The organism is Parabacteroides sp. An277 (genome assembly GCF_002159645.1).
In the GTDB taxonomy this organism is placed as follows: Bacteria; Bacteroidota; Bacteroidia; order Bacteroidales; family Tannerellaceae; genus Parabacteroides.
This window is the reverse complement of the sequence record NZ_NFJB01000023.1, coordinates 1-57671: the sequence shown is the minus strand read 5'-3', so window position 1 is coordinate 57671 and position 57671 is coordinate 1. Positions and strand designations below refer to the sequence as shown.

The 57671-nt window shown below is 45.2% G+C and carries 49 protein-coding genes (1 of these 49 running past the window's edge); 15 read left to right on the top strand and 34 right to left on the bottom strand.

Annotated features, from left to right (window positions below; translation table 11 throughout):
- The 11 genes from B5F77_RS10415 to B5F77_RS10365 all read right to left on the bottom strand — a co-directional run.
- Positions 1–339, bottom strand: partial view of a putative transporter gene (locus B5F77_RS10415; protein ID WP_087330496.1) — the start only. 1329 nt of this gene lie to the left of the window's left edge; the window shows 339 of its 1668 coding nt (coding positions 1–339); the start codon lies at positions 337–339; its stop codon lies beyond the left edge, outside the window.
- Positions 340–472: 133 nt separating this feature from the next.
- Positions 473–652: a T9SS type A sorting domain-containing protein gene (locus B5F77_RS10410; RefSeq protein ID WP_162607982.1), complete on the bottom strand. Its 180-nt coding sequence runs from the start codon at positions 650–652 to the stop codon at positions 473–475.
- A 297-nt stretch (positions 653–949) separates the two neighbouring features.
- Positions 950–1924, bottom strand: coding sequence for a type I phosphomannose isomerase catalytic subunit (locus B5F77_RS10405; protein WP_087330492.1), 975 nt, complete (start codon positions 1922–1924; stop codon positions 950–952).
- 11 nt (positions 1925–1935) lie between these two features.
- Positions 1936–4074: an alpha amylase C-terminal domain-containing protein gene (locus B5F77_RS10400; protein WP_087330511.1), complete on the bottom strand. Its 2139-nt coding sequence runs from the start codon at positions 4072–4074 to the stop codon at positions 1936–1938.
- A gap of 251 nt (positions 4075–4325) precedes the next feature.
- Positions 4326–5510 (bottom strand): class I SAM-dependent rRNA methyltransferase, encoded by a 1185-nt coding sequence (locus tag B5F77_RS10395; RefSeq protein ID WP_087330490.1) that lies wholly within the window; start codon positions 5508–5510, stop codon positions 4326–4328.
- Positions 5497–6096: a 3'-5' exonuclease gene (locus B5F77_RS10390; protein WP_087330488.1), complete on the bottom strand. Its 600-nt coding sequence runs from the start codon at positions 6094–6096 to the stop codon at positions 5497–5499. Before B5F77_RS10390 ends, B5F77_RS10395 begins: the two co-directional genes overlap by 14 nt.
- A 3-nt stretch (positions 6097–6099) precedes the next feature.
- The gene (locus B5F77_RS10385; protein ID WP_087330509.1) at positions 6100–6633 is read right to left on the bottom strand and encodes a DUF5063 domain-containing protein; all 534 of its coding nucleotides are present in this window, start codon (positions 6631–6633) and stop codon (positions 6100–6102) included.
- 352 nt (positions 6634–6985) lie between these two features.
- Complete coding sequence (locus tag B5F77_RS10380; RefSeq protein WP_087330486.1) at positions 6986–8443, bottom strand: DUF4153 domain-containing protein; 1458 nt, start codon at positions 8441–8443, stop codon at positions 6986–6988.
- The gene (locus tag B5F77_RS10375; RefSeq protein WP_087330485.1) at positions 8440–9219 is read right to left on the bottom strand and encodes a GDSL-type esterase/lipase family protein; all 780 of its coding nucleotides are present in this window, start codon (positions 9217–9219) and stop codon (positions 8440–8442) included. Before B5F77_RS10375 ends, B5F77_RS10380 begins: the two co-directional genes overlap by 4 nt.
- Positions 9220–9379: 160 nt before the next feature.
- Complete coding sequence (locus B5F77_RS10370) at positions 9380–10735, bottom strand: MFS transporter (RefSeq protein WP_087330483.1); 1356 nt, start codon at positions 10733–10735, stop codon at positions 9380–9382.
- A gap of 51 nt (positions 10736–10786) precedes the next feature.
- Positions 10787–12088 carry a folylpolyglutamate synthase/dihydrofolate synthase family protein gene (locus B5F77_RS10365; protein ID WP_087330481.1) on the bottom strand — a complete coding sequence of 434 codons (1302 nt, stop codon included), beginning with the start codon at positions 12086–12088 and terminating at the stop codon, positions 10787–10789.
- 278 nt (positions 12089–12366) lie between these two features.
- On the opposite strand from B5F77_RS10365, the gene B5F77_RS10360 reads away from it, so the two are divergent.
- The 4 genes from B5F77_RS10360 to B5F77_RS10345 are packed head-to-tail and all read left to right on the top strand — an operon-like array spanning position 12367 to position 18241.
- Complete coding sequence (locus B5F77_RS10360) at positions 12367–13818, top strand: hypothetical protein (protein ID WP_087330506.1); 1452 nt, start codon at positions 12367–12369, stop codon at positions 13816–13818.
- A complete protein-coding gene (locus tag B5F77_RS10355) occupies positions 13796–15124 on the top strand; it encodes a GDSL-type esterase/lipase family protein (protein ID WP_087330479.1) in 1329 nt (442 codons plus the stop codon). Before B5F77_RS10360 ends, B5F77_RS10355 begins: the two co-directional genes overlap by 23 nt.
- 27 nt (positions 15125–15151) lie before the next feature.
- Positions 15152–16687 (top strand): MBOAT family O-acyltransferase, encoded by a 1536-nt coding sequence (locus B5F77_RS10350; RefSeq protein ID WP_087330478.1) that lies wholly within the window; start codon positions 15152–15154, stop codon positions 16685–16687.
- Positions 16688–16702: 15 nt separating this feature from the next.
- Positions 16703–18241, top strand: a complete 1539-nt coding sequence (locus tag B5F77_RS10345) for a bifunctional GNAT family N-acetyltransferase/carbon-nitrogen hydrolase family protein (protein ID WP_087330504.1) — start codon at positions 16703–16705, stop codon at positions 18239–18241.
- A 62-nt stretch (positions 18242–18303) separates the two neighbouring features.
- Here B5F77_RS10345 and B5F77_RS10340 read toward each other — a convergent pair whose 3' ends face one another.
- Entirely contained in the window at positions 18304–18708 is a 405-nt protein-coding gene (locus tag B5F77_RS10340) for an HU family DNA-binding protein (protein ID WP_087330476.1), read from the bottom strand.
- A 393-nt stretch (positions 18709–19101) separates the two neighbouring features.
- On the opposite strand from B5F77_RS10340, the gene B5F77_RS10335 reads away from it, so the two are divergent.
- Together B5F77_RS10335 and B5F77_RS10330 are read left to right on the top strand one after the other, a co-directional pair.
- A complete protein-coding gene (locus B5F77_RS10335) occupies positions 19102–21486 on the top strand; it encodes a BamA/TamA family outer membrane protein (RefSeq protein WP_087330474.1) in 2385 nt (794 codons plus the stop codon).
- Positions 21487–21565: 79 nt separating this feature from the next.
- On the top strand, positions 21566–22888 hold the full coding sequence (locus B5F77_RS10330; RefSeq protein WP_087330472.1) for an MATE family efflux transporter: 1323 nt from the start codon (positions 21566–21568) through the stop codon (positions 22886–22888).
- On the opposite strand, the gene B5F77_RS10325 is transcribed toward B5F77_RS10330, so the two are convergent.
- Complete coding sequence (locus tag B5F77_RS10325; RefSeq protein ID WP_087330470.1) at positions 22874–23401, bottom strand: DUF6125 family protein; 528 nt, start codon at positions 23399–23401, stop codon at positions 22874–22876. The genes B5F77_RS10330 and B5F77_RS10325 overlap by 15 nt on opposite strands.
- A 496-nt stretch (positions 23402–23897) precedes the next feature.
- On the opposite strand from B5F77_RS10325, the gene B5F77_RS10315 reads away from it, so the two are divergent.
- Complete coding sequence (locus B5F77_RS10315) at positions 23898–25211, top strand: pyridoxal phosphate-dependent aminotransferase (protein ID WP_087330465.1); 1314 nt, start codon at positions 23898–23900, stop codon at positions 25209–25211.
- Between the two features lie 81 nt (positions 25212–25292).
- Positions 25293–25889 carry a YqgE/AlgH family protein gene (locus tag B5F77_RS10310; protein ID WP_087330463.1) on the top strand — a complete coding sequence of 199 codons (597 nt, stop codon included), beginning with the start codon at positions 25293–25295 and terminating at the stop codon, positions 25887–25889.
- Here the strand turns inward: B5F77_RS10310 and B5F77_RS10305 are convergent.
- The 4 genes from B5F77_RS10305 to fabD all read right to left on the bottom strand — a co-directional run bounded on the left by B5F77_RS10305 (position 25867) and on the right by fabD (position 29217).
- Positions 25867–26403: a GNAT family N-acetyltransferase gene (locus B5F77_RS10305; RefSeq protein ID WP_087330461.1), complete on the bottom strand. Its 537-nt coding sequence runs from the start codon at positions 26401–26403 to the stop codon at positions 25867–25869. The two genes, B5F77_RS10310 and B5F77_RS10305, sit on opposite strands and share 23 nt — an antisense overlap.
- A gap of 1 nt (position 26404) precedes the next feature.
- Positions 26405–27580, bottom strand: coding sequence for a glycosyltransferase family 2 protein (locus tag B5F77_RS10300; protein WP_087330459.1), 1176 nt, complete (start codon positions 27578–27580; stop codon positions 26405–26407).
- A gap of 3 nt (positions 27581–27583) precedes the next feature.
- A complete protein-coding gene (gene recR, locus B5F77_RS10295; RefSeq protein WP_087330457.1) occupies positions 27584–28201 on the bottom strand; it encodes a recombination mediator RecR in 618 nt (205 codons plus the stop codon).
- 134 nt (positions 28202–28335) lie between these two features.
- On the bottom strand, positions 28336–29217 hold the full coding sequence (fabD, locus tag B5F77_RS10290; RefSeq protein WP_087330455.1) for an ACP S-malonyltransferase: 882 nt from the start codon (positions 29215–29217) through the stop codon (positions 28336–28338).
- Positions 29218–29358: 141 nt separating this feature from the next.
- Here fabD and B5F77_RS10285 point away from each other — a divergent pair, with 141 nt between their 5' ends.
- The 3 genes from B5F77_RS10285 (at position 29359) to B5F77_RS10275 (ending at position 31659) form a co-directional block, all read left to right on the top strand.
- Complete coding sequence (locus tag B5F77_RS10285; RefSeq protein ID WP_087330453.1) at positions 29359–29574, top strand: twin-arginine translocase TatA/TatE family subunit; 216 nt, start codon at positions 29359–29361, stop codon at positions 29572–29574.
- 12 nt (positions 29575–29586) lie between these two features.
- Positions 29587–30414: a twin-arginine translocase subunit TatC gene (gene tatC, locus B5F77_RS10280; RefSeq protein ID WP_087330450.1), complete on the top strand. Its 828-nt coding sequence runs from the start codon at positions 29587–29589 to the stop codon at positions 30412–30414.
- Between the two features lie 69 nt (positions 30415–30483).
- Positions 30484–31659, top strand: coding sequence for a hypothetical protein (locus tag B5F77_RS10275; RefSeq protein WP_087330448.1), 1176 nt, complete (start codon positions 30484–30486; stop codon positions 31657–31659).
- Between the two features lie 150 nt (positions 31660–31809).
- Here B5F77_RS10275 and B5F77_RS10270 read toward each other — a convergent pair whose 3' ends face one another.
- From B5F77_RS10270 to atpD, 12 genes are all read right to left on the bottom strand, one after another.
- A complete protein-coding gene (locus tag B5F77_RS10270; protein ID WP_087330446.1) occupies positions 31810–33849 on the bottom strand; it encodes a glycosyl hydrolase family 28-related protein in 2040 nt (679 codons plus the stop codon).
- A complete protein-coding gene (locus B5F77_RS10265) occupies positions 33818–36286 on the bottom strand; it encodes a hypothetical protein (RefSeq protein WP_140392866.1) in 2469 nt (822 codons plus the stop codon). Before B5F77_RS10265 ends, B5F77_RS10270 begins: the two co-directional genes overlap by 32 nt.
- Positions 36287–36306: 20 nt before the next feature.
- Complete coding sequence (locus tag B5F77_RS10260) at positions 36307–38691, bottom strand: hypothetical protein (protein ID WP_087330442.1); 2385 nt, start codon at positions 38689–38691, stop codon at positions 36307–36309.
- A gap of 199 nt (positions 38692–38890) precedes the next feature.
- The gene (locus B5F77_RS10255) at positions 38891–39751 is read right to left on the bottom strand and encodes a F0F1 ATP synthase subunit gamma (protein ID WP_087330440.1); all 861 of its coding nucleotides are present in this window, start codon (positions 39749–39751) and stop codon (positions 38891–38893) included.
- A gap of 9 nt (positions 39752–39760) precedes the next feature.
- Positions 39761–41344, bottom strand: a complete 1584-nt coding sequence (gene atpA, locus B5F77_RS10250; protein ID WP_087330437.1) for a F0F1 ATP synthase subunit alpha — start codon at positions 41342–41344, stop codon at positions 39761–39763.
- A 10-nt stretch (positions 41345–41354) separates the two neighbouring features.
- Entirely contained in the window at positions 41355–41897 is a 543-nt protein-coding gene (locus B5F77_RS10245; protein ID WP_087330435.1) for a F0F1 ATP synthase subunit delta, read from the bottom strand.
- A 6-nt stretch (positions 41898–41903) separates the two neighbouring features.
- Positions 41904–42404, bottom strand: coding sequence for a F0F1 ATP synthase subunit B (gene atpF / locus B5F77_RS10240; RefSeq protein ID WP_087330434.1), 501 nt, complete (start codon positions 42402–42404; stop codon positions 41904–41906).
- A 16-nt stretch (positions 42405–42420) separates the two neighbouring features.
- Complete coding sequence (gene atpE / locus B5F77_RS10235) at positions 42421–42672, bottom strand: ATP synthase F0 subunit C (RefSeq protein ID WP_087330432.1); 252 nt, start codon at positions 42670–42672, stop codon at positions 42421–42423.
- A 99-nt stretch (positions 42673–42771) separates the two neighbouring features.
- Positions 42772–43779, bottom strand: a complete 1008-nt coding sequence (atpB, locus tag B5F77_RS10230) for a F0F1 ATP synthase subunit A (RefSeq protein WP_239446251.1) — start codon at positions 43777–43779, stop codon at positions 42772–42774.
- A 19-nt stretch (positions 43780–43798) separates the two neighbouring features.
- A complete protein-coding gene (locus tag B5F77_RS10225) occupies positions 43799–44227 on the bottom strand; it encodes a hypothetical protein (protein WP_087330427.1) in 429 nt (142 codons plus the stop codon).
- The gene (locus tag B5F77_RS10220) at positions 44224–44484 is read right to left on the bottom strand and encodes a F0F1 ATP synthase subunit epsilon (RefSeq protein WP_087330425.1); all 261 of its coding nucleotides are present in this window, start codon (positions 44482–44484) and stop codon (positions 44224–44226) included. Before B5F77_RS10220 ends, B5F77_RS10225 begins: the two co-directional genes overlap by 4 nt.
- An 8-nt stretch (positions 44485–44492) precedes the next feature.
- On the bottom strand, positions 44493–46013 hold the full coding sequence (gene atpD, locus B5F77_RS10215; RefSeq protein WP_087330423.1) for a F0F1 ATP synthase subunit beta: 1521 nt from the start codon (positions 46011–46013) through the stop codon (positions 44493–44495).
- A 624-nt stretch (positions 46014–46637) separates the two neighbouring features.
- On the opposite strand from atpD, the gene B5F77_RS10205 reads away from it, so the two are divergent.
- Together B5F77_RS10205 and B5F77_RS10200 are read left to right on the top strand one after the other, a co-directional pair.
- Positions 46638–47717, top strand: coding sequence for a DUF6261 family protein (locus tag B5F77_RS10205; protein WP_087330419.1), 1080 nt, complete (start codon positions 46638–46640; stop codon positions 47715–47717).
- 108 nt (positions 47718–47825) lie between these two features.
- Complete coding sequence (locus B5F77_RS10200) at positions 47826–49625, top strand: MutS family DNA mismatch repair protein (protein ID WP_087330417.1); 1800 nt, start codon at positions 47826–47828, stop codon at positions 49623–49625.
- Here B5F77_RS10200 and B5F77_RS10195 read toward each other — a convergent pair.
- From B5F77_RS10195 to B5F77_RS10175, 5 genes are all read right to left on the bottom strand, one after another.
- The gene (locus B5F77_RS10195; RefSeq protein WP_087330502.1) at positions 49606–50400 is read right to left on the bottom strand and encodes a M48 family metallopeptidase; all 795 of its coding nucleotides are present in this window, start codon (positions 50398–50400) and stop codon (positions 49606–49608) included. The genes B5F77_RS10200 and B5F77_RS10195 overlap by 20 nt on opposite strands.
- Before the next feature lie 14 nt (positions 50401–50414).
- The gene (gene mscL / locus B5F77_RS10190; RefSeq protein ID WP_087330414.1) at positions 50415–50846 is read right to left on the bottom strand and encodes a large-conductance mechanosensitive channel protein MscL; all 432 of its coding nucleotides are present in this window, start codon (positions 50844–50846) and stop codon (positions 50415–50417) included.
- A gap of 155 nt (positions 50847–51001) precedes the next feature.
- A complete protein-coding gene (locus B5F77_RS10185) occupies positions 51002–52255 on the bottom strand; it encodes a M64 family metallopeptidase (RefSeq protein ID WP_343225087.1) in 1254 nt (417 codons plus the stop codon).
- 156 nt (positions 52256–52411) lie between these two features.
- Positions 52412–53197 (bottom strand): Rossmann-like and DUF2520 domain-containing protein, encoded by a 786-nt coding sequence (locus tag B5F77_RS10180; protein WP_087330412.1) that lies wholly within the window; start codon positions 53195–53197, stop codon positions 52412–52414.
- Entirely contained in the window at positions 53194–53754 is a 561-nt protein-coding gene (locus tag B5F77_RS10175; protein ID WP_087330410.1) for a nitroreductase family protein, read from the bottom strand. The genes B5F77_RS10180 and B5F77_RS10175 overlap by 4 nt, the downstream gene beginning before the upstream one ends.
- Before the next feature lie 226 nt (positions 53755–53980).
- Here B5F77_RS10175 and B5F77_RS10170 point away from each other — a divergent pair, with 226 nt between their 5' ends.
- Both B5F77_RS10170 and B5F77_RS10165 read left to right on the top strand, forming a co-directional pair.
- A complete protein-coding gene (locus B5F77_RS10170) occupies positions 53981–56377 on the top strand; it encodes a TonB-dependent receptor (protein WP_239446243.1) in 2397 nt (798 codons plus the stop codon).
- A 66-nt stretch (positions 56378–56443) separates the two neighbouring features.
- On the top strand, positions 56444–57463 hold the full coding sequence (locus B5F77_RS10165; RefSeq protein ID WP_087330498.1) for a branched-chain amino acid aminotransferase: 1020 nt from the start codon (positions 56444–56446) through the stop codon (positions 57461–57463).
- Positions 57464–57671 lie beyond the last annotated feature (208 nt).

The following is a 57671-nucleotide window of genomic DNA, read 5'->3' as shown; positions in this document are numbered from 1 at the left end:
TGTCATTATCAATCCGATGAAAATAACAGACATACCTGCCGAATTGAGCAAGATACCACCCTTTTTGAGGGAAGAAAAGAAACCGGGACCTACCTGCAACCCCAACGTATATACGAAAATGATTAATCCGAAGTTTTGGGCAAATAGCAGCATGTCTTTATTGACGACTACTCCAAAATGGCTCGCTAATATTCCCGCAAAGAACACAAAGGTAATTCCCAGCGAGATACCCCACATTTTCAGTTTCCCCAGATAAACACCTATGGCACACACGATACTGATCACGGCAACAGCCTGAATCATCGTAGGTTGTAGGAAAGTTTCTTGTATCCAATTCATACTTGCATGTTTAGATGGATGCAAAGGTACGGGAATTTAACGGAATAAACGAATAAAATCCAGATAATAAATCGGAACCCCTACACCTGGGCAAGGGTTCCGATTGCATATAATTAAGAAAGGGTGGGGCAGATTACCGGATTACAATCTTATGTCCTTTCCCGTTCAGTTGCAAAATATAAAGGCCAGGTTCCAAGGCGATGGATGCAGTACCGGCCGGAATGCGGCGGGCTACTTTCTGGATGCCTTGCATTGTGTAGATAGTGATGTCGGTCGGTTGTTCCGTGCTAATTTCTACAGCTCCTTGCGTCAAACGGAAAGTTGTATTTGCTACTTGGATTTCGTTTTTTCGATACTGTTTATTCCGTTTTCCTATATCGGGTGGCTCTTTATCCTATATCGAGTTATCAAAAGTGGCACTTTTGGTATGCAACAGTGCCACTTTTGCCATACAACAGTGCCACTTTTGTTATACAAAAGTGCCGGTTTTGCTATTTCAATATAAGATAATGAGTTGGTCTTTGCTTTAGAAAGGACAAAAAAAGAGGCGCTTTAGCCTGAGCCGTTGCGCCTCTTTGAATTTCAAACATCAAAAATGAAATGAAAGAAGTTACTTGATGTAGGCTTCCAAGAACTTCGCCTTGGGGACAGGCGTCAGGGTGACGGACTTGGTTGCGGCCGGAATCAAGGCGGTTTGTCCTTGATGGATGGAAATCTTATAGCCGTTATTGTCCTCGATAGTCGCGCTGCCTTCCATGCAGATATAAACTACAAACGAATCCAACTCTTCAAAATTACGAACCATTTGCGCGTCCATATCGATCAAGTTGGTCGTGAAGTATTTGCAATCAGCCAAGTTCACGGTTGCGTTCGAATGCGCTTTATAGTGCGTACGGTAGTCGGGATAGAGCGTGTAATCAATCGCGTCTTTTGCCAATTCCGTGTGCAATTCGCGCGTGTTGCCGTTTTTATCCTTTCGGTTGTAGTCGTAAATGCGGTAGGTGATGTTGCTGGTTTGCTGGATTTCCGCAATGAAGCAACCGGCGCCGATAGCGTGCACGCGTCCGGCCGGAAGGAAGAATACATCACCCGCATTCACGTCATAGCGTTGGAGCACATCCATGATTGTGTTGTTCTTTACGCGTTCTACGTATTCGTCCGGCGTGATTTGCTGCGAGAACCCAGAGTAGAGCGACGCGTCTTTGTCGGCCTTGATGACATACCACATTTCCGTCTTACCGAAAGAATTGTGGCGCGCACGGGCCAATTCATCGTTAGGATGGACTTGAATGGAAAGATTGTCGCGTGCGTCAATAAACTTGATCAACAGCGGAAAACGGCCTTCGAATTGTTCCAATACATGGGCACCCACAAGCTCTTTGCCGTGAGCCTGAATCAATTCATCGAGCGACTTACCCGCCAACTCGCCTTCGGCCACAATCGAGAAATTTCCGTCTACGTGTGATAATTCCCAACTTTCGCCTACACCTTCTTGCACAGGTGTAATGCCCTTAAACGGGCAAATAGCTGAACCGCCCCAAATCACATTCTTCAGGATCGGTTTAAATGTCAATGGATACAACATATTATATTCTCTTATTTCTGTTTTTTATTTGTTGTTTTGCTGGTTGTTTTCTTGACGGCTTTTGCGGCTTTGGCCACTTTTTCTTCCTTCATGGCTTTCGCTGCTTTGGCTGCTTTTGTTGCGGTTGCTTCCGTTTTGGCGGGTTTTACCTTACGGAGCACCATGGCCGTACGTGCCGGGACGTAAAGCTTCAACCATTCTTTCTTTTCTTTCTTATAAAGCGGATCGAATTGAGTTAAATGGCGAACTGTATCGTCGTTCAGGGCAAAACCTCCGAAGCGCGGCGCATCGGTATCGAGTACTACTTCGTATTCTCCTTTTGGCACCAAGAATCCATAGTCAGTAAAAGATTTTGTAGGACTAAAGTTGAAGACAAACACTAAATCTTTACGCATATAAGCTAAGATTTGGTCTCCGTCGTTATCCCACACTTTCTGGATTGGTGTATCTTGGAAATTCTTCACGCTCCGAATGAGATTGACCATCTCACGATCGAAATCTCCCAGGAAATGATACTTCAGATTCATATTGTCTACCAAATCCCATTGGCGACGAGCATATTTATAAGACCAACCGTTTCCTTCGCGAGGGAAATCAATCCATTCCGGATGGCCGAACTCGTTACCCATGAAGTTCAGATAACCTCCATTGATGGTTGTAGCCGTCACGAGGCGAATCATTTTATGCAATGCCATACCACGCTCTACCATGAAATTATGGTCTTCTGTCTGCATGTGCCAGTACATGTCGGCATCGATGAGCCGGAAAATGATGGTTTTGTCGCCCACGAGCGCTTGGTCATGGCTTTCCGCATAACTGATAGTCTTCTCGTCGGCACGGCGGTTGGTCGTTTCCCACCAAATAGCTGATGGATGCCAGTCTTCGTCTTTCTTTTCTTTGATGGTTTTGATCCAGAAGTCGGGGATATTCATCGCCATGCGATAATCGAATCCATAGCCTCCGTCTGCGATTTTAGCTGCCAATCCCGGCATACCGCTCACTTCTTCCGCAATGGTGATGGCGTTCTTATTGACTTCATGAATAAGTTTGTTGGCCAACGTCAGATAGGCAATCGCGTCGCCATCCTGATGTCCGTTGTAATAATCACCATAATTGCAGAATGCTTCGCCTAAACCGTGGCTATAGTATAGCATTGACGTTACGCCATCGAAGCGGAATCCGTCGAACTTATATTCTTCCAACCAGAATTTGCAATTGGAAAGCAGGAAGTGCAGCACTTCGTTTTTCCCGTAGTCGAAGCAAAGTGAATCCCATGCCGGATGTTCGCGGCGGCTGTCTCCATGGAAATAAAGGTCGTACGAACCATCAAACCTTCCTAAACCTTCCACTTCGTTCTTTACGGCGTGGCTATGAACGATGTCCATGATGACGGACAGTCCGTTTGTGTGTGCTTCGTCGATAAGTCGTTTTAAATCTTCCGGCGTTCCAAAACGGGAAGAGGCCGCAAAGAAACTGCTTACATGATAACCGAACGAACCGTAGTAGGGATGTTCTTGTATAGCCATGATTTGGATGGCGTTATATCCTTCTTTCACGATACGCGGCAACACGTTCTCGCGGAATTCGTTGTACGAACCTACCTTTTCCTCGTTGGTTGCCATGCCGATATGGCATTCATAAATCATGAGAGGAGCCGTATCGGGCTTGAATTTCTTTATCTTGAATTTATAGGGTTCTTCGGGATTCCAAACCTGTGCGCTGAAGATTTTTGTCTCGGGGTCTTGCACGACGCGTCGAATCCAGGCCGGAATGCGCTCGCCGCATCCACCTTCCCATTCAATCCAGAGTTTGAATAAATCTTCGTGGTGCAGCATATCGGATGGCAGGATAATTTCCCAGTTGCCGTTTTCGATGCGTGTCAGCCGGTATTCTTCGCTCTTCTGCCAATTGTTGAATGTGCCAATCAGGTAGATAGCAGTTGCATGTGGTGCCCATTCGCGGAAAATCCATCCTTTCGGTGTCTTATGCAATCCGAAGTAGAGATACCCGGACGCAAAATCCGACAGGGAAATCTTTCCGTTGTTCGTCAGACTTTTTTCTTTGTCCAGCACGTACTGGTAACGCCCTTCGATGGCGGCCGTGTAAGGCTCCAGCCACGGGTCGTTCTTGATAAGATTCAATGACTCCATGTTCATTTTCTTTAATTGGTTCTATGGCACAAAGATATAAAAAAATGAAGAATGAAGCGCGAAGAATGCAGATTTTCCCTACAAAATAGGGGTTGCGGCGGGTTTTCCAGCGTCTGGAAATCCTTTTACATCCGATGTAAAAGGATATTGGGGGAAAGAAAAAACACGGAGACACAGAAGCACGGGATTCATTTAGGGGGAAATTAAAACTCCGAGTCGCTGTGTTTCCGTGTTTAAAAACACCTATGCGTTTACTCTACATATAATACTAACCCTTTTAGGTATTCACCTTCCGGATGGTAGATGTTGACGGGATGGTCGGCCGGTTGCGTCAATTGGTGCAAGATGCGCACTTTGCGTTTGGATTGCGCTGCCGCGCTGAATACAGCCAAACGAAAGTTTTCTTTGCTTACGACTTGCGAGCAGGAAAAGGTGAAGAGGATACCGCCAGGCTGAATCTTTTCGAACGCGATGGCGTTGAGTTTGCGATATCCTTGGAGTGCATTTCGCAACACCTCCTTATGTTTGGCGAAAGCAGGCGGGTCGAGGATAATCAGGTCGTAATTGCTTCCCATGCGTTCCAAATACTTGAAGGCATCTTCCGCGAATGCTTCGTGACGCATATCGCCGGGGAAATTCAATTCCACGTTTTTGTTTGTGAGCATGATGGCTTTGGCTGAACTATCAACCGAATGGACCAGCTTGGCTCCTCCGCGCATGGCATAAAAGGAGAAACCGCCTGTGTAACAAAACATGTTCAAGACGGAACGCCCTTTCGAATAACGTTCCAGCAACGAACGGTTTTCACGTTGGTCAACGAAGAAGCCCGTCTTTTGTCCCTTTTGCCAGTCGACATAGAAGCGTAATCCGTTTTCCATGGCGATGTCTTCCACATCGTGCCCGTAGAGATAACCACTTTCATTGTCGAGTCCAGCCTTGAACGGGAGCGTGGTTTCCGATTTGTAGTATATATTTTGTAGCTTTTCGCCGATTACTTCTTGCAAAGCCAGGCCTATTTCGTACCGAGCGCGGTGCATCCCGACCGAATGAGCTTGTATTACGGCTGTATGCGCATAAACGTCGATGACCAACCCTGGCAGATTGTCTCCTTCGCCATGCACCAGGCGTAAGGTATTGTTGGCGGGTGTATCGACCAATCCCAGTATTTGACGCAATTGGTAAGCGATGCGGATGCGTTCTACCCAAAAGGCATGGTCAATTTCGCAAGGCTTGAATGAAAGGATACGGACCGAGATGCTTCCGATTTGGAAATGTCCTAACGCCAGAAAACGTCCGTCGGCGCTATTAACTTCTACGATGTCTCCTTCTTCCGGTTTGCCTTCTATACGTTGGATAGCCCCCGAGAAAACCCACGGATGGAAACGCAACAGCGATTCTTCTTTCTTGGGTTTCAAGTATATTTTATGATAACTCATCAGTTGTTTGATTATTCAATTGTTTGTAAATATGTAGGCATGCCCATGCGTCCAGCGCAGCATAGCGTTGTTGTGGTTCCGTAAGGATTTCAGCTTCCCAATTCGAGAGACGTTGTCCTTTGGATATTTTTTTCTGAAACAGGATGGCATAAATCTTTTGCAAGCTGGCCGCTTCGATACCGAATTGTCCGACATAAGGTTGCAAGTCGAGGAAATTTTCCGGTTCGATTTCCGTCCGTTTACGAATCGCCCCGAAATCGTCTCGCAACGAAAGTCCTACTTTCTTTACGTCTGCATTTCCCAGCAACTTCTTCAACGAAGCAGGAAACCCCATGCGGTTCAGCCGAAACAAGAAACAGGTATCTTCTGTTGATAGTTGCACCAGCGCAATCTTATTTCTTTTCCCTCTCCGAAAATTCGGACGTGTTTCCGTATCAAAACCCAATACAGGATAGCGCTCCAAATAATCCACGGCGCGGTTCGCCTCCTTTTCGTTCGTCAAGACGAATATCCGCCCTTCGAACTTCTCCATCGGAAGCTCCTCTACTTCCTCTTTCGTAATCGTATGTGCGTATTCAGTATTCATGTATTATTGCTCCTTCAAATCGTCATCTCTGTATCTTAAATCGTGCAACGCTTTAAGTGCGTTTAGCAACCGTTGCCCCCAATAGTTGCAGAAGTTGGTCCGGCAAAGCGCCACGGCTTCTTGCATCACCTCCTCGTTTCCTTGGCGGAAAAGCGAGACGAAGTTTCCTACGTCTTGGTAGACGTCTGCCAAATCTTCGGAGATAAACGCGGCGATGGGGGTTTCGCTATAAGCCATGTCCGGGCGGAAAGTATCCAGGTAGGTGTCATGTTCACCCAACAAACCGGCCACGTCTGTGCGCACGGCGTCGTACATAGTTTCTGTCACGTACAGTTCGGGGTCGAACATATCGTCCACGTCCTCCTCCGGAAGCAACGCCGCCTTGAGGTAAAGCAGAGGGAGAATCTTGGTAGCTTTGTCTACAAAATCAAGCTGTTCCATCTGCGCGGCACCTTCCATGAAGGTACAATATTCTAATGCCACCGTCACAAACTCTACCGTATTCCGGTCATATACCGTATTTGTTTTTTTCTTCATGAATTTATGCTGGATATTTCTCAATTCTTCTTTCGAGATGCAAATATACACATAAGTCTTGACATATCGGCACGTTCTTGTCCTGTGGATGCAAGATTTTATGAAGAAATGCTTGCAAAGCGTGTTAAGAAGAGGAAAGAAAAAATCTAAATGTACCGGATAAACGGGCGTAAGTCCGACCTAAAATTGGAAAAGTCCCGAGAAAAACTCTATCTTTAGGCTAAAGATACATATCTTCAAGTTAAAGATATATATCTTCAGGTTGCAGATGCATATCTTTAGCCTAAAGATAGAGTTTTTCTCGGAGCTTTTCTATTTTTCCAAAGAACTTAACGGATTTTTCCCGGAGGGGTTAACGCGTTAAGTAGCATTTAGGTTGCATATATTGGACATGGTATCCCGAATCGGTTCGGAATAGGGTGTAATTTTCGAAAAGGATAAGGGCCGAATCCAAGTCCACGCGCAAGAGTTCGGTATATTTCCCTTCTGGAATGGAATCCGACAGAGAAAGCCCTGCTTGCTGCATTTGGTTGGCAAAGATGCGGGAGAAATGGTTATGATAAACCAAGCTGTCTTGAATATAAAGGCTTAAGCTATCTTTAGATGTTAGGTAATAGTTCCCCTCTCCCGAGAAGGGATCCAAAAAATAAAGCTGTTTGTAGCCGGAAATATCCATAGACTCTTTCGAAAGAATGGTTATCATCTCTTCCTGCCGGGCTTTTTTCTCGGATTCAGGCCGTTGGGCTTGCGACCAATCTTCAATATGTTTAGCGGATATGCCCGGTATATATGTAATGATCGAAAAGAGAATCGTTGCGAACCATGCCGCTATCGTATAATGGGGCAACCGGCGGAAGAAAAAGAGGAATGCGGTAAGGGTCAATACCGATACTACGGCTATCAGATAAACACGCGGTTCGGTGAATCCATATTCGCGAATCCGATAGACGATACCTACCCAACATAATATTAATGTGGGCAATGTGATCCAGCTTGCCCCTCGATAAAACCAGACATATATCGGCTTTTCCAAGAAGCATTGGCAACCTTTTAAGATGAAAAACGCACTGACGAAGGCCGTCACCATATAGGCTATCTGTCCTTTCGGAAGCTCGAAGGCAATCACAATCTTCAACATGTAAAGATAAAGAATAACCGTATAGATTATTAATGCCGGAGAGAGAATGTAATTCAATAAGAAATGGAACGCTTTGCTCGGTCGTATGGCCTTGTCTTTGTAGGTGTCTTGGAATAGAACGAACAGGAGAGGCATGCAAAAAGCCCAGGCAATGGCTTGTATGGCTAATAACCAATCGTCCTCATTCCCTTTCCATATATCAAATATGTAACTGATAGAGGCGATAATGGCCCATAAAGTAATCAAAATAGTCAAAGAGAGGACAAACGAAATCCCGACCGATTTCACATAATTCAATGCTCCGTTGGCAAACAAACGGTCGTCCTTTCGGCTTGTGGCCAAGATATATAGAATTTGGATGATTACCAACGTGAAAAAATAGTGAAGCGATACGACGGCTTCATCGATTCCGTAAAAGGGAATTAATAATAGTAAAGGCGAGAGATAATAGAGCCAGCGTACTACCTTTTGTTTGCTATGGGCATGGAAGATACAAGCAAGTAAGAATACAACCGGGGCATACCGCAACAGATTCACAATAGCATGGTTGTCTGTGAAAAGCAGACTTAACCATAAAATACAGAAACACACCGCCAGAAAGGATTCTATCGGATTCCGTTTCACACTCTGTTTCCATTTCAGCCAAAAGAGAAGTAGCTTGTCTGCTTTCATAATCCTAATGCGTTATAAATTGCTTTTCCCCAGAATTTCCCCAAATCTTTGGCACCTTCTTGGTTGGGATGCAGAAAGAAGATGCCGGCACGGCCTTGCTCATGTTGGAACTTGGCTTCGTTCTCTTTGAAGAAATCGAAAGCCTCTGTATCACCCAAGAAAACACGCCCGGGTGCTTTTCGGGCATACGTTTTTATCAGTGCCTGAATCTCTGGATAATAGGATTCAAGTCTATTCAGTCCCTCTTGCAGGTACTTAGCGCCATTATACGTATTCGGGCTATACCAAATGGGGCGATGTACCACTACCTTGCAAGTCGGATACAAAGCCAACAGGGAATCGATTAGTTGTGTCATGTTTCGGGTATATTGTTCGGGCGATACCGGTGCTCCATTTGTTCCTTCCATGGCACTGTCGTTTGTTCCCAGCATGATGGAAAAGAGGAGCGTAGCCCAGTCTTCGTCGGCCAATAGGTCTGCGGCTTGTTTAGCTTGGTCGAACAAGGTGTGCGTTTCGGGTAAATAATCTACAGTCGTACATCCGCTCACGCCTTGATTGCTGAACTTTACCTGCCCGATGCCTGCTTGCTGGTTCAAATAGAAGACAGCTTGTGCCGGAGGGGCTTCGTGTGATGGCTTTGCCAACCCCGCCCCGTGCGTGATACTATTCCCGATGAATATGATATTGAGGTGCTTTTTCGGTGCTTCTTGTGCATATACCACGCCAACCAGCCCCACGAGGAGCGCCACCCAGCTCCATTTCCGAATCCTTTTCATATACTATAATTTATGATGGTTTGATAGAATGTAGGGCAAAGAAACGAATTTTTCCCCAGAATAGAAAGGAGAGGGGAAAAGAAATTCCCCTTAGCCTGGGGAACTATGTTTCCTTGCTAAGGGGAATCGTGATAGGGCAAGAAGAAGAGAAATCGACCTCTTACTGTATGTTGGGAAGCTCCAATCCGTATCCTTTCTTCTTGTCTTCACGTTTCAAGAGGAAGGCTACGAAGAGGGCGACAATGCCGAAACACATGAAGATGACCATCGGAAGGGTATAATCGTAGGCAGGACCTCCGTTCGTCGTGTCGAGTTTGCAATAGCTATCCAATACCCAACCAATTAAGGCAGGAACCCCCATGAGTCCCCAGTTCTGTACCCAAAAGATAAGCGCATAGGCTGTACCGAGTTGTTTCTCTGGGATAATTTTCGGAACGGATGGCCACATCGCGGAGGGCACGAGTGAGAAGGCGATGCCGAGCACAATCATAATGGCCGTTGCAAACCACCATACATTCAAGATGGGCAGTGCGAACAAGAGATGCACAATAATGAGCATCACGGCACCGAGGAGCATGATGCTGGCTCCTTTGCCATGTCGGTCGTACAGGTTTCCGAAGAAGGGCGTGAGGAATAATGTCCCTAAAGGCAAAAGGCTGGGAATGAAACCGGCCAATTCTTGCTCCACACCATATTTGTTCACCATCAAGTCGGTGGCATATTTAATAAAGGGGAAAACGGCTGAATAGAACAAAACACAAAGAAGGGCAATCAGCCAGAAACCACGGTTCCGGATAATGAGGAACACATCCGAGAAGCGGAACGGCTCTTCCTTTTCTTCCTCTTCGCCCGCCATCGAAGCCTCCAGTTTTTTATCCATTACCACATATACCATATACGATATGGTTCCGATACAAAGCATGATGAGGCAGAGCAGCACCGGAGCCGATACGCTTTGGAAGTATTTCGCGAAAGGAACCGTAATAGCCATAGCCAACATCGTCCCGATACGTGCCGTCGCCATTTCCAATCCCATCGCCAAGGCGAGTTCTTTCCCTTTAAACCATTTGACAATCACCTTCGAGACGGTGATGCCGGCAATCTCTACACCCATGCCAAAAATCGCATAGCCGAGCGAAGCATAAGCCACTTGCGCTTTAAAGCCCAGGATTTCTCCGCTGGTACCAATATATCCTGCTATGGCTGCATATTTGATGGCGCATCCGACAAGCATCAGGATACACGACATCATTCCCGTAAAGCGGACTCCCATCTTGTCAAGAATCATTCCGCCGAAGATGAGCATCAAGAAGAAGACATTAAACCAACCATAGGCGGAGGTAAAGAACCCGAAATCGGTACTGGTCCAAGCCAATTCAGCTTCGAGCATGGGTTTGAGTGGCGACATGACATCTGTTAGAAAGTAGCCGCATAACATCGTGAAGGCGACGATGGCCAATGCTGTCCAGCGGGCCGCCTTCGAATCACTGAGTTTTTTTTGTATGAATTCTGTCATATGTAATTTTAGTTTTGTAAATTCTTATCTGTAGTTCTAATGCAGGGCTTTTCATTCTTCCTCGAATAAAGGCATCGCGTCGGCTACCACGAAGGTACTGCCGCCAATAAAGATGAAATCGTCGGGCGTGGCTTCTTGCAGGACAGTCTTGATAGCGGCCGCGACGGTAGTGTAATATTTTCCCATCAGCCCATGTTTGGAGGCTCGTTTGCGCAATTCTTGCGCTGGGAGGGCTCGTGAGACAGAGGCTTGGGTGAAATAATAGGTCGCTTCTTGCGGCATCAGGTCCAATACGCCGTCAATGTCTTTGTCGTTCGAGATGCCGATAATCATGCGGAGCCGATTGCACCGTCGACTTTCGGCTTCGAGTTGCCACGATAGGTATTCCCATCCACCGGGATTATGGCCCGTGTCGCATACTACACGTGGATATTGGCAAAGGGTTTGCCAGCGTCCCATCAGTCCGGTCAGTTCAACCACATGGGCAAACGCTTCGTGGATGGCTTCTGTGGGGATGTGGATGCCTGTCTCGCGCAATGCCTTGACAGCTGCCAGTACCGTAACGGTATTCATCGATTGTACCATGCCACCCAGTTCGCCGATGAAGTTCCCGAATTCTTCGGTGGTGTAATGCCATTGGTTGTCCGTCCCCAGCGAACCCTCTACGGTGAGGATGCTTTCCGGCGCGATGTAAAGCGGCGCACCGACTTCGCGAGCCTTCTGGAGGAAGACTTCGCGTACGCTGGGTTGCTCCGCTTCGCCTATCACAACTGGCACACCCGGTTTGATGATGCCTGCCTTCTCGCCCGCAATCGCTTCCAGCGTGTCGCCTAAAAATTGCGTATGGTCGAGGCTGATGTTTGTGATAACGCTCAAGACAGGCGTGATGATGTTCGTGCTATCCAGCCGTCCGCCCAGTCCTACTTCGACGACGGCAAAATCTACCTGTTGGTCTCGAAAATAGGCAAACGCCATGGTTGAAGTCAATTCGAAAAAGGAGGGTTTTAGCGATTCAAACTGCTCGTGGTATTTTTCAACAAACTGCACCACATATTCCTGATCTATCTTTTCCCCATTTACCCGGATGCGCTCACGGAAATCCACCAAGTGTGGTGAAGTGTAAAGCCCCACTTTATAGCCCGACTTTTGCAAGATGGCGGCAAGGAGGTGGCTTGTCGAACCTTTTCCGTTCGTACCGCCTACGTGGATGGTGCGGTAAGCGCGGTGCGGATTATCCAACAGGTTGTCTAATGCGTGGCTCGTGTCCAACCCCGGTTTGTATGCCCCAGCTCCTTCGTGTTGGAACACGGGAGTACTTTCGTAGAGGTATTGTAAAGTTTCTTCGTAAGTCATGTTTCTATTTTGTTTGATTGAGTGGCAAAAGTAAGCAATTTATTCTTAATTTGCCTCCATAATAGCTAAAAATGCAACTTGAAAGGTCGTACATCGTATGATTCTTCCCTTATTCCGGTCTAAAAAGGCTCTTGCAAGTGTCTCGGAGCTTTCGGAAGGGCTTGCAGCCTTTTGTTGTACGGGCATTCCTGTTTCTCCCTTTCATTTTTATTTTCTTGTTCTTTATTTTCTTCGTATTTTTGCGGCGTTTTTCGAAAAAGAAGAAGATATTGGAAAGAATGGAAAAGAATCAGTTGGGGCGGTTGCTCCTGTTGCTCTTGTTGACATTCGTGTTTTGTTGCCTGTTTTTCTACATGCCTGGTCATGTGGGGAGCATACCTTTGAAACGGGTGGATATGTTCTCGGAATTGCGTACGACGAGTGGGATTGCGGCTATCGACACGTTGCAAGAGACATGGTTGGAAGAGGATACAGTGGCGGTCGATAGTGTGGCGTTACAACGGGCGGCTGCCGAGAAAGCAGGAATGGATTCGCTGGCCTTGGCGGTGCGCGATTCTTTATATAAAGCGTTGTATGCGGTGGAAGGGAGCGATTCGACAGGGCACCGCGTGGAGGATTATTCCGTCGGACATGTGGGGTTGACGCGCTTCTTTACGGCGATTCGTAATAGAATGGAACTGGGGCGCCCCGTGCGGGTGGCCTTTTTGGGAGATTCCTTTATTGAGGGAGATATCCTCGTGGCAGACTTTCGCACCGAGATGCAACGCCGTTTTGGCGGTCGAGGTGTGGGTTTCGTGCCGATTGCTTCGGCTGCTGCTCAATACCGACCTACAGTCAAAACCCAATCCAAAGGTTGGACGACGTGGTCGATGTTGACAGACCATGAGCATCCGTACACGCTCTCTTGTATGACCTTCGAAGGCGATACGAGCGAGGCCTCTTTCGCGGTAGAAGCTGGAAAGCGGTATCCGGAATTAGACTCTGTCCCTTGTCTGCATTTCATTTATGAAAAGAATACGCATACGGAGATGTTGGTTTCGGTGAACAGTACAAAGGATTCGCTCCGTGTCTCTTTGCCGCCGACGGATAGCATTTCTCAATGGACTTATCGCCAAGCGACTCACCGGGCAGATTTCCGATTTGTTCGAGCGAAGGGATTCCGTGCTTTGGGCGTGGTGATGGAAGCCGACGAAGGTATTACGGTTGATAACTATTCGATGCGTGGCAACTCGGGAGCGGTGCTTGAGCGACTGGATTCAGCTTCGTGTCGGACGTTGAACGCTCTTCGTCCGTATGATTTGATAGTTCTGCAATATGGCCTCAATGTAGCGAACGATAGTGTTATGCAGTATGGCTGGTATGCCAAGAGGATGGAAGGTGTCGTCCAACATGTGAGGAAGTGTTTCCCTTCGGCCGATATTTTGCTTATGGGGGTATCTGATAGAAGCCGTCAAGAGAATGGCGCTTTTTATACCATGCCCTCTGTATTGGCGCTTCTCCATGCCCAACGGCAGGCGGCACGACGTGCTGGCGTAGTTTTCTGGAATACTTTCGGCGCGATGGGCGGTAAAAACTCGATGGTCAGTTATGTGGAGAAAAATTGGGCCAGCAAAGACTATACACATTTGGGTTTCGGAGGTGGTCGCGAGTTGGCGCGTATCCTCACAGAGGCTCTATTAGAAGAGATGAAGTTTTACGAGGAGGCAGATGCTCATGAGACGAAAAAGTAATCCCTTTATACGTTTCCTTATATATATATATGTATGTATAGGAACCGTTACGAGCCTCGACGCCCAATCCCTCTTAACGCTCGAAAGCGATACCCTACCGCTTCCTTTGCCAGGGATGCTCGTCGAGGGGCGCGACACGTTATATATACCTGCATCTACGGATCATGCGCTCCGTCATACCTTCGCCCTCTTGGATTCCCTCCGCGAAGGTAAAGACACCGTCCTCACGATTGTTCATCTGGGCGACTCGCATATCCAGGCGGGGTATTACAGTGGTCGCACGATGCGGCTTCTGCAGTCCACGTTTGGGAATGCAGGTCGGGGTTGGATATCTCCCCTGAAGCTCAATCATACCAACGAACCGGCAGATTACTTCATCCGTTCCTCTATTCGCGAATGGACTGCCGGACGCATCACCCAACACCGCAAGCGTACTAACATAGGGATGGGCGGCATCGGCATACGAAGCCTTTCCCCTTCGATTAATTTACAGGTACGCATCGCTCCCAAGAATGGGGCAGGTTATTCCTTCAATAAGGCTATCTTTTATCGAAAAGGAAATGCCATGCCTATGCTCCCTACAGACGAAAGCAAGCCTCTCGCGAAGGCCTTCCTTTGCGATACATTATTACCTGGAGATGTCCGAGCGGATACCTTTTGCCTTTCTCGTTTAACAGATACGCTTCTCCTCCATAGTACGCGGCGGAAGCAAGGCACGAATACCCTTCTACCGGCCTCTACCTTCAACAATACTTACTTTGGCTTTAGCCTTACGAATGGGAATCCCGGTATACTCTACCATTCCATCGGTGTAAATGGTGCGATGTATGTCAACTATACCGATGAAGATTATCTGCCAAGGCTCGCCCTGCTGCGTCCTCAGCTACTGATTATCTCCCTCGGTACGAATGAGAGTTTCGGTCGTAGATTCTCCGAGGTAGAGTTCCACGATCAGGTGAAGCGCTTCCTCATAATGGTTCGTCGGGAGATGCCATGCGTGGAGATAATCCTCACCACTCCGCCGGAATGTTACCGACGCACGTATGTCAACAAGAAGCGGGTCTTCGTGCGGAACGACAATACCTCGCGAGTAGCTTCCGTTCTCCGGCAAGTAGCCCGCGAGGAGGGTCTCGCCTGTTGGGACCTCTTCACCGCTACAGGAGGGAAGAACTCCTCTCGTAAATGGTTTGAACAACACCTCCTCGCGAGGGATCGCATCCATTTCTCACGGCGTGGGTACGAGGACCAAGGTACCCTTCTTTACCGTGCCTTCATGAAGGCTTATTACAAATATAAAAGTTTTTAATTCGTTACGCTTAATGATTCATTAGTCATGTCCTTATTTGATGATTTATCCTTTTCCAAGATAGGGGAGATATTGACCTATAATCCTTTGGAACCCATGCTCTTTAGCAGTGGATTGTTCTTCTTCCTATTCTGTTTCTTCTCCGTGTGTTATATAGCTTTAAGGAAACATACGTTAGCACGCATTATCTACGTTACGATGTTCTCGCTCTACTTCTATTATAAGAGTAGCGGGTTGTGGTTTGGTTTGTTGGTCTTTACAGCCACATCGGACTTCCTTATCGCTCGTATTATGGAAGTGATGGAGAGTCGTAGGAGGAAGCAACTGTTGGTCGTCTTGAGTCTTTGTGTCAACCTCGGTATGCTCTCTTATTTCAAGTATACGAACTTCTTGATAGACCTCGTGCAAGGGTTTATGCGGGAGGTAGGCATGCTCTTCAGTTACGAGCCATGGCGGAGTATCGAGCCGGTTCATTATGACATCTTCCTGCCGGTTGGTATATCTTTCTTTACCTTCCAAAGTATCAGTTACGTCATCGATGTATATAGGGGGCGTATCGCGCCTCTTCATCGCTGGATAGACTATGTCTTTTATGTCTCCTTCTTCCCCCAGCTCGTGGCTGGCCCTATCGTCCGTGCACGGGATTTCATCCCACAGATATATAGGAATCCAGTCGTAACCAAAGCGGAGTTTGGGGAAGGGTTATTTTTAATCATCTGCGGACTCTTTAAGAAGTGTGTCATATCAGACTACATCAGTCTCAACTTCGTAGACCGGGTATTCGATGCGCCCACCCTTTATACTGGCGTGGAGAACCTCTTGGCGGTCTATGGTTATACCCTACAAATATATTGCGACTTCTCGGGCTATTCGGATATGGCCATAGGCATAGCGCTTCTTTTGGGCTTCCGATTTAATATCAACTTCGACTCTCCTTATCAGTCTGCTACCATCACCGAGTTTTGGCGTCGTTGGCATATATCATTATCTTCCTGGCTAAAGGATTATCTCTATATCTCGTTGGGAGGTAATAGGAAAGGGAAAGGTCGTACGTACCTGAACCTATTCCTCACGATGCTTCTTGGTGGACTATGGCATGGGGCGTCAGTACGCTTCATACTGTGGGGTGCCTTGCATGGGGTTGCGTTGGCCATACACAAGGCCGTAATGGCGGCTTTCCCCAGCTTTAAGAAGGTGGGAGCCGAGATGGTAACGTGGCGTCGTGTCATAGGTGTATTATTCACGTTCCACATCGTCGCCTTTGGGTGGATATTCTTCCGTGCCGAGAGCATGGAGAAGGCCCACGAGATGTTGTCTCAAATAGTCACGAACTTCCATCCTGAAGTGTTCTCACAGTTCATCTCAGGATACCAAGGGGTATTCACGCTCATGGTCTTGGGTTACCTCTTCCACTTCGTCCCTAAGCGTGTCGAGTGTTACCTACAAAGGGGTGTCACGAAGGCGCCTATTGTCTTGCAGGCAGCCCTCCTCGCGCTGGCTATCTTAGTGGTAGTACAGTTCCGAAGTGCAGGCGTGCAGCCCTTCATTTATTTTCAATTTTGATATATCATTATGAATATGGAACAGCATTCACAAAACATCAACAAGGTGCTTGTACGTCCCCTACGCATGGAGGACTATAAGCAGTTATCGCAATCCTTTAAGAGGGTCTATTCGGATGGTTCGGATGTATTCTGGACACGGGAGCAGATTGAGAAGCTCTTGGATATCTTCCCCGAAGGACAAGTGGTTACAGTAGTAGATAATAAGATAGTAGGGTGTGCCCTCTCTATCATTGTCGATTACGATCGTGTTAAGAACGACCATACGTATGCGGATGTAACGGGTAACGAAACCTTTAACACCCACAACCCAAAGGGTAATATATTGTATGGTATCGAGGTCTTTGTACATCCAGAGTACCGTGGCTTACGGTTGGCCCGACGGATGTACGAGTATCGCAAGGAACTCTGCGAGAGCTTGAACCTGAAGGCCATTATGTTCGGAGGTCGTATCCCTAATTATCATAAGTATGCAGACTCTATGCGACCTAAAGAGTACATCGACAAAGTACGTAAGAAGGAGATATACGACCCTGTCTTGACGTTCCAACTCTCGAACGACTTCCACGTTCGTAAAGTAATGACCAACTACCTCCCTAATGATGAAGAGTCAAAGCACTTCGCGACCCTTCTCCAATGGGATAATATATACTATCAACCTAAGCCTGAAGTAATCGCAACCAAGAGTACTGTGAGGGTGGGGTTGGTACAGTGGCAAATGCGTCCCTATAAGAGCTTAAATGATGTCTTTGAACAGGTCGAGTTCTTCGTGGATGCTGTCTCTGATTACAAGAGTGACTTCATCCTCTTCCCCGAGTACTTCAATGCACCGTTGATGGCCAAGTTTAATGATAAAAGCGAATCACAAGCCATACGCGAGCTCGCACAGTATACCGACGAGATGCGCGAACGGTTCGTCAAGTTAGCTATTAGTTACAACATCAATATCATTACAGGTAGTATGCCTCAAATACGGGAAGATGGACTCTATAATGTGGGCTTCCTTTGCCGTAGAGATGGTTCTTATGAAACCTACGAGAAGATACACATCACACCTGACGAAGCCAAGAGCTGGGGACTCACGGGTGGGAAGCGTGTACAGACATTTACGACCGATTGTGCGAAGATTGGTATATTGATATGCTACGATGTAGAGTTCCCTGAACTCTCCCGCATTATGGCCGACCAAGGCATGCAAATTCTCTTCGTGCCTTACCTCACGGATACCCAGAACGCTTACTCACGCGTGAAGGTATGTGCCCATGCGCGAGCTATCGAGAACGAGTGTTTCGTGGTCATCGCGGGCAGTGTGGGTAACCTGCCACGTGTGCACAATATGGATATACAATACGCCCAATCAGGGGTCTTCACACCTTGCGACTTTGCCTTCCCAACCGATGGCATGAGGGCCGAGGCTACGCCTAATACAGAGATGATTCTTGTATCCGATGTAGACCTGGACCTGCTGAACGAATTGCATACCTATGGTAGTGTACGAAACCTGCGCGACCGACGTCACGATCTCTACGAGGTACGGCTCAAGAAGAAGAACTGAGCATACCCATCAATAGTCATATGCATAGAGGCTGGCTCTCCTTCGCGGAGCCGGCCTTTGCTTTATCCCTGCTTCTTACGTTGCTTCTTCTCGATGGTTAACGATACCTTGCTGGCAGCTATCTTCATGGCCTTCTTAGGGGTATATATAATCTTTGGCTTCTTAAAGGCATTAGGGACGACCACATCCTCCTCTTTATCCATCATGTTAGGAGGCACCATGACCCTGAACGACCCCAACCTACCCAAGTCAACACTCTGCCCCTCGGACAATGCCTCATATACTACGTTACCCAGACTGATGAGTGCATTATGAACGTCACCCTCGGTCAAAGAGGTAGCCCGTTGAATACGTTCTACAACCATCTCCAACGTTAACTTAGACTGTGCTTTGGGATACGCGTAGTATACCCGTTTCCCCTTACGATGACCCATCGTAATCATCCTTGTACGAATACTAAACTTCATCTAAAAGACCCTTTCCTTTTATGCTACGTGAGTAATAATAACGATCTACCTATATCTATAACGCAAAGTACACGTCATTTAGTATAATAACCCACGAATATCCATCAGAAATAGTCACAGTGACTAACGACCAATAGTCACAGTGACTAATGACTAATAGTCACAGTGACTAATAACCAACATCCAAATATACCCTTAACCATACCCTACAGTTACCCATTACAATACCCTACGGTAAATAGCCACCATCTCTACGAGAAGATATGCCCCATGACCACTTACATCGGCAACAAGAGATATAAGTACCCCCCAGCAAACAGGCATCATGGGAGGAACAGAAAATAGAAGGCAGGGGCAAAGAGAGGGAATAGGGTTTTTTTGTACCTTTGCCACATGAATACGAATCGGATACTGCATAGGATATGGAACGGCCTGTGGCTGTTGGGGCTTCTCCTCGTGCTCGGAGGATGCCAGGCGACCAAGTATGTGCCAGACCATCATTACCTATTAGACCAGGTCGAGATTGAGACGGAAGGGGAGGAGGTGTTCAAGCCCTCGGAGCTCAGGGAGTACCTCCATCAGCGCCCTAACTTCAAGGTATTTGGCTTGATGAAGTGGCAGTTGTATGTATATAATTGGTCCGGTAAGAATGAGAAGCGATGGATAAACAAACAACTGAGGCGGATGGGCGAAGCGCCCGTCATCATGGATACGACGTTGATAGCCGAATCGGAAGCCGAGCTACAACGCTTTTTGGTGAATAAGGGCTATATCAACGCGGAGGTGTACCATCGGATAGATACCAGTCGAGAGAAGAAGGCCGTGGTGACGTATGTCGTCAAAGCGAACGAACCCTATCGTATTCGGAACTACCGGATGAACCTGTATGACGAACGCATCGACCGGATAGCGCATATCCAACCCCGGAAGCGGTCGTGGCTGTTCTCGGCTTTCCATTCCCTGTCGGACGACTATGTCTCTTTGATTGATTCTGGTATCCTATTCGACCGAGATGTACTGGATAGCGAACGGGAACGCATCACCTCTTTGGTGCGCCGAAGAGGATTCTATGCCTTTAACAAAGAGAACCTGACATATGTAGCCGACAGTTCCTTTCGGGCCAATGTGGTAGATGTGGAGATGCTTCTCAAACCACACCGGAAACTGAATGCGGATGGGAGTATTACGGAAGAACCGCATCGCCCTTACTACCTGAACAAGATCACGGTCGTGCCAGACTATGACCCGCTCCGGTCTGAAGCGGAGAATGCACTCCAACTAAGAGATACGATGCACGCAGGCAATATAGATGTAGTATATGGACCTACGGGGCATTTTATCCGTCCTTCGGTTTTAGCCAAGAGCGTATACCTCCAGCCCGGTCGTTTGTATAACGAGCGGACGGTGGAGCAGACCTATTCTTCATTCGCGAGGCTCCGTGCATTGAAGAATATCAACATGCGATTCCGCGAGTTCGAAGAGAATGACACCATGAAGTTGGACTGCATCTTACTGGCAGCCCCTACTAAATTACAAGGATTCGGGGTAGATTTGGAAGGAACCAACTCGAATGGAGACTTGGGTATCGCATCGAGCGTCAATTACCAGCATCGTAACCTGTTTAAAGGCTCAGAAGCCTTTTCTATCAAAGTAAGGGGTGCCTATGAAGCTTTAGGGTCAGGAGAAAACAGCATTGATGGGGATTATTGGGAAATTGGGGCGGAAACAGGTATCACCTTTCCCCGCTTTGTTTTTCCCTTCTTAAAAGATTCCTTTACGCGTCGCCTTCGGGCTACGACAGAGTTCAAGATTGGATATAGTTGGCAGACTCGTCCGGAATACCAGCGTGCTATCTTGTCTGGAGGATGGAGCTACACTTGGCAAGACCGGTTCAATACGCAAGCACGCCATACGTTTAAGTTGGTAGATATAGATTATGTACATCTCCCTAAGATTGATGTGGATTTTGCGGCATCCCTTCCTGAATCAACTCGACAGTACAATTTTACAGACCAGTTTGTGCTGGGGACAGGTTATACCTATTCCTTTAATAATTATATGTCACAACGCGAATTGCGCAATACGCATTCGTTGCGTGTCTCACTGGAGATGGCCGGGAACCTACTCTATGGAATTTCCAAACTGACTGGGGCAGGAAAGAATGCCAACGGGAACTATGAACTCTTTGGTCTCCCGTATGCCCAATTTACCAAAGTCGATGTGGATTTCTCGAAGAGCATGGTGATTGATGCCCGCAATCGGGTAGCTTATCATATAGGCATTGGAGTGGGATATCCCTACGGAAATATGTCTAAATTGCCTTTCGAGCGGAGCTATTTCTCGGGAGGAGCCAACAGTGTACGTGGATGGGCTGTGCGGTCGTTAGGGCCTGGTAGTATGGGATTAGAACACGCTACCTCCTTTGCAGACCAGGTGGGCGACATTCGTCTGGATTTAAACTTGGAATACCGCACTAAGCTCTTTTGGAAATTTGAGTTAGCCGCTTATATAGATGCAGGGAACATTTGGATATTCCATGAAGACCCTTCCCATCCGCAAGCAAATTTCGATTTCTCCCGCTTTTATAAGGAGATAGCCGTATCCTATGGATTAGGTCTCCGTTTGGACTTCGATTTCTTCCTCCTTCGTTTTGATACAGGAATGAAGGCTTACGATCCGCAAATGAGAGGTAGTGACCGATGGGCTATTAAGAATCCTAACTTCAATGCCCGTAATGGAAACTTTGCTTGGCATTTTGCGGTAGGCTACCCGTTCTAATATAGGAAAATCCTATTCGTCCCTTGCGTACCTATTATATATATTGTAACTTCGCGGCCGAAAATGAATGAGAATGGTTATGGAGTTTAGCAATAAGCATATTTGGAAGATTACGTTCCCGGTGTTGGTGAGTCTCTTGATGGAGCATGCGATTTCGCTTACCGATACGGCTTATCTGGGGCGAGTAGGAGAGGTGGAGCTGGGTGCTTCTGCGTTGGCGGGTGTGTTTTATCTAGTACTTTACATGCTGGGATTCGGCTTTAGTGTCGGTGCCCAGGTGATGATAGCACGGCGAAACGGAGAGGGTACGTATGACCGTATTGGTACCATTTTCATGCAGGGCTGTATTTTTCTTTTCCTTTTGGCAGGTGTTCTCTTTTCGCTCTCCCATCTTTATGCGCCTCAGTTGTTGCGAGGATTGATAGAGTCGGATGCCGTTTTTCAGGCGACAATTGATTATATCGACTGGCGCGTATATGGATTCTTCTTCTCATTCATCTCAACCATGTTTCGTGCTTTTTATGTCGGGACGACCCACACGAAGATACTCACCGCCAATTCCCTTGTGATGGTAGGGACCAATGTCGTATTAAATTACTTCCTGATATTTGGTAAGTGCGGTTTCCCGGAACTGGGTATTAAGGGAGCTGCTATCGCCTCTTCGATTTCTGAATTGGTATCGCTTCTTTTCTTCATCATTTATACCTTGAAGCGGGTCGATTACCGCAAGTACCGGCTTTTCAGCGACAGGCGGTTCGAATGGCATACGTTGAAACCCATCTTGAGTGTGTCTATTTGGATTATGATTCAAAACGGATTGTCGTTCTGCAGTTGGTTTATCTTTTTCATTGCCATGGAGCATCATGGCGAGCGGCCGTTGGCGATTACGAACGTGGTACGTAGCATCTCTGCTTTTCTATTTATATTCGTTCATGCCTTTGCGTCGACCAGCAGTTCGTTGGTGAGCAACCTGATTGGAATGGGCGAGAGCGACCGTGTCTTGCCGCTTTGTCGAAGGATGATTCGGCTTAGCTATACTATCGTGTTACCTTTGGCTGCCTTGATAGCTCTTTTCCCCGAAATCGTACTTCGCATTTATACGGACAATGCCGAGCTGATTGCGGCGTCGGTACCTTCGCTTTGGGTGATGCTTTCTTCGTACCTGCTGGCCGTGCCCGGATTCATCTTCTTCATGAGCGTATCCGGGACGGGAAATACCCAAGTCGCTCTTCGTTTCGAAATAGTCAGCATCTCGGTTTATACGGCTTACGTCCTTTGGTTAGTCTGGTTCCACGAGGCTGACGTGGCCATTTGTTGGACTTCCGAGCTGGTATACGATGTGATGATTCTCCTTACCTATTTTTACCTGAAACGCGGTACGTGGAAATTAAAGCGTATCTAACCAGAAACGCCATGCGCAGCAGCACGTTGGGTCGGTTACGTCGGGAAAGCAACTGACGCAGGCCGTGGCGATGCGTGCATCGATGGTACGGGCAAATCCTGCATATTCGATTTCACCGACCGGCTTGCAGGGATGAAAGAGCATTCCTTTCCGTTCACGAGCCCGTTGCACTCGGCATTCCCGCGTGCGGTAGGTCAGTTCCGTCCGGTCTGCGTTCCAAAGCAAATCCGCCTCGTTCAGGTTCGCATAAAAGCGGAGTTGGAGCGCGGCGGCCAATCCTTCCAATCCCGGCTTCTCGTCCAATCCCAGGAACGCCTTGATGCGTTTCGCCTCGATGACCGTAAAACGACGCCAAGCCTCCGCATCGTGATACATGGCTTCGTCCATGCCCCGTGTGCGCTCAATGGATTGGAACCAGACGCCATCCATTGCCAACCAATTTTTCGCGTAATCTTCAATCAATTCAATCAGCCGCTCTTTGGGAAGCGACTGCAATGCTTCATTCTTTGCCATGTTTCAAAAACCTTTCTTTTTATTTTGTGGGGGCAAAAGTAGGGAAAAATCCGCAAACTGGGAAAGCTCGCTGCAGACTGCGCAGAGGAATCCCAAGTTGGGAAAGCTCACTGCAGGCTGCGCAAAGGAATCCCAAGTTGGGAAAGCTCGCTGCAGGCTGCGCGGAGGAATCCCAAGTTGGGAAAGCTTGCTGCAGGCTGCGCGAAGGAATCCCAAGTAGGGAAAGCTCACTGCAGGCTGCGCGGAGGAATCCCAAGTTGGGAAAGCTTGCTGCAGGCTGCGCGGAGGAATCCCAAGTAGGGAAAGCTCACTGCAGGCTGCGCGGAGGAATCCCAAGTTGGGAAAGCTTGCTGCAGGCTGCGCGGAGGAATCCCAAGTTGGGAAAGCTCGCTGCAGGCTGCGCGGAGCTTTCCCAAAATAAAATATATGTTAAATAGACGGCAGGAAGCGTGTGATATCCTTACCTTTGTGTCCGTGAATAAAAAAGAAAAGAAAAATGAAAGAAACACCGATAGATTATGCCCTCGCGCAAGAGGTAATCGGGCAATACCATTTGCCTGATTTTGGAAAGGCCACGATTCGCGAAGTGGTCGCTATCTCGTCTGAGTTGGAAAACCGAACCGGGACAGAGTTCATACACATGGAAATGGGCGTGCCGGGGTTGCAGCCGGCGCAGGTAGGCGTTGAGGCTGAGATTGCCGCCCTTCGAAACGGTATTGCCTCCATTTATCCGAATATCAACGGGCTACCGGAACTGAAGAAACAGGCGTCGCGTTTCATCAAGGCTTTTATTAATGTAGACATCGCGCCCGAAGGTTGCGTGCCGGTGACGGGTTCGATGCAAGGAACGTTTGCTTCGTTCCTGACGGCTGGGCAATGCACGGAAGGGCGCGACACGATTCTCTTCATCGACCCCGGTTTTCCGGTACAAAAACAGCAAGTCACGGTCATGGGTTATCGATACGTCTCTTTCGACGCGTATGATTATAGAGGCGAGAAATTGCGTGACAAATTGGAGGAATTGTTGGAAAGCGGCGAGGTGGCGGCGCTCATCTATTCAAATCCCAACAACCCGTCGTGGATTTGCCTGACGGACGAAGAGCTCCAGATTATTGCCGAGATGGCGCGGAAGTATGATGTCATCGTCATCGAAGATTTAGCTTATTTTGCGATGGATTTCCGCAAAGCATTGGGCAAACCCTTCGAACCGCCTTACCAGCCGACGATTGCGCGGTATACGGATAATTACATCCTGCAGATTTCCGGATCGAAGGCGTTCAGCTATGCCGGGCAACGAATCGGCATTACGGCCATTTCGGACAAGCTGTATCACCGTGCTTATCCGGGACTGACCGAGCGATACGGAGGCGGGACATTCGGAACGGTCTACATCCACCGTGTGCTCTACGCTCTTTCGTCGGGCACGAGCCATTCCGCCCAATACGCGCTGGCAGCCATGTTTAAAGCCGCAGCCGATGGAACGTTCGATTTCGTATCCGAAGTGCAAGAATATGGTCGGCGCGCACACCGTTTGAAAGAGATATTCATTCGCCACGGATTCTATATTGTCTATGACCACGATCTCGACGAGCCGATAGGGGATGGCTTCTATTTCACCATCGGATATCCGGGAATGACGGGAAGCCAGCTCATGCAGGAATTGATATACTACGGAATCAGTGCTATCTCTCTTTCGACAACCGGAAGCCGACAAGAAGGACTTCGAGCTTGCACGTCGTTTATTAAGGACAATCAATATGACCTTTTAGACCGTCGTCTGGCCATCTTCGAAGAAAATCACCCGCTTTGAGAAAAAAGAGGCGAAAAAATTTGCAGTTCTGTTTTATTAACACTAATTTAGAGGCTCGAAGCAAAAACAAAGGAGGATAAAATGGCGATCTATAAAAACATTTTCCAAATTCAGCACAATGATGTGTTGCCACAGCCCGGACGGTTGTTGATTTCTGAGCCTTTCTTACGCGATGCCTACTTTCAGCGGGCGGTTGTATTGTTAATAGAACATTCCGGGGATACGGGGTCGATGGGTTTCATCTTAAACAAAAAGACGGAGCTGACGGTCAATGCCGTATTCCCGGATTTCCAAAATCTTCCGGACATTCCTATTTATTTAGGCGGACCTGTTGCCTCCAATCGTTTGTTTTTTGTGCATGCGTTGGGAGATGTTATTCCTAATTCGGTGGCAATAAATGCAAACTTGTATTTTGATGGAGATTTTGATGCGTTGAAGGAATATATCTTAAGTGGATGCCGAATTGCAGACCGGGTGAAATTTTTCTTGGGCTATTCCGGTTGGGAGAAGGGACAGCTGAAGAATGAAATCATTTCCAACTCATGGGCCGTCGGATTAGATGATGATGAACATGTCCTTGGAGATAATGGCGAGGCTTATTGGAAACATTCGGTGGTCAATTTAGGGGGGAAATATCGTCAGTGGATACAATTCCCTAAAGACCCTTACCTGAATTAAGAAGCTGGAAGATTTCTACATCTTTAAATCCATCGGGAGTCTGTGCCCATTCCCGAAGAATGCCTACTGACGAGAACCCAAACTTACGAAAGAGCGTAAGGCATGGTATATTAGTTGTTTGAATATGCACATAAACTTGATGAAGTTGTAAGAACGAAAACGCATAATTTACCATCAGTTGAAGTGCCATCCGCCCTATGCCTGCATGTTGGTACGGAGTGTCTATGTAGAGACCTAGGGCTGCACGGCGGTTATGTGGTTCGAAATCGAATAGATCTGCAATTCCTACTACCACTTTGTCATCAATTTGTTCAATCAGAAGACGAAGTTGGCGCAACTCGTAAATATCGTGATGCGCATGGGCAATGTATTCACGGAGCGCAAATCGGGAATAAGGCGCAAGTGTGTTGCCTTGGATCCAAAGATCTGGATTATTTTCCCATTTATAAAGCGTGTCTAAATCTTCTGGTTCGAGTGGACGAAGACGTAATTTGTCGTTACAAAGAAGTGTCATTTTATTTTCCGGGAGATATTAAAAAGTGAGGAATGCGATGATAAATATGATAAACCAGTTGCTTGTTTGGCATAAGGTCCATCAATAGAAACATTTGTTCGAATCGTGCGTCGGGATATACGAAAACAATATCCGTGAAACGTTTCATTTGGTTTTTGCGACATACGGCAGAAGCTATGCGCTCTTCGTCAAGGTTCCAAAGATTAATGTATTCGCACCTTCGGAATGAAGTAGCAAGGTATTTCCGTACGTCATTGAACGATGCATTTCGTCCTACCACCAATACTCGGCGCATCTTCTTTCCGTTGGTTTGTTGTTTGAAGATGTGAACCAAAGGAGCCGTCAATGCTTGAAAGAGAATAGCTGTCCGAACGGCTAAATTCATCCAAACGGACGATTGTATGTAGTATTTCCGATAAAAAATAAGCATCGCTCCATAGAATCGGCGAAGGAAGCTATATGAGACTTTCTGCGTGCTTTCTCCTTTATAATGGAGCATCCGTTCGGGTATGTAGTAATTCTTGTAGCCGGCTTGGATGAAGCGATAGGAAAGGTCAATGTCTTCTCCGTACATGAAAAAGGCTTCGTCCAAAAAGCCGATTTTATTCAACGCCTCGTGCCTCATCAACATGAATGCACCACAAAGAATATCTACTTCATGCTGTTCATCTGCCGATAAGTAAGATAGCGAGTAGCTGGCGAAGCGTGGTGAGTGAGGAAATAATTTGGATAATCCGAATAACTTGCAAAACGACACCCAAGGAGTAGGAAAAGAGCGTTTGCTTTCCGCCAGGAATACGCCATTTCCGTTGAGCATTTTCAATCCTAAAGCACCTGCTTCCGGATGCTCGTCCATAAAGCAACAAAGCGAGCGGAGCGATTCTTCACCCACAACTGTATCTGGATTTAGCATCAAGACATATTCGCCTCGGCAGATACGGAATGCTTGGTTGTTCGCTTTGGCGAACCCTACGTTCTTTTCGTTTTCTATGAAGGTAACTTCTGGAAATAGCGGACGAAGGTAAGCTATGGAACCATCAGTCGAACAGTTATCTACCACGTAGATATCCGTTTCCAAACCTTGCGTAGCTGCATGTATGGAATAAAGACATTGTTCCAAGAAATGTTTTGTATTGTAATTGACAATGACGATGGATAATTGCGTGTCGTAAGGCATGTTTTATAACTTAATGGAATCGTTGAAACTGGTACGGTTCAGGATGGAGCGTCCCAGCGTTACTTCATCTGCATATTCAATCTCATCGCCAATCGATACACCCCGGGCGATGACGCTTATTTGGATGGAATAGGGAGAAAGCTTACGGTAAATAAAGAAGTTGGTCGTATCGCCTTCCATCGTGGTACTTAGCGCGAGGATAACCTCTTTTATTTCTCCGCTTGCCACGCGTTCTACTAAACTATCAATCTCCAGGTCATTCGGTCCGATGCCGTCCATGGGTGAAATAATTCCACCCAGCACATGGTAAACGCCTTTGAATTGCCCTGTGTTTTCGATGGCCATTACCTCTTTGATGTTTTCTACCACGCACACTAAGGAATGGTCTCGGTTGGGATTGGCACAAATCGAACACATATCCTCATCGCATATATTATGGCAAATGCGGCAATACTTCACCTCTTGGCGAAGTTCGACCAAGGCACGGGCGAAGTTCTCCGTATAGGATGGGTCGCGTCGAAGCATGTATAATGCCAAACGCAGTGCTGTCTTTCGGCCTACACCTGGAAGTGTAGCCAGTTCATTCACTGCATTTTCTAATAATGCGGATGGGTATTTCATCTATAGCTCTTCATTCGTTTTTATAATGAAGTTATCTTTGCGGAAAAATATAACTATATTTCTTCTAGAAGATAGTTATATTCTGAGCAAGACATAGTTATGTTTTTCGACAAAGATAACTATCAATAGGAAATTTATTGCTTTCCTTCGGTGGTTACTTCTTTGTTAATCTTTTTAATTAATCCTTGAAGCACAGCACCCGGACCGAGTTCGATAAAGTGGTTTGCTCCGTCGGCAATCATATTTTGTACGGATTGCGTCCAGCGTACCGGTGCGGTCAATTGGGCAATCAAGTTCTTTTTAATGGTATCGGGGCATGTTTCAGCTACGGTACTTACGTTTTGGTAAATCGGGCAAATAGGCTTGCTGAATGTCGTACCTTCGATAGCTGCAGCCAATTCAGCACGAGCCGGTTCCATGAGCGGAGAATGGAATGCTCCACCAACTTTTAGTTTTAAAGCACGTTTAGCACCTGCGGCTAGCATCTTCTCGCAAGCTTCGTCGATACCTGGGATAGTACCTGAGATAACTACTTGCCCCGGGCAATTATAGTTCGCGCATACCACGATTTCATCCTTTATGGTAGCACAAATCTCTTCTACCTTTTCGTTCGGTAAAGCCAATACGGCGGCCATCGTCGAAGGATTCAGTTCGCAAGCCTTTTGCATCGCCATAGCACGCTTTGATACGAGTACCAAACCGTCTTCAAACGAAAGGGCGCCAGCGGCTACGAGGGCTGAAAATTCACCCAACGAGTGTCCTGCTGTCATATCCGGTTGAAATTCATCACCCAACGTCTTGGCCAAGATGACCGAATGGAGGAAGATGGCCGGTTGTGTTACCTTTGTTTGCTTCAAATCTTCGTCCGTACCGGCAAACATCAGGTCGGTAATGCGGAAACCTAAAATGTCATTTGCTTTCTCAAACATCTCTTTTGCAAGAGCATTATTGTCGTATAAGTCCTTGCCCATACCGACAAATTGCGCCCCTTGGCCGGGGAATACATACGCTTTCATTGTTCTATTGTTTTTCTAATTTTACTTTTTTAATACGGTGCAAAGGTAATAATTTTCGAAGGATTGTACGTACAATTCATTTCAAATTGTATCTTTGTGCCCGTCGAAAGAAAAAAACAGACTAAATAATATTTATATATCATGGACAATTTGCTATTTATTGGAAACTTAGGGACTGGTGAAATTATTATTATTGCGATTATCGTATTGCTGCTCTTTGGCGGCAAGAAGATTCCTGAACTGATGAAAGGTTTGGGCAAGGGCGTAAAGAATTTCAAAGATGGTGTAAAAGGCATCGAAGACGATATCAAGATAGACGATACGGATACAACGAACACGAACAATTCTAAGAAATAAGCAGCAGGCACGATGGAAGAACAACAAGAAGAAATGTCGTTCTGGGATCACCTGGAAGAACTTCGTTGGACTTTATTCCGTATTATCCTTGCGCTTTTTATTTTTGCGATTGCCGGGTTTTCGTTCATGCCGTGGTTGTTCGACCATGTGGTGACGGCGCCTTGCACGTCCGACTTCGTTACTTATCAGTGGATGTGTAAGATTAGTTCTTATTTCTCTTTCCTCCCTGATTTCTGTAATGACGCTTTTCAGGTAAAGATTGTGAACATTAAATTGGCATCACAATTCTTTACCCACATGACCACCTCCTTTTGGTTGGCGTTGCTCTTGACGTTTCCTTATATGATGTATGAGATATGGAAGTTCGTCAGTCCGGCGCTCTACGAGAACGAGAAGCGGAATGTCCGTTGGGTGTTTGTATGCGGGACGATGATGTTCTTCATAGGATGTCTGGTAGGCTATTTTTTGGTATTTCCGATGACGCTCCGTTTCTTGGCTACTTATCAATTGAGTAGTGCTATCGAAGACCAAGTGTCGTTGGATTCCTATATGGATAACTTCTTGATGCTTATCTTCGTCATGGGGGTGGTGTTCGAGATGCCGCTTGTTTCGTGGTTGCTTTCGCAGGTAGGGGTGTTGAATCGCTCCTTCTTCCACAAATATCGGCGTCATGCGATTGTGGCTTTGCTTATAGCAGCCGCCTTCATTACGCCCAGTAGTGATCCTTTTACGCTCAGCATCGTATTCTTCCCACTTTATGGGTTGTACGAACTAAGCGCCTTCTTTGTCAAACCGGCGCCGCCGGAAGAGGACGAGGAGCTTGAAAGGGAAGAGGCTTGATTTTATACGAATAACAGAGATAATAAGGTACTGAGGAAATGTTTCTTGGTACCTTTTTTTAACATCATTATGATACGGAAAATAGAAACTTTAGGAGTGGCACTTTGCCTGGTGTGCCCTTTGTTTGCGCAGGTGGGCGAACGGGTGTTCCGCGAGGAGAGCCGTCTCGATTCGCTTCGGAAGGGGGAATTGTCGATAGAATTGAATAGCTTGAGTTTCTTTAAAGACGATGAATATGCGGGCGGGTTCCAGAAAGGGTATTCATTGCCTGGATTCTGGTTGCAACCGAAGTTGACCTATCAACCACTGAAAAACTTGCGGCTGGAACTGGGAGCGCATCTGCTCCGTTATTGGGGCGCGACGACTTATCCCTGCTATGCTTACCACGACATCGCGGAATGGAGCGGCGAGCAATACCAACGGGGCTTTCATGCGTTGCCTTGGTTTCGGGCGGAGGCGGCCTTGTCGGATCGTTTCCGCATCGTGCTGGGCGATATCTACGGCAGGGTGAGCCATGGGCTGGCAGAACCTCTGTACAATCCGGAACTGAACCTGATGGCAGACCCGGAGGCGGGCGTGCAATTGCTCTACGTGTCCCGGCGGTTCGAGCTGGACGTGTGGGTGGATTGGCGCAGTTTCATTTTCCGGGAAGATACGCATCAGGAGTCGTTCGTAGTCGGGTTGTCGTCTGAAATCAAGCTGAATGCCGAAACCTCTCCGTGGCATTTCTACCTGCCGGTGCAGGCATTGGCGCAACATCGCGGGGGCGAGATTGATACGATTTATACGCATTCCGTGCAGACGCTGGTCAACGGCGCGATAGGGGCGGGGGCGGTTTGGAATCCGCGCCATTCCGTCGTAAAGCGCGTGGAGGCGGAGGCCGATGCCACTTTCTCTTGGCAGCAAGCGGGAGATCTTTGGCCTTTCGACATGGGGGCTGGCTTCTATCTCCGCACCTATGCCGACTTGCGCGATTTCCGGGTGAAGGCCGCGTATTGGATGTGCCGCGATTTCGTTTCGGTCTTGGGCAGTCCTTTCTACGGCGCGCTTTCGTTGTCAGACGAAGGGCGGACGTTCGATTCGCCCCAGATGGTCACGCTGGGCGCGGAATGGTCTCGCACGCTGGGCCATGGCTTTAGCATCGGCGCCGATATCGACGTATATATCCACCTGAAGAACGCCACCAGCTTCTCGGCCGGCGTCTATCTGCGCGTCAACCCTACGTTCCTTTTGAAGAAATTCTAAATAGTTGAAAGAAAATATATTCCAGTTTCCTCTCGTTTCCCCGTGAGGGAACTGGCGTTTCCTCGGGAGGAAATTCTCGTTTCCCCGGCAGGAAACTGGAGTTTCCCCGGGAGGAAACGCGCGTTTCCATACGAGGAAATTTCTGGACAATTATTTATCAATCCAAACATTGTCGGAGAGAATCCACATGGCATTCGTTCCGGAACCTAAATTATATACAATATCTCCATTCTTCCAGCCAGAAGTAGAAGCCGGTTTGGTCTTGCTCCGGCAAACGACATTATTTCCTACAAACTCGATGGCACCGATAGGCGTTATGCCGGTAATTTCGGTAATACTGTTATCTGCATTCTTCCATGGAAAACCGCAAACACTAAGTCCATTATCATAAATAAAATGAGTGCCCGTAAAAGGTAAGTCCACGTATTTTGTAGTATTATTTCCTGTCCGGATCAAACGTACCATGGCTTGATGACCGATGTCATTGGCTCCGTTCATCCACATTAATACTCCATTTCCATTCTTTGTGGGATTAACACTTGTCATATTTACTTTTGGATGTACAATCTTTCTATCTTTATCCCAAATCAAGATTGCAGAATAAGTATAAGTATCAGATTCTATTTTCCATTTTACTTGACTATTGGTCATAATCGTCCAAGAAACATTTCCTGTATTTAAAGCGGAGTTACATTGTATGCAAACATTGGCACCAGTAGAAGCTGTTTTTAATGATCCTTTTGTTGAAAGGAAATAACTGTATTTATTAAAACTGTCTATACTATTTCCGCTTTTATCGCATAAAGTTAGTCCTATAGGATAAACTTTACTTATCATATTACGTTTCACCCAATAACGATAAGAATTGGAAATTTCGAGTGAAATTCTTCCATCTATCTGTAAATCATACATACTGATAGGTTCTATATAATCTTTATTCTGGCTATCTTTCTTTTCATGCTCATAATATAAAAACGAATTATCAACTAATGAAACAACCGACAAATCATAGTTATCTGCATTTTCATCAAATACAAGGCTCGGTTCTGTTCCCTTTTCAAAGAAATTATTCGATACGTGGACTACACTCCGTTGGATTGTAAGTTGTGTATCATCGCCTTCCAAATGATTGGAAACAAAAGAAACCGCTTTGCTGTCTTTAATCAGTGAAGAAGCATTGATGATGTTATCGCAAATTTCAGCTCCATTGGTCTTATCTACTTTTAATCCTTTGAACTTATAGGAACCGCCTGCTTTTGTAATATGATTACGCTTAAAAGTCAAGTTGTCTCCCAGTCCAGATAAATCGAAAGCATAAGAATCATTAAACGCTCCATTTACATTATTATCGAATTGGCAGTCCGTAATAATTTTATTGTCTGCATAAACAGAAGATACGGATTTAACTGCTTGCGCAAAATTCCACCACCGGCAATGTGTGATTTCCATGCCACCGGAAAACAGAACGCCCTTTAAGATAGCATTCTTAGCATCGTTATTGTAGAAATATATGTTTCGTATCGCAGTTAATGGAGCAGGATAGGTTTTCACCCACATAGGATTAGAACTTGCATTTTTTACATTGACCGTAATGATGAAATCTTTTGTTGAAGAAAAATGAGGCAAACAGTTTTCCTTATCATAAGGCCATATACAAATAGTAGAACCTGCATTTTCTTCTTCCGATACCATGACTGCTTTTTCTCCACATAAAATGATTCCATATTTCATGTTAATCGGATATTTGATATAATAATTTCCCCTGGAAATATAAACTTCGCCCACTTGCTTTAATTCGATAGCTTTATTGATAGCCGCACTACAATCAAATGGGTTAGTACTTGTACTTGCTTTCGCTCCAAACCATTCCGGATAAGCCCGGTCGATATTCCAGATTCCATCAAAACTTAAAGATGTATCAAAGATTTGTGTTTTGGATGCAATGATTTGCGTGTAATTACCCATAATCTTAGCACTACCTGTTAATTTGCCACCATCAAAAATCAGTGTAACTCCTTCTTGCATGGTCATGTTGGTCGTTACAGCATGATCTTGTGTTACTACATAAACTCCTGCAGAAATGGTTTCTTTCGGAGTAAATTCCGGCCAATTGTGGGCACTTAAAGTATATGTCCCCAGAATAATGAAAACTAAAACATTAATAAATATATTCGATATTCGTAAAATCATCCTTGATTATATTTTGATTCGGATTTGCGTAGATTGTTTGAAGGGATTGATTACCTCGGCAATCTACCTTTAATTGCAATGAATTCTGTGTAAAATCGAGTGAAGTAAACAAATCGCATCCTGTACAACTAAAAGAAACCAATTCGCTAAACGAGGACAAATCAATTACAGGCAAATTTGTTAAGTTGCTTAATTTCAGGGATGTCAAATGAGTAGCTTCAATCGTTAAGTTTGATATATTCACATTGTCTGTCATTTCTATTGTTGTTAATGCTTGAGAGGATAAACTTACATTTTCCATACTTCTATTTTCTGCAATTTTAACGACATTCAGTAATGGAAAATCTACAAGGTTTACTACTTGCAAACTCTTATTATTGTCTATTGTAACTGTTTTTAATTGCGGAATATTTTCCATTTGAATAGATTTTAATTTCTCATTTTGAGATATTCTTAGTTCATCTAATAACGGTAAATCACTTACGCTAATCTCTCCAATCGAACTATTCAGAATAGATAAATATTGCAACTTCTGATAATCTTTTATGCTAATACCATCTTGATTGACGCGATTAAGAGATAGGCTTTTTAAATTAGGCGAATTGCTTATTTGATAATTTAATGCAGAGATATCCACATTTTCCAAGCCATTGCAATCTAATAATTGGACTAATGAACAATAATTTTTAGAAGTTCCACTATTACCTACCGACAAAACGGTTAAGTTTGGACAACCTTGCAATATCACTTTATCAAGACTATTATTTGTAATTTCTATATATTTCAAAAATGGCATGTCTACTAAAGACAATTCTTTGATACTGTTCATACTGCAATCGAGCGTATCTAATAAATGGCAATTAGATAAGTCTAACTCTGGAATGTAATTTCTTCTACATTTCAACACCTTTATATTTGAACCAATTTTCAATTCCTTTAGAGAATTATTCGTTGCATCTAATATTTGAATGTTCGTATGACTCAAATCTAAAGATTCTATTCGATTATTATAGCAATCCAATTCTTCAATGTTTGAATTTAAATACAAGTATTTTATAGTACCCCACGGGTTTAATGATTCTGCTTTATATCTAACATTTAATTTACGAATATCTGTATCTCGTAAATCCAATGTTTCTATCATATGCCTTCCCAGTTCCAAGCATTTTAAAGAAGCACATCCTGAAACATTTAAAGATTCTAATGTTACATCTCTTGTCTCCGTAAATATACAAGTATCTAATCGTGTACAATATGATGCATCTATCATGCTTAGCCTATGACTTTTGCATGTTTGCCTTTCCAAATTTTCCAAATGAGAAACATTCAAAAAATGTATTGCTGTACTTTCTATATCTAACTTCTTCAATTGTTTATTTTCAGTTACATCCAAACTGTATAAAACATTACCTTTTATACGCAGTTCTTCCAATGATGGAACTTCTGCAAATGAGATATTTTGTGTGGAAGCTTCTACAAATGCCGGTTCATATATATAGCTTTGCAAAGAGATTTTTTTCAAATTAGGTACTTGCTTTAAGTCCAACTTCATATCACCTACATAAGAATACAATTGTTCCAATTGCTCACAATTCTCTATCGTTAATGCACTATCCACTTTGGCTTGAAAATATAAATTTTGCATTGACGGACAATCTTTTATGGTTAAAGAATTACTATCACCACCTACACGAAGCGAATCTAAAGATGGACAATTTTCTATATACAAATTCAACGCCCATCTATTTAAAGTTATAGCCCGTGCAGATACATTTTTGATTGTTATAGATTTTTTAGTACCATCCCAAGATGATGTCAACGTCAACGTATCCAATTGCTGATTCCCGGAAATATCAAAATAGATTTCCCCGTTATAATCCAATACCCGTAATTTCGGAAAAACTTCTAAGCCTACTATGCTTAAAAAGGTGGTATCGCAATACAAACGTTCCAGATTCCCAAATTGCCGATAAAAATCCTCACCTGTTTCCAAGAAAGGGCAAGCATAGCAAGTCATTGTTTCCAAGGAATTGTTTGAAGGCAAACTGATGGTTTGCAAAGAATCGCCTTGTATGCTCAATGTCTTTAATAACGGGAAAGAAGACAAGTCCAAATGTTGGATATGGCCATTTGTTATATCCAACTTCTCCAAAGAAGTCAGATATTCCAAGCCTTCCAAATGGGTGATAGAATAATCTATTTCTAATTCTTTCACCCGTGCGGCTTCTTCCGTACTCAATGCTCCGTCTCCGTTCAAATCATAATGATCCAATAGATAAGATAACAATTCCTGGTCTTTGAACGATAGGTTAATGGACTGACCAGTTGGTTCGTCTTCTTCACAGGAGCTCATACATAAGCATAAGGAAACTACATAACTTACAAAAACAAAGTTCCATACACTTTTTTTGATTCTATTTATCAATCCACATTCCATAATGACTAATTATTAAGACATTAATAAATATATTCGATATTCGTAAAATCATCCTTGATTATATTTTGATTCGGATTTGCGTAGATTGTTTGGAGGGATTGATTACCTCGGCAATCTGCCTTTAATTGCAGTGAATTCTTGGTGAAATCAAGTGAGGTAAACAAATCGCAACCTCGACAATAGAAATCATTCAATTGGGGATAAGAAGATAAATCAATGGAAGATAACGATATTAAATTTATCAATGTCATTGATTCCAACAAAGGACTGTCAGATAAATTGATTGTTGGAAGCTCTTTGCTATCCCGAACTTCAATCTGTTTTAATTGTGGAAGATTGGATGTTTGTAATAATTGTAGTTTTTTATCTGAAATATAGAGAGTATTTAATTGAGATAAGTTTTCAATCAATATAGTTTCTGCCAAACAATCTTGTACATAAAGTGTTTTCAGATTGGGAAACTCTTCCATATTTAATACGTCTTGTGCAGCATAAGAAAGATACAAACTTTCTATCTCAGGACAATTTTCTAATGTATAATTTGTAGAAGACAAACTTAGATGTTCCAAACTTATGCAATCTACTAAACGAACCATTGTGCATTGCTCGCTACCCAAATCTACTGCTTTCAAATTGGGACATCTTTCTATTACAATTTCTTTAAATGGATTTTTACTTGTTTCAAGAAATGATAAAGAAGATAGATCTTTCAAAGACAACTCCTTTAAGTTATTAATGCTAATATTCAGTGTGTCCAATTGTGTACAATTACTTAAATCCAAAGACGAAAGTCTATTTTTATTACAAAGTAATTTTGTTATCTGAGTATTTAGTTTCAGATGTTGAAGTTCATTATCGCTAACATCCAATTTAGTTATATTGGTATGGCTTAAATCTAATGATTCAATTACATTTTCTTGGCAATACAACTCCTCCATATCAGGATTTAGTTTTATTTCCTTTAGTGCCCTATCACTATAACCAAGTCCTGGCATTTCGCCTAAATCACGAACGTCTAATGTCCGTAGCTTCGTATCACTTACATCGAGGCTTTTTATTTGGCCTTTCCCTAATTCCAAATACTTTAAATTCTTACATCCTTCGAGTTTTACAGCTTGCAAAGTAAGAGGAGCTTTGTCGATGGGAAATTGATCCATGCGAGGTGGTAAATGATATTCTTGTAAGATGCAAGTATCTAATTGTGTGCAATTAGATGCGTCCAATACATTTAAGCGATGATTCTTACAGATGATTTTTTTCAAATGAGGAAGGTTTGCTACATTTAAAAAGCGCAAACCTGCATTTTCAACATATATTTCTTTTAGCTTCAGATTCTTGCTTAAATCTACAGATGTTAAATTTCCTTTTATCGTTATGTATTCTAAATTAGGCAAATTTTCAAACAGAATATTGGGAATGGATGACGTTTCGTCTTCCGAATTGATATTATAAGAATTGCCTCTCAACGTAAGTTTTTTCAAATTGTCTGCTTGTTTTATTTGTAAAGTTTGGTTTTCTGTACAAAGCACATTTAGTTCAGATAATTGCTCGCAGTTTTCTATGGATATGATTTCAAAGTTATGAGATTCCCATTTTATTAAAGATGGGCAATCTTTTATCTCTACTTTATTTGAAAAATCAGTATGAGATTCATTTATACTGGCACTATAGTCGACTAAATTAGGACATGCCTCTATTTGAATATTTCTAAAATTACTAGTATACAGGCAAGTCAAAGCCGCTTTTTTGATACTTAATAGCTCAGAAGTACCTGTTGGATAGTAAAGGAATAACGTATCCAGTGTTTGATTGTTAGAGAGAGTAAAGTATGCTTTTCCTCTATAATTCAGCTTATGTAATTTGGGAAAAACATCTAATTCTACGTTTTGCAAAAAATTGCTATCGCACTGTAGTGTGGATATATTCCCAAATTGCTGATAAAACTCTTCACTCGTTTCTAGCAAAGGGCAATTATAGCAGGTTAACGTTTCCAAGACATTGTCTGAGGACAAGCTGAGGGTTTGTAAGGAATCGCCTTGTATATTCAAGGTCTTTAAAACAGAGAGAGTAGATAAATCCAAATGCTGGATATGGTTATTCCCTACAATCAGATTCTCTAATGCAGTTAGATACTCCAGCCCATCCGGATTGGTAATGTTAAGACCAATCTCCAATGTTTTTACCTGCTCAGCCTCATCTGTACTTAGTTCACCGTCTTTATTTAAATCATAGTGCTCCAACAGATAAGACAGTAATTCTTGGTCTTTGAATGATTGGTTGATGGATTGCTCGGCAGGTTCATCCTCTCCACAAGAACTCATACATAAACATAAAGACATAATAGTACTTGCTAAAAAGGTACTCCATACACTCTGTTTTTGTTTTTTTGTAAAATAACTTTTCATACAAATCTTGTTTTTAATGTTTTTGCAAAGAAACGAATATTACCCGTGCTTTTTTATATCAAAAAGCTGTTTTTGTACTAAAGAGCGAGGTTTATGAACCAAAGTGGGGCAATTGAGAATAGAGTGAGGGAGATATAAAAAGAAAACCAACGAATATCCAAAAGGAAAGTCGTTGGTTTTATGGAGGAAATAAACGAGATTATCGTTCGGCTCCGCCCATGATATCCAGCAATTCGTTGGTAATGGCCTGTTGACGTGTCTTGTTGTAGAGCAGTGTCAAGTCTTGGAGCAATTCGTTCGCGTTGTCGTTGGCCGTTTGCATGGCCATCATGCGGGCGGCATGTTCGGCGGTTGTCGTGTCGAGCAACGTGGTGTAGATTTGTAAGTTCAACATCTTCGGATACAACAAGGCTTGCAAAGCCGCAGCAGATGGTTCCAAAATGTAATCTGGCGTATATCCCGTTGTAAGCGGTTTCGCCTCGATGGAAAGCGGAAGATACTGTTTGTGCGTCAAAATCTGTTGCACCATATTCTTATAATGATGATACAAAAGCTCGACGCGATCCACTTTCCCCTGCAAAAAGTCTTCTTGCAGGCGGGCGGATAGCTGGGTAGCTGCTTCATAAGAAAGGTGTTCGGCAAGCGAAACAAACATTTCTTCGTAAGTATATCCCGCTTTGCTTAACTCTTTTGCAATCTTTTTGCCTACCGGATAAAACACGATGTGCAATTGTTGCTCCTTATACGCTTCTATCAACTTTTCCGTCTCTTTCCACACATTCGAATTGAAACTACCGCACAACCCCGTGTTAGAAGAACATACCACCATGGCTACATTTCGGACTTTGCGGCTTTCCGTATAGGGCGACGTCATGTCCGCCTCGGCCGCCAACAGGCTTTGTAAGATACCTGCCAATTGTTCGGAATAAGCCAGCGTACGTTCGGTCGCCGTTTGCGTATGATGCAGTTTGGCTGACGCCACCATCTTCATCGCCGCCGTGATTTTCTGCGTACTGGTGATGGAGGAAATCCGATTTTTTATTTCTTTTAATGAAGCCATATTCGTGTATTATTTAAAGGAGGCCGCAATTTGTTTCGCTGTATCTTCCAAGATATGCGTCACGTCGCTATTAATAACACCTTTCTTGAGCACGTCTAACACATCCGCCTGATGGGAAGTCGATAAAGATTCGAGGAACATTTTCTCGAACTCGTGTACTTTGCCGAGCGGTACATCCTTCAACAATCCATTCGTTCCGCAATAGAGAATCGCAATTTGCTTCTCGACGGGCATCGGGCTGTATTGAGGTTGTATCAACAGGCGTGTATTCTTTTGCCCTTTATCGATAGTGAAAGCGGTTACCGGATCCATTTCGCCTCCAAACTTCGTAAACGATTCCAGTTCGCGGAATTGGGCTTGGTCTATCTTTAATGTTCCGGCTACCTTTTTCATTGCCTTTAACTGCGCATTACCACCTACACGAGATACCGAAATGCCGACGTTGATTGCCGGACGGTTTCCTTGGTTGAACAAGCTTGTTTCCAAGAAAATCTGGCCATCGGTAATGGAAATCACGTTGGTGGGAATATAGGCCGAAACGTCGCCTGCCTGTGTTTCAATGATGGGAAGCGCCGTAAGCGAACCGCCACCTTTTACTTTCCCCTTCATGCTGTCGGGCAGGTCGTTCATTTGTTCAGCTACTTCTTGCTGGTCGATGATTTTGGCGGCGCGTTCCAACAAGCGGGAATGCAGATAGAAGATATCTCCCGGATAAGCTTCACGCCCGGAAGGACGACGAAGAATCAACGATACTTCACGATACGCCACGGCCTGTTTGGAAAGGTCGTCGTACACTACCAAAGCATGGCGTCCGCTGTCTCGGAAATATTCTCCAATGGCCGCGCCGGCAAATGGAGCAAAATATTGCATGGCAGCCGGGTCGGAAGCTGTAGCACTTACCACAATTGTATAATCCATGGCTCCCTTTTCCTGCAAGGTATTGACCAAGCTGGCAATCGTAGAACCTTTCTGTCCAATTGCTACATAGATACAATATACAGGTTTTCCTGCTTCATAAGCCGAACGTTGGTTGATAATGGTATCTACTGCAATCGCTGTCTTTCCCGTCTGACGGTCGCCGATGATTAATTCGCGCTGGCCACGTCCGATCGGAATCATGGCATCAATTGCTTTTATACCTGTTTGCAAGGGCTCATTTACAGGTTGACGATAAATAACGCCAGGAGCTTTTCGTTCCAAAGGCATTTGGCAAGTTTCGCCTGTGATTTCACCCTTTCCATCGAGGGGATTTCCCAACGGGTCGATTACACGACCTACCATGTTTTCGCTTACATTGATAGAAGCGATGCGTCCTGTGCGTTTTACGGTATCGCCCTCTTTGATTTGGTCAGTCGGACCTAATAGGACAGCACCGACATTGTCCTCCTCCAAGTTCATGACGATGGCTTCCATCCCATTATCAAAACGGAGCAATTCATTGGCTTCCGCATTGTCTAATCCATAGATACGCACTACGCCATCACTTACTTGGAGTACTGTACCCACTTCTTCCAGCTTGATGCTGTTTTGGATACCTTCCAGTTCTTTGCGAAGAATCTCGGAGACTTCGCTAATTTTTATTTGGTCTGTCATATTCTCAATTTTATTTACTTTGCAATAACCGTTCGCGGATGTCTCTTAATCGGCCGGCATAGCTGGCATCTAAGCGATAATTCCCCATTCGCAAACGGAAACCGCCAATTAATTCTGGTTTTACTTCTCCAGAGAATTCGATAATATTACCGGTCTCTTGTTGAAGTTTCTCAATCAGATGCTTTTCCGTCTTTTCACTTACGGGCGCCGCGCTACTGAAGATGATGCGTGTAATTCGCTTGTCTGTCCGATAAAGATGAATATAAATGTACGTGATAAATAGCAAGCAACTTTCCCGTCTATGATTCAGAATCAGCCGGATGAAACGTTTGTAAAGTTCACTTGTTTCCCTTCCGCCTGCATCTATCAGTAATTTTTCTTTCTTTTCGGTCGGCACAATCGGATTGCATAGCGCGGTTTTAAGAGCCGGGGCAAGTGTGAAACTGGTATTTAGCATTTTTATGTCTTCATATACCGCGTTTTCTTGCCCTTTTTCTTTCGCCAGCGAGAACAAAGCCCGTGCATATCGCGATGAAATGGTTCCTAAATCCATACTCGTTTATGATTTATTGAAAGACATTTCATCGAGCAACCGATTGATAATAGCCTCTTGGCTCTTATCTTTTCCAATCTTATCTTCCATTACTTTCTCGGCAATGGCAATGGATAAATCGGTGATTTCGGCACGCACTTCGCGAATCGCCTTTTCCTTTTCTTCTCGGATGCGGCGGGTGGCTTCTTGCAGCTGCAAATTAGCCGTGGCCGCAGCTTTCTCTCGTGCTTCTTCGATAATGTTCTCTTTTTCAGCCATAGCCTGCTTCAGAATCGCATTTTGCTTTTCTTTCGCCTCGGCTAAAATCCGTTCTCCTTCTTTCTGGATGTTGGCCAATTGCTCGTTGGCTTTACGAGCCGTCTCCAGCGAACCTTCAATATAGGCTTTCCGGTCTTCAATAGCTTTGACAATGACCGGAAAACCATATTTTGACAGAATGACAAGAACGATACCGAATGAGAGAATCATCCAAAACAGAAGTCCCGAATCCGGTGTTAGTAATGACATATTCTGTTATTTTGGTTTATTGGAACAATCCAAGGAAACATACCACAATTGCAAACAGTGCCACACCTTCTACCAACGCACTCATAATCAACATGGAAGTACGGATATCACCTGCGGCAGACGGCTGACGTCCAATTGCTTCTACGGCACCTTTACCAATCAAACCGATACCGATGCCGGCTCCGATAGCGGCTAATCCAGCTCCCATTGTTGCACCTAATTTTGCTAAGCCCATTGAGGCTGCTTGTAATAATACTGCTGATAACATACGTCTTAATTTTTTAGTTTATAACCTTTTTATTTCGTAACTATAATTGCTTCTATTATTAGGCTTAAATGAACGAAAAGAGGCCTGTCTTTTCGCGATTTATTCCCTTACTTTTGCCAAACCGATATAGCTGGCCGACAAAAGCGTGAAAATGTATGCTTGCAAGCAAGCGACGAACAACTCCAAGCAGTTCATAAAAATACAGAACGCAATGGATACGAGCGTCATTCCCATATTTACCCAGATGCCCATCGATACGGTGATGAAAATCAAACAGGTCAATGCCAAGATGATAGTGTGGCCTGCCATGATATTGGCAAACAAACGAATCATCAGGGCGAACGGTTTGGTAAATATCCCGAAGAATTCTACAAAAGGCATAATGGGTATCGGCAATTTCAGGAAGATAGGCGTGTTAGGCCAGAATATATCTTTCCAATAAGCCTTCGTTCCGAACAGATTGACGGCCAGGAAGGTACAAACAGCCAATACCATGGTGACGGCGATGTTTCCCGTCACATTTGCTCCTCCCGGGAAGATAGGAATAATACCCAGCAAGTTATTAATAAGGATGAAGAAGAATACGGTCAGCAAATAGGAAGAAAAGGGTTTATAATCCCGTTCTCCGATGCTTTTCCGGATGACGTCCTCTTCAATATAATTGACAACCGCTTCCATCATGCCCACAAAGCCGCCTGGAGCCTCGCCGGGATGCTTTTTGTACCAATGTGCGGTCTTCAATATACTTATTAATAAGAGGCAACAAGCCAATAACAATCCGCATACGTTTTTCGTAATGGAAATGTCTATCGGACGGACAACCTCGCCTGAAGCCAGCGTTTCGACCACTTTTCCGGCATATTCACCCTCTTGCGCCAATGAGAAGTTCTCATACGTTGCTCCTTTGTGCAATCGGGCGGATGAGAAACAATGCCATCCGCTTTCCTCACCTTTCACGATAATCGGCAGCGGGATAGCGATTTCATGCTCGTTCCAATCCGTAATATGCCAAGTGTATGAATCTTGGATATGCGAGAATACAATTTCCTGCACATTGATGGCCTCTTCTGCTTTTGTTTGGAATCCAACCAACAAAAGGCAGAGCATCGCGATCCATTTCCAACAGTTATTTCTTGCTTTGTCCATTTTTTTCTTCTTTTAGACGTTTCAGTCGTTTCTTCTCGTACAAGTAATTCGTATAGGTTTCCATCGCGAGGTAGATGAAATAGAAGAGCATCAAGGTAAACCCAAAGGCTTTCAGTTTTTCTCCTACCCACGCAGCGTACATCCATAAGAATGCACAAGCCAAAACGAACCGGCACATACGCACTACCATAAATACGGTAATAGACATGTCTCTTTTATGGCGCTTTACGCTATCCAAGAAAGCGACCATCGCCAATGCCGTCAACCAATAGAACAACGGTATGGAAGGAAACCACGTAAAGTAGTGTTCCGGCCAAATCGTGTAGAGCAGTCCGCCGAGGCTGACACCCAAGACTACATTCACGAATGTAATCAAACCAAAGAGTTTCATTCTTAATCTGCCACTCATGGTTGCTTGCCTCCTTCCGGTGATTCTTCGATGCAGACAGAGAGGATGTCGTTCTCTACTTTTACAAACCCGCTGCCTACCGGTTGTTCATTTTCTGTTCCTTCTACACGATACCGAATAACTCCCTTTTGTAGCGCCGATATCAACGGAGCGTGATGGGGCAATACGTCGAACGAACCGTCCAATCCAGGGAAAGTAACCACTTCGGCTTTTCCTTCGTATAAGACCTTTTCTGGAGTTATAATCTTCAGTTCCATATCGTTTATTATTGAGCTTGTTGAGCCAGGCGTTTCCCCTTCTCGATAGCCTCTTCAATGGTTCCGACATTTAAGAATGCTTGTTCGGGGACATCGTCTGTTTCTCCGTCCATAATCATATTGAAACCTCGGATGGTGTCTTCAATCGAAACGGTCACGCCTGGTACACCGGTAAATTGTTCGGCCACGGTAAAGGGTTGCGACAAGAAACGTTGTACGCGGCGGGCACGGTTTACGGTCTGGCGGTCTTCATCCGAAAGCTCTTCCATACCTAAGATGGAAATGATGTCTTGCAACTCTTGGTTGCGCTCGAGGATTTGTTTTACGCGTTGGGCGCATTGGTAATGCGCTTCGCCTACGACCAGCGGGTCGAGGATGCGGGAGGTCGAATCCAGCGGGTCGACAGCCGGATAGATGCCTAATTCCGCGATCTTACGGTTCAATACCGTCGTGGCGTCCAAGTGTGTAAAGGTCGTGGCTGGAGCCGGGTCGGTCAAGTCGTCGGCCGGCACGTAGACGGCTTGCACCGAGGTGATGGAGCCTTTCTTCGTCGAGGTAATACGCTCTTGCATGGCACCCATTTCCGTGGCCAACGTCGGTTGGTAACCTACGGCCGAAGGCATACGTCCCAACAAGGCAGATACCTCTGAGCCGGCTTGTGTGAAACGGAAGATGTTGTCGATGAAGAACAGGATATCTTTCGATTCTCCCTCTTTCGAAAGGTCGCGGAAGGATTCGGCAATCGTCAGTCCCGACAGCGCGACCGAGGCACGTGCTCCGGGAGGTTCGTTCATCTGCCCGAACACCAACGTTACTTGCGATTTCTCTACTTCGTTGTAATCTACTTTCGATAAATCCCATTCGCCTTTTTCCATGCTTTCCTTGAATGCGTCGCCATAACGGATGACGCCGGATTCAATCATTTCGCGCAGCAGGTCGTTTCCTTCACGCGTACGTTCGCCTACGCCGGCAAATACGGAGTATCCATGGTTCTTCTTGGCGATGTTGTTGATAAGCTCTTGAATCAACACGGTCTTACCTACGCCGGCGCCTCCGAACAATCCAATCTTTCCGCCTTTCAAGTAGGGCTCCAGCAGGTCTATCACTTTGATACCTGTATAAAGGATTTCCTTACTCGTGGTCAAGTCTTCGAACTTAGGCGGTTCGCGGTGGATAGGGAATGCACCCGCCCGATTCAATTCATGCATGCCGTCGATGGCATCGCCTGTTACATTTAATAAACGTCCCTTTACTTGGTCGCCCACCGGCATGGTAATCGGAGAACCTAGTGCGACGACTTCCATCCCTCTGCGTAATCCATCCGTCGAGTCCATAGCCACCGTGCGGACCGTATCTTCGCCAATGTGTTGTTGTACTTCCACAATTAGCTTCTTTCCATTCTGACGGGTTATTTCCATGGCGTCGTGGATGCGAGGGAGTACGACCTTTTCGTCGTCCGACTCGTGGTCGAAATGCACATCCACAACAGGACCGATAACCTGTAAGATATAACCTTTAATTTCTCCCATTGAATATAATCTTTTTAATTTTGCGCTGCAATATTACGAAAGATTGAGACACAATATTCGTTTGGGTTATTTTTTTTGTCTTTTTGTGCTCCGTTAAGGTTTCCTTTCGGTTTTATTTCTGACGAAAAAAACCAATTTATGTGTGATTCGTACCAATTTGTTAGATGAATACCCCGATTTTAACCTTCGGACACAGAAATGGATAACCCTTTTGTAACCTCTTGTATAGGCAATAGACGGCCAACTGTTTTGCTATGTTAAAGCTGTTTGAAGGCGAAAAACGGGGCAGGGGTAAATTGTTTTTTTGTCAGGAAGAAGACGCGCATAGGGCTTGTGAAAAGAAGCAACGCATCTTGCGTGTCAAAGCGCATCGAGAGGCAAGAGACAGCGTCTCTGGCTTGTTTCCGCTCGGGAAAGGGCAAGAGACGGCGTCTCCAGCTTGTTTCCATTCGGGAAAGGGCAAGAGACGGCGTCTCCGGCTTGTTTCCGTTCGGAAAGTGACAAGAGACGGCGTCTCCAGCTTGTTCCCCAACCGAAACGAAAAAATATTTCAATTATTTTTCTCTTTTTGTTGGATGTACAGAAAAATATGCCTAACTTCGCGTCAAACAAAAAAATAACGGTATGAATAAGAAACAAATCATAGAAATCCGGACAGCAGGAATGGATAATGGCGCCCATTACATGTATCACAGCAATACGCTGGCCAATGTGAAAAAGGATAGCCATATATCGACGAAGTGTACGAAGTTTATCACGCCTTACGAGGCCGCTATTGGTAATGAGGACGCGGTGCTGGTCATTTCCCAAAAGAGTCTGATTAGCGACCAAATTGCAGAAGCAGACAGGGTTCGCGACGAGGCTTACCGTAGTTACCGGAACACGGTGAAAGCCATGGTAAGTTTGCCTGTAGCGAATCTGGCTGAAGCCGCTAAAATATTGGCGCAGCATATTAAAGATTATCGCATTGACCCGAAAATGCAATTGGATAAGGAAACCGGTTTGTTGCGCAATTTTACGGCCGATTTGACGGGTAAATTCGCCGAGCAAGTAGCTACATTGAACCTGACTTCCGTAGTGGAAGAATTGGCAGAAGCCAATGAAAGGGTAAACACCTTGATTGTCGAACGGGATAAAGAAAATGCATCACGTCAAGTGGGTCTTACGAAACAAACCCGCGAAAAGGTAGACGAGGCTTATCGGGAATTAATCCAAGTAATTAATGCATACGTGCTGATTGAAGGGGAAGCAGATTATGCGGCTTTCATTGACAATCAAAATGCTATTATCCAACGCTACAAACAACAAGTGTTAGGCCAGACGTCGGGCAGTAAGACACCAGGCGAGGAAGACGAACCGACTCCCGAACCCGAAACGCCCGAAATCACCGCGGTCTACCAGAAGGAGGGAGGCGACCCGGAAAATCCGAACCGCATCGAACGGGGCGAGCAAACCGGCGTAAACTATAAAGGATTTACCCTGAAAGGTGCGGATGGTACGTTGGAACACGTTATCGGGCTTGTCAATGATCAGGATTACATCGAATGGATTAAAGCCGCGACCATCACCAACGTCACAGAGACCAGTTGCGAATTTACGATGGTCCCGGACTTGACAGAAGGACAATATAAAGTCCGCATCGAAACCTACGATGGCGGCAGTCCGCTGGTAGTGGAATATCCAGAACCCATCACGTTATGGTAATGAATAATTGACAATTGAGAATTGACAATTGATAATTAATATGCTCGTAGGGGCGGATTGTCCATTGTCAATTATCAATTGTCCATTGTTAATGGTTCATTGATAAAAATGGAAGATATACAAAGTTATTATCAGACAAAGTGTAAGGAGTGGGAACAGGAGATAGCCCAATTGAGTCATCAAATTTGGATAGTTGGAACCATACGATTGGTTCTGGTCGTCATGGCAGCCATAGGTGTATACCTGGGTTGGAATGCCGGATGGAAAGTATGGACGGGGATTCTCCTGCTATGTGCGATTCCTTTCATTTATTTGATGATGCGACACGATAAGCTGTTTTATAAACGAAGCTATACGGAGGTGAAACGCACGTTGGCCGAGCAGGAACTGCAAGGATTAGCGGGAGATTACAGTGCCTTCGACGGGGCAGACGAGGAGCGAAATGCAGACCATTCCTTTACGTTGGATTTGGATGTTTTCGGTCCGAAGTCGCTCTTCCAACTGGTGAATCGGACGGTCACTTACGAGGGACGAAAACAACTGGCCCGGTGGTTTAAAAAGCCTCTGGACGTGCCAGCTATCATTCAACAACGGCAAGAGGCTATACGGGAATTGGCAACCCGTCCCGACCTGTTTTTCCACTTCTATGCCTTGGGGCGGATGAAATCGGCCGCGATGGCAGACACATCCGGAATGAAACAGCTCGTACAGGAACCCTCGGCATTAGGCAGTTGTGCGTGGAAACTCTTCTTTTGGGTCGTGCCTGTGGGTTGGCTTTTGCTTATCGTCGGAAACGGGATGGGTTCTATTCCCGAAATATGGATAGGTCCCTATCTGATAGTCTCGCTTGTCATCGCCTATGCAAAAGCAGGAGAAGTGAACCGGCTCTATGCCTCCGTAGACAAGCTGGAACAATCCCTTGCCACCCATGCCGAACTACTAAAGTGCCTGGAAGAAACTCCTTTCCAAGCAGAATCCTTGCAACGGACGCAAGCCCAATGGAAGCGAAACGGACGGCAAGCTTCAGCCTCGTTGCGCACCCTTTCGCGGCACATTGGAGCCTTGAACCAACGGTTTAGTTTAGCCGGCGTCATTCTGAACGTCTTGTTTCTCCGGGATATGCGTCACGCCTTAGCCTTGGAGGCTTGGAAGACACGACATCGAGAGGATATCGGGCGATGGATGGAAGCCTTAGGCGAGATGGACGCCTTCTGCTCGGCCGGACATTTCGCGTTTACGCATCCCGATTACATTTATCCCACCTTTACCGAGACATATTTCCAGATGCGAGGCAAGTCCTTAGGACATCCCTTGTTGGACCGGAAAGTATGCGTGCGAAACGATGTGACGATTCCGCATCATCCCTGGTTTTTGATTATTACGGGAGCGAATATGGCAGGTAAGAGCACGTATCTGCGGACAATAGGCGTGAATTATCTCTTGGCATGCATGGGATTGCCCGTTTGCGCCCAGGAACTGACGCTCTATCCCGCCCATCTGGTGACAAGTCTACGCACGTCTGATTCGTTGACATCCAACGAGTCCTATTTCTTTGCCGAATTAAAACGATTAAAAATGATAATCGACCGCCTGCAGCAAGGCGAGAAGTTATTTATTATCTTAGACGAGATATTGAAAGGCACCAACTCACTGGATAAACAGAAAGGTTCGATGGCCCTGATGAAGCAGTTGGTTGCATACGAAACGTGCGGCATCATCGCTACACACGATTTGGTATTAGGAGAATTGGAGAAGGAATTTCCACAGCAAATCAAGAATTACTGCTTTGAAGCAGACATCCACGACGACGAACTCACTTTTTCGTATCGCTTGCGCGAAGGCATCGCCCAAAATATGAATGCCTGCTTCTTGATGCAAAAGATGGGAATTACCGTTTCCCGTACGTAGCCTTGATGGCAGGCAACTCCTTTTGGATGTCGGAGATGCGATGCGCGTCGCTGGGGTGCGTGCTCATGAATTCTGGCACCTTACCACCCGAACCGGCCGACATCTTCTGCCAAAAGCCAACCGCCACGTCCGGATTATAGCCTGCCATCGTCATTAATATCAATCCCATATAATCAGCTTCGCTCTCGTGCTTGCGCGAGAAGGGAAGCATCACGCCATATTGCGCGCCGATGCCATAGACCGAACTGGCTACCGTTTGTACAGCCGCGCTCTTGTTGGCGACGGCCGCTCCAAGTATTTGTGCGCCGTATTGAGCTACGATTTGTTGGCTCATACGCTCGTTGCTATGCTTGGCCACGGCGTGCGCTACTTCATGCCCCAAGACGACCGCCAGTTCATCGTCCGAATCTACCAAATCCATCAGTCCTTCATAGACGACAATCTTTCCGCCCGGCATACAGAAGGCATTTACTTGATTATCTTTAACCAGGTTAAATTCCCAAGCGAAGTTTTTGATTTCGTCGGCCATGCCATTGTTTCGCAAATATTGTTCGGTGGCAGCCGCGATCTTCTTCCCGACGCGCGTCACCATCGACGCATCTTTACCCGACGATGTTTTCTTAGCTGTCTTCATGTACTCCGAGTATTGCGTCAGGCTCGACGAAAGCACATCTTGGTCGCTGACCAAAAGCAATTGTTTTCTTCCCGTAAGGGGGACGCTGCTACATCCCGCAAGGATGAGGCAAGCGCACAAACATGCAATCCATTTTTCCATATTCATTCCATTTTTTAGTTATTTTTGTCTCGTAATAAATCCCGTATTTCCGTTAGAAGTTGAATATCGGCAGGAGGCGGTGGAGGAGTGGCTGGCTTGGCTTCCGTTTCCCGTTTTTTCGCCAACCGGTTGATGGCTTTAATCAAGAGGAAGATGGCAAAGGCAATGATGAGGAAATCAAACGTTGTCTGCAAAAAGTTGCCATAGTTTATGCTAACGGCAGGCGTGACAACTTGGTCGCCCTCCATAACCGCTTCTTTCAAGACGATTTTCAAATCTTTAAAGTTTACGCCTCCTACCAATAATCCGATACCAGGCATTATCAAATCGTTCACTATCGAGGATACGATTTTGCTAAATGCACCTCCGATAATAATACCTACTGCCATGTCTATTACATTGCCGCGCATGGCAAACTGTTTAAACTCTTGTATGAATTTTCTCATATTATTTCCAATTTTTGCGAAAGATACAACAAATGACGCACGATGGCAAGTTTTTGGACAAGAAAAAAGGGAGCACTCTTTTGGGATGTTGAAGAGTGTCCCTCGTTTTAATAAACGTGTTCAAGATATTAGGGTTGCAATGTAGATTATCGGGTTTAATATTTTTCGTCGCAATAATAGCGAATCATACGTTCGATAGCCCGCGAGCACGCTGGACAGAAAGGCGCATAGTCGCGCATCATACAATGGTCCATCGGACGATAGATGCCTTTCGCCATATATCCTCCCCCTTCAAATACGCCGCATTTGTCTTTATAGGTGCTATCATCAACAGGAGTAGGGATGGGAGTTCCTGTCGCAACAAGGTCTTTCCACTTCGTATCGAAATCGACCAAAGTTGTGATGTTTGGTTCCCAAGGCTCCCTCTTTAAGTTGTAAAAGTCATTATAGGCTACTTCTGAAGAGAAATATTCATCAGCTAGTCCAGCAAAGCTATGTCCGAACTCATGCGTAAAGACGACAGGTGTCCGTTCGTTATCTGCCGTCCCGCACGCATAGAAGTTATACATGCCACCTCCACCATACATATCCGTATTGATCAGAATAAAGAGCGCATCGTTGGGAACGTTCCAGACGGCATCGCGGATGGATTTCATGTCGCGTGTCGTCAGATAACGGTCGATACCAAACGTATAAAAACCGCTATTCAAAGCGGTGTTTTTGAAAATGCCTTTACCCGAAAGGTCGGTACCCGAATCTTCCGAGTCGACTCCTACGGCCCATACATTGAAATCCGCTTTATGTTCCGAGAAAGGAGCTGTATGGAAAAGCGCTTCCATGAATCGACGCGCATCACGGACGAACTTTTCCTGTTCATCCGCCCGATAGCCTTCGGCGAGGAAGACGAGGTCGACTTTTTGATTCGAATCCCCTTGGTAGGAAAGTTGGGTGATATGATTGTTTTTTAGTGCTCCACGGTCGATAAAGATACTTTCGGGCGAGATGTCCATTTTGAGTAACGGATAGAATTGCATGTCATCACGATTACGGGCAGAGAGTTCGAAGATGATGTCACGCTTGGGGAAAGGTACCGAGATACTGTTCGTCCACGATTGTGTTTCCGTGTGTGCTTCGTCGGTAGTCAGCCATTCTTCGAATAGCGTATTAAATCCTTTGGAATAAATGAGCTCGCCGCTTGTTTTATCATATATATGTACGTAATAGCCTCCGTAATGAAAGTGGTCTACGAGATTAACCAACGGACCGCCCCAGGTAGGTTCTTCGCGTAATTGCTCGATGGCGGCCCGTTGTCCTTCTGCATTCCCACTCAATGCGAAATCAATCCGTAGGCTCTTCTTTTCGAAGAAAGTATCAAAAAGAACTTGAGGAACTTGGGCTATTCCTGTCATATACAAGAAAGTAGCCGCAGCCATCAAGAGGTATTTTCGTATCATCTGCTTCTTTTTTTCCATTAAATCTGCTAAATTTTTGACAAATGTAAGGAAAAAAAGGAGAATCCCAAATCTTTTTGAGCGAAAGTTGAACGGAAAAGTTATTAGGGCGCTCTATTCCTTATACATATTATAAATGCTTTCGCTCATGATTTCATAAATCTGCTGCATGCGGGGATGCTGATGGAGCATGGCGAGGTGTTTGTGAATGATATTCGTATCAAACCGGATGGCAGGTCCTGTTTGTGCTTCGCGAGGCGGAAGCTGAGAGAGTTTGGCCGTGGTCTCTTGGATAAGTGGAAGCAAAAGGTCGAAAGGTAGTTGCTTTTCTTCCAAAAGATGGGCGGCAAGCGCATAGAGATGATTCGCGAAATTGCACGCAAAGACGGCCGATAGATGGAGCGTACGTCGTTGGTCGGAGTCGAGCGTACGCACTTGGTTGGATAGGAGGTTGGCGAAAGATTGCAATTCAGCCAGGTCCTCTTCTCGATGGCATTCGAGGAAAAGAGGCACTTCGCGTAAAGAAAGAGGTCGTTCTTTCGAGAAGGTTTGCAACGGGTAAAGGACGCCATATCGCTGGGTACGGGTAGCCAATATTTCCATCGGCATGCTACCAGAAGTATGAATCCAAAGACCATTGTTGGCAGGAATATGGTTGATAACGTCTTCGAGGGCAGCATCTTTGACGGAAAAGAGATACAGGTCGGCATCCGTACGCATCAGAGGCAGAGAGGAAATAGCTTCGCACGCGATAAGATTTGCCAACGCCTGGGCATGGCTTTCGTTGGGGCTATATACTTGTGTGACTTGGAAATGGGAAGCCACTTCCGGACGTTCGTAAATGTTGCGAGCCAATTGGGTGGCTACGTTGCCCGAACCGATGAGGACGATTGTTTTCATACTTCTGTATTTGTGGTGTCTGAAGGTAATTGATAATGACCCAAATGTACTTTTTCCCAAAGAAGTTGTTCTTCATCGAGGGGCGTATTCGGACGTGCTTTATAACCGAAACCTATGACGGAGAGCACTTCAAGTTGGTAAGGGATATGGAGCAACGAACGGACGTATTGCGCGGCATCTTGTCCGTCGGCATCTTGCCGGTTTCGGATTTGACACCAACAACTTCCCAACCCTAAATCTTCGGCTTGAAGTTGCATGTAAATAGCCGCGATAGACGCATCTTCAATCCATACGTCGCTTTCCATGACATTGGCCAACACAACTACGGCCAATGCGCATCCCGCCAGGAAGGTTGCTCCATGCGGTTTGCAATGAGACAGTTGGGATAACATCTCTTTGTCTTCGACGACCACGAATTGCCACGGATTCTTATGCTTCGACGAAGGAGCCATCAAGGCGGCTCTCAGAATCGAAGCCACTTGTTCAGGACTAAGAAGCTGCTCGGTAAACCGCCGGGTGCTTCTTCTATTTTGAATGAGCGATGCGAAATTTTTCATCTTTTTTCTTACTTTTGTGTTCGAATTAGTACGCAAAGATAAAATAAAAAAGCGTCGTGTGTATACGTTTCATCTATTCGGTACGTTAATAATAGGTATATGAAGGAATCGGAATATAGGCATAAACGCGTTCGATTCTCGTTATAATTAAATTTGATTATAGGCATAAACAATGAGATTAAGAAGCAAAGCGAACAACAGGAAGTTCCCTGTGATGATAATAGGTATGTGTTTGTCCTTTCTCCTTGCCTTTCCGTTGGCGGCGCAAAAGCGGGTGAAGGTGACAGGATACGTGCGAGATGCGGATGGTAATCCGTTGGAATTGGTGAATATTATGGTGAAGAATACGCTGAATGGCACTATGACGAACGAGAAGGGGTATTATTCGCTCAATGTAGCCACGGGCGATTCCGTTACTTTCCTCTATTCTTGCCTCGGATATAATAAGGCGGAACGCATTGTACCTGTCTTGCAAGCTGATATGCGTTTAAATGTGCAGATGAACTATACGGCTATTGATTTGGGCGAAATCTCTGTAACGGCTATCCGAAAACAAACGAATACGATGGAGACAATGCAAGCCGATCAAGTGCGCCTCCTACCAGACCCTGCGGGAGGAAGCATTGAAAGTTTGGTGGTTACGTTTGCAGGTGTCTCGTCGAACAACGAGTTGAGTTCGCAGTATTCCGTACGAGGAGGTAGTTATGATGAGAATATCGTTTATGTCAATGGCATCGAGGTGTTCCGTCCCTTGCTTATTCGTTCAGGACAACAGGAGGGATTGAGTTTTGTAAATCCTGACCTGACGGAAGAGGTGAAGTTCTCGGCGGGTGGGTTTGAAGCACGGTATGGTGATAAAATGAGTTCCGTATTGGATATAACCTATAAAAAACCAAAAGCATTCGAAGGGTCTGTGTCAGGGAGTTTGATGGGAGGTTCGGCTTATGTAGGGAGTTCGACAGGGAAATTCACGCAAGTAACCGGTTTTCGCTATAAAAGCGGAAGTTCATTGCTTGGTACAATGGATACAGAAGCCGAATATGATCCTCGTTTCATGGATTTGCAAACCTACATGACCTATGCTATTGCTCCTAAATGGGAGGCGTCTTTCTTAGGAAACTTCGCCATTAATAAATACCATTTCGTGCCACATAGCCGTGAGACGTCATCGGGAACTTTAGATAATGTGCAGAACTTCATGGTGTATTTCCCCAATAGCAATGAACGCGATAAATTCCAAACGCTTTTTGGAGCGATGACGCTTTCCTATAAACCGAAGGAGGACATGACGCTCGGCTTGCAAGCTTCTGCTTTCAATAGCCAGGAAGAGGAACGATATGATATTATGGGCGAATATTGGTTGAGTGATGGAAGCGATACCAATACGGGAACAGATGCGGGAAGTGATGCCATGTCGGTAGCCCGTTATCGAGAACATGCCCGTAATCGCCTGCACTCTACAATTATGAATGTGGGGCATTATGGAAGTGCGCGCCTCTGGAACAATACCCTGAAGTGGGGGGCACAAGTACAATTCGAACGTATTAATGACCGCATATCCGAGTGGGAAAAGCGTGATTCAGCAGGATATTCATTGCCGCATACAGGACAAGAGGTTAACTTATATTCGAATCTTTATTCGCAGAGTGAATTGGAAAGTACGCGTTTCTCTGCCTATTTGCAAGACGATTTCAAGTTCCGTATCGAGCAAGGATTGTTTAGCCTGACGGCTGGTGTGCGAGGAAGTTATTGGAGTTTCAATAAGGAGTTTATCTTTAGTCCGCGTGTGTCATTAGGGTTTATACCGAACTTCAACCAGGATTTGACCTTTCGCTTGGCTACAGGTTTGTATTACCAAGCTCCTTTTTATAAGGAATTGCGGCAAGTCGTAGAAGATGAAAACGGAAATAATACGATAAGGTTGAATACAGATTTAAAGTCTCAACGTTCTATACATGTCATCGCGGGTGGAGATTATACTTTCCGTATCGATGGACGAAACTTTAAATTGACTACTGAATTGTATTATAAGAAATTGGATAATCTGGTACCTTATACGATTGATAATGTAAAGGTACGTTATTATGGGGAGAATTGCGCAGAAGGATATGCGATGGGGCTTGATATGAAGTTCTTTGGCGAATTTGTCCCAGGAACAGATTCGTGGATAAGTGTTTCGTTGATGAAATCAGAACAAACGATTCGCGGAACTACGAAAGCACCTCTTCCCAATAGCCCAGGTTATAACCTTGGACTCTTCTTTCAAGATTATTTCCCGGGTTATAAACGTTTAAAGATGAACTTGAAAGGAGTCCTTTCGGGAGGATTACCTGTAACGGTGGCGAATCGCGGATATGAGGCGGGTTATTTCCGTATGCCTGCTTATAAACGCGTGGATATAGGCTTGTCTTATGAATTGTTGAATCCGAACGATGCCGTACGCGATCGTTCATTTTTGCGTTATTTCAAGAGTGCATGGTTAGGGTTTGATATCTTCAATCTATTTGATATGAAGAATGTTAATTCATATTATTGGATTAGTCGTCCGGATGGAGAACAATTTCCTATTCCGAATTATTTGACCGGTCGACAATTTAATGTCCGTTTAATAGTCGATTTTTAATGTACTTATTGTTGGGCATTTTCACACATTATATATATATTTGCACCGACTTTAAAAGAAATGAATATGGAGACACTAAATTGGTCTGAATTAGGATTCGGTTATTTGAAAACCGATTATAATGTCAGATGTTATTATCGAGATGGAAAATGGGGCGAATTGGAAGTTTGCTCTTCTGAGATACTGAACATCCACATGGCGGCCACCTGTTTGCATTACGGACAAGAGGCGTTTGAAGGCTTAAAGGCTTTCCGTGGGAAAGATGGCAAGGTGCGTGTTTTTCGCATGGATGAGAATGCGAAACGCTTGCAATCTTCCAGCCGGGGTATCAAAATGGCGGAGTTCCCTGTCGAAAAGTTTGAAGAGGCCGTTCGCAAAGTTGTGAAGTTGAACGAACGTTTTGTTCCTCCTTACGAGAGCGGGGCGTCGCTTTATATTCGTCCGCTACTTTTAGGCTTGGGGCAACAAGTAGGTGTAAAACCAGCTCCGGAGTATATGTTTGTGGTATTTGTTACCCCTGTAGGACCTTATTTTAAAGGAGGATTCCAACCTTCGAAGGTTTGTATCATGCGCGAATACGACCGTGCAGCTCCTTATGGAACCGGTACGATAAAGGTGGGTGGAAACTATGCGGCTAGTTTGGTAGCTGGTGAGATTGCTCATTCGAAAGGATATGCAGCCGTACTTTATCTTGACCCGAAAGAGAAAAAATATTTGGATGAATGTGGTCCGGCTAATTTCTTTGCCATCCGAGGTCAGAGTTATATTACGCCGAAGTCCCATTCGATTCTTCCTTCTATTACAAACAAAAGTTTGCAACAATTAGCGTCCGACATGGGACTTACGATAGAGTGCCGTCCGGTGCCGTTTGAAGAAGTCGCTACTTTCGAAGAAGCGGCAGAATGTGGTACGGCGGCTGTTATTGCTCCTATATCGCAAATTGACGATTTGGACGAGAATAAATCATACGTGATTGCAAAGGATGGAAAGCCGGGGCCGGTATGCGAGAAACTGTATACCAAATTGCGTGCCATCCAGTATGGCGATGAGCCCGATACGTATGGTTGGGTTACAATCATAGAATAGTTTTTACATTTAATGGCATAAGATTGGGGAATCCCTGCGCGTGATGCGTGGGGTTTCTTTTTATATGTAGACATAAAATAGGATTATAACTAATTTCCGGGCTCAGTAGAAATTTAATGGGGATAAATTTGTTAGTATGAAGAACAAACCTTTATTTTGCAGTATGGAAAACGATTATTTGAACATACTTGCCGGTATTGTACTCCCA

Excerpts from the sequence above, each read along its gene's own strand:
- B5F77_RS10330 (WP_087330472.1), top strand. The coding sequence starts at position 21,566 with ATGGAGTTTAGCAATAAGCATATTTGGAAGATTACGTTCCCGGTGTTG.
- B5F77_RS10310 (WP_087330463.1), top strand. The coding sequence starts at position 25,293 with ATGGCGATCTATAAAAACATTTTCCAAATTCAGCACAATGATGTGTTG.
- B5F77_RS10365 (WP_087330481.1), bottom strand. The coding sequence starts at position 12,088 with ATGACTTACGAAGAAACTTTACAATACCTCTACGAAAGTACTCCCGTG.
- B5F77_RS10350 (WP_087330478.1), top strand. The coding sequence starts at position 15,152 with ATGTCCTTATTTGATGATTTATCCTTTTCCAAGATAGGGGAGATATTG.
- atpB (WP_239446251.1), bottom strand. The coding sequence starts at position 43,779 with ATGCTCTGCCTTTTGTTGGTTGGATTCCAAACAAAAGCAGAAGAGGCC.
- B5F77_RS10285 (WP_087330453.1), top strand. The coding sequence starts at position 29,359 with ATGGACAATTTGCTATTTATTGGAAACTTAGGGACTGGTGAAATTATT.
- B5F77_RS10245 (WP_087330435.1), bottom strand. The coding sequence starts at position 41,897 with ATGGATTTAGGAACCATTTCATCGCGATATGCACGGGCTTTGTTCTCG.
- B5F77_RS10305 (WP_087330461.1), bottom strand. The coding sequence starts at position 26,403 with ATGACACTTCTTTGTAACGACAAATTACGTCTTCGTCCACTCGAACCA.
- B5F77_RS10385 (WP_087330509.1), bottom strand. The coding sequence starts at position 6,633 with ATGAAGAAAAAAACAAATACGGTATATGACCGGAATACGGTAGAGTTT.
- B5F77_RS10300 (WP_087330459.1), bottom strand. The coding sequence starts at position 27,580 with ATGCCTTACGACACGCAATTATCCATCGTCATTGTCAATTACAATACA.
- B5F77_RS10315 (WP_087330465.1), top strand. The coding sequence starts at position 23,898 with ATGAAAGAAACACCGATAGATTATGCCCTCGCGCAAGAGGTAATCGGG.
- fabD (WP_087330455.1), bottom strand. The coding sequence starts at position 29,217 with ATGAAAGCGTATGTATTCCCCGGCCAAGGGGCGCAATTTGTCGGTATG.
- B5F77_RS10275 (WP_087330448.1), top strand. The coding sequence starts at position 30,484 with ATGATACGGAAAATAGAAACTTTAGGAGTGGCACTTTGCCTGGTGTGC.
- B5F77_RS10185 (WP_343225087.1), bottom strand. The coding sequence starts at position 52,255 with ATGACAGGAATAGCCCAAGTTCCTCAAGTTCTTTTTGATACTTTCTTC.
- B5F77_RS10380 (WP_087330486.1), bottom strand. The coding sequence starts at position 8,443 with ATGAAAGCAGACAAGCTACTTCTCTTTTGGCTGAAATGGAAACAGAGT.
- B5F77_RS10255 (WP_087330440.1), bottom strand. The coding sequence starts at position 39,751 with ATGGCTTCATTAAAAGAAATAAAAAATCGGATTTCCTCCATCACCAGT.
- B5F77_RS10265 (WP_140392866.1), bottom strand. The coding sequence starts at position 36,286 with ATGGAATGTGGATTGATAAATAGAATCAAAAAAAGTGTATGGAACTTT.
- atpA (WP_087330437.1), bottom strand. The coding sequence starts at position 41,344 with ATGACAGACCAAATAAAAATTAGCGAAGTCTCCGAGATTCTTCGCAAA.
- B5F77_RS10180 (WP_087330412.1), bottom strand. The coding sequence starts at position 53,197 with ATGAAAACAATCGTCCTCATCGGTTCGGGCAACGTAGCCACCCAATTG.
- B5F77_RS10205 (WP_087330419.1), top strand. The coding sequence starts at position 46,638 with ATGAATAAGAAACAAATCATAGAAATCCGGACAGCAGGAATGGATAAT.
- tatC (WP_087330450.1), top strand. The coding sequence starts at position 29,587 with ATGGAAGAACAACAAGAAGAAATGTCGTTCTGGGATCACCTGGAAGAA.
- B5F77_RS10175 (WP_087330410.1), bottom strand. The coding sequence starts at position 53,754 with ATGAAAAATTTCGCATCGCTCATTCAAAATAGAAGAAGCACCCGGCGG.
- B5F77_RS10370 (WP_087330483.1), bottom strand. The coding sequence starts at position 10,735 with ATGACAGAATTCATACAAAAAAAACTCAGTGATTCGAAGGCGGCCCGC.
- B5F77_RS10340 (WP_087330476.1), bottom strand. The coding sequence starts at position 18,708 with ATGAAGTTTAGTATTCGTACAAGGATGATTACGATGGGTCATCGTAAG.
- B5F77_RS10170 (WP_239446243.1), top strand. The coding sequence starts at position 53,981 with ATGTGTTTGTCCTTTCTCCTTGCCTTTCCGTTGGCGGCGCAAAAGCGG.
- recR (WP_087330457.1), bottom strand. The coding sequence starts at position 28,201 with ATGAAATACCCATCCGCATTATTAGAAAATGCAGTGAATGAACTGGCT.
- B5F77_RS10325 (WP_087330470.1), bottom strand. The coding sequence starts at position 23,401 with ATGGCAAAGAATGAAGCATTGCAGTCGCTTCCCAAAGAGCGGCTGATT.
- B5F77_RS10355 (WP_087330479.1), top strand. The coding sequence starts at position 13,796 with ATGCTCATGAGACGAAAAAGTAATCCCTTTATACGTTTCCTTATATAT.
- B5F77_RS10395 (WP_087330490.1), bottom strand. The coding sequence starts at position 5,510 with ATGAGTTATCATAAAATATACTTGAAACCCAAGAAAGAAGAATCGCTG.
- B5F77_RS10390 (WP_087330488.1), bottom strand. The coding sequence starts at position 6,096 with ATGAATACTGAATACGCACATACGATTACGAAAGAGGAAGTAGAGGAG.
- B5F77_RS10335 (WP_087330474.1), top strand. The coding sequence starts at position 19,102 with ATGAATACGAATCGGATACTGCATAGGATATGGAACGGCCTGTGGCTG.
- B5F77_RS10405 (WP_087330492.1), bottom strand. The coding sequence starts at position 1,924 with ATGTTGTATCCATTGACATTTAAACCGATCCTGAAGAATGTGATTTGG.
- B5F77_RS10400 (WP_087330511.1), bottom strand. The coding sequence starts at position 4,074 with ATGGAGTCATTGAATCTTATCAAGAACGACCCGTGGCTGGAGCCTTAC.
- atpE (WP_087330432.1), bottom strand. The coding sequence starts at position 42,672 with ATGTTATCAGCAGTATTATTACAAGCAGCCTCAATGGGCTTAGCAAAA.
- B5F77_RS10270 (WP_087330446.1), bottom strand. The coding sequence starts at position 33,849 with ATGATTTTACGAATATCGAATATATTTATTAATGTTTTAGTTTTCATT.
- atpD (WP_087330423.1), bottom strand. The coding sequence starts at position 46,013 with ATGGGAGAAATTAAAGGTTATATCTTACAGGTTATCGGTCCTGTTGTG.
- atpF (WP_087330434.1), bottom strand. The coding sequence starts at position 42,404 with ATGTCATTACTAACACCGGATTCGGGACTTCTGTTTTGGATGATTCTC.
- B5F77_RS10225 (WP_087330427.1), bottom strand. The coding sequence starts at position 44,227 with ATGAGTGGCAGATTAAGAATGAAACTCTTTGGTTTGATTACATTCGTG.
- B5F77_RS10260 (WP_087330442.1), bottom strand. The coding sequence starts at position 38,691 with ATGAAAAGTTATTTTACAAAAAAACAAAAACAGAGTGTATGGAGTACC.
- B5F77_RS10195 (WP_087330502.1), bottom strand. The coding sequence starts at position 50,400 with ATGGAAAAATGGATTGCATGTTTGTGCGCTTGCCTCATCCTTGCGGGA.
- B5F77_RS10200 (WP_087330417.1), top strand. The coding sequence starts at position 47,826 with ATGGAAGATATACAAAGTTATTATCAGACAAAGTGTAAGGAGTGGGAA.
- B5F77_RS10165 (WP_087330498.1), top strand. The coding sequence starts at position 56,444 with ATGGAGACACTAAATTGGTCTGAATTAGGATTCGGTTATTTGAAAACC.
- B5F77_RS10360 (WP_087330506.1), top strand. The coding sequence starts at position 12,367 with ATGGAAAAGAATCAGTTGGGGCGGTTGCTCCTGTTGCTCTTGTTGACA.
- B5F77_RS10375 (WP_087330485.1), bottom strand. The coding sequence starts at position 9,219 with ATGAAAAGGATTCGGAAATGGAGCTGGGTGGCGCTCCTCGTGGGGCTG.
- mscL (WP_087330414.1), bottom strand. The coding sequence starts at position 50,846 with ATGAGAAAATTCATACAAGAGTTTAAACAGTTTGCCATGCGCGGCAAT.
- B5F77_RS10345 (WP_087330504.1), top strand. The coding sequence starts at position 16,703 with ATGGAACAGCATTCACAAAACATCAACAAGGTGCTTGTACGTCCCCTA.
- B5F77_RS10220 (WP_087330425.1), bottom strand. The coding sequence starts at position 44,484 with ATGGAACTGAAGATTATAACTCCAGAAAAGGTCTTATACGAAGGAAAA.